We start from the raw sequence: 56,372 nt of genomic DNA on the forward strand, positions 1-56,372 counted from the left end.
CTGACCCGCCTGTACGCCGCCCGTGGCGTGCAGTCCGAGGCTGAACTGGACAAGAGCCTGGCGCGGTTGATCCCGTTCCAGCAGCTCAAGGGCATCGAGGCCGCGGTGGACCTGCTGGTGACCGCGCTGGAGCAGCGCGAACGCATCCTGATCGTCGGCGACTTCGACGCCGACGGCGCCACCGCCAGTACCGTGGGCATGCTTGGCCTGCGCCTGCTGGGCGCGGCCCATGTCGATTACCTGGTGCCGAACCGTTTCGAATACGGCTACGGCCTGACCCCGGAAATCGTCGCGGTGGCCCTGGAGCGCCAGCCCCAGCTGCTGATCACCGTGGACAACGGCATCTCCAGTGTCGAGGGCGTGGCGGCGGCCAAGGCGGCCGGGCTGAAAGTGCTGGTCACCGACCACCACTTGCCGGGCCACGAGTTACCGGCGGCCGATGCCATCGTCAACCCGAACCAGCCCGGCTGCGAGTTTCCGAGCAAGGCCCTGGCCGGGGTCGGGGTGATCTTTTATGTGCTGATGGCGCTGCGGGCCCGCCTGCGCAGCCTTGGCTGGTACGAAACCAAGCCGCAGCCGAACATCGGCGAACTGCTGGATCTGGTGGCGCTGGGCAGCGTCGCCGACGTGGTGCCGCTGGACGCCAACAACCGCATCCTGGTGCACCAGGGGCTGGAGCGGATTCGTGCCGGGCGCGCGCGGCCGGGGATCAAGGCGATCCTCGAAGTGGCCAAGCGCGAGGCGTCGCGCATCACCTCCACCGACCTGGGGTTCATCCTTGGCCCACGGCTGAATGCCGCCGGTCGCCTGGACGATATGAGCCTGGGCATCGAATGCCTGCTCAGCCATGACATGGCCCTGGCGCGGGAAATGGCCAGCCAGCTGGACGAGTTGAACCAGGATCGCAAATCCATCGAGCAGGGCATGCAGCGCGAAGCCCTGGCCCAGCTCAAGGACTTGCCGGTGGAATCGATGCCGTTCGGCCTGTGCCTGTTCGAGCCCGACTGGCACCAGGGGGTGATCGGGATTCTCGCTTCGCGGCTGAAAGAGCGTTACCACCGGCCGACCATCGCCTTTGCCGACGCCGGCGAAGGCATGCTCAAGGGTTCGGCGCGTTCGGTGCCGGGCTTTCATATCCGCGACGCCCTGGACGCGGTGGCGGCCAAGCATCCGGACCTGATCAGCAAGTTCGGCGGTCACGCCATGGCCGCCGGCCTGTCGCTGCCGGAGCAGAATTTCCCGGCCTTCGCCGAAGCCTTCGATGCCGAGGTGCGCCGCCAGCTGCGCGAGGAAGACCTGACCGGACGCCTGCTGTCGGACGGCACCCTGGCGGTGGAAGAGTTCCACCTCGAACTGGCCCGCGCCCTGCGCCATGCCGGGCCCTGGGGCCAGCACTTTCCCGAGCCGCTGTTCCATGGCGTATTCCAATTGGTGGAACAGCGCGTGGTCGGCGAGCGTCACCTCAAGGTGGTGCTGCGCAGTGAATGCGGCTCGGTGAAACTCGACGGCATCGCCTTCGGCATCGACCGCGATATCTGGCCGAACCCGACCATCCGCTGGGTGGAACTGGCCTACAAGCTGGACCTCAACGAGTTCCGCGGCCAGGAAACCGTGCAACTGATGATCGCCCATATCGAACCGCGTTAAGGCTGCTGACGCTATCGCGAGCAAGCTCGCTCCTACAGGGAGTGTGTTGCTTCTGTAGGAGCGAGCTTGCTCGCGAAAAAAACGCCAGGCCACCGTTACCTTCCTCGGCAAAATGTGTCGGAACCCTGCTGGTCGCGCCGTTGTCGACTAGTCTCTAAACACTGCTTGATTGGCCTTGTGACGTCTTGTCCTTTTTCTCCCGCGGGGGCGGGCGCTGTTCCTTTCCAGTCACTCGTCGACTTTTCAAACAGAACCCTGGAGCCTGACCACTGATCGAGAGGTGCCCCATGAGTCTGCTGCTTGAACCCTATACCCTTCGTCAATTGACCTTACTCAACCGCATCGCGGTATCGCCCATGTGCCAGTACTCCAGCGTAGATGGACTGGCCAATGACTGGCACCTGGTGCACCTCGGCAGTCGTGCCGTGGGCGGCGCCGGACTGATTTTCACCGAGGCCACGGCGGTCACCGCCGACGGGCGCATCACCGCCCAGGACCTTGGCCTGTGGAACGATGAACAGATCGCACCCTTGCAACGCATCACCCGGTTCATCGCCGCCCAGGGCGCGGTCGCCGGCATCCAGCTGGCCCACGCCGGACGCAAGGCCAGCACCCATCGGCCGTGGCTGGGCAAGCATGGCAGCGTCAAGCCCGAGGAGGGCGGCTGGGTCCCGGTAGGCCCTTCGCCGATTGCCTTCGACCCGCAACATACACCGCCGACCCAACTTGACGAGGGGCAGATCGCCGCGATCGTCCAGGCCTTCGTCGACTCGGCCAAACGCGCCCTGGTCGCCGGCTTCAAGGTGGTCGAAGTGCATGCCGCCCACGGCTACCTGCTGCATCAATTCCTCTCGCCCCTGAGCAATCAGCGCCGCGACCAGTACGGTGGCTCCTTCGATAACCGCATTCGCCTGGTCCTGCAGGTGTGTGAGGCGGTGCGGGCGGTCTGGCCGCAAGAGTTGCCGCTGTTCGTCCGGGTGTCGGCCACCGACTGGGTGGAGGACGGCTGGAACCCGGACGAAACCGTCGAGCTGGCCTGCCGCCTGAAGGCCCTGGGTGTGGACCTGATCGATGTTTCCTCGGGCGGCACCGCGGTCAATGCCGAGATCCCCACCGGCCCGGGCTACCAGACCCGCTTCGCCGAACGGGTGCGCAAGGAGTCGGGGATCGCCACCGGCACCGTGGGCATGATCACCGAGCCGGCCCAGGCCGAGCACATTTTGCGTACCTGTCAGGCCGACATCATCTTCCTTGCCCGCGAGTTGCTGCGCGACCCGTACTGGCCGCTGCATGCCGACGACGACCTGAGCGGGCACAAGGCGATCTGGCCGGCGCAGTACCAGCGCGCGACCCATCGCGACCAGCCGATTCACGAGTCGGACCTGCGTGAGTGAGCTGAGCGGGGCATAAAAAAACCGGCCTGTGAGGGCCGGTTTTTTATGCCGTGTCATACACCGCGACCTGTAGCCGCTGCCGCAGGCTGCGATGGGCCGCGTAGCGGACCGCCTCTGGACACAACGGTCGATCGCTCCATCCGTGGCGCCCGTTGACGACCGGTTCCCGGCCCATCGCAGCCTTCGGCAGCGGCTACAGGCGATAGTGCTTCCTCAGCTGTACTTGCGCTTGTCCGGTGCCGGCGGGAAGTACTGGTACAGCCAGGTCTCGCTCAGGGTGCGATCGTTGGTGCGGATGAACAGCCGCAGCTCCACCGGATCGACGCTGTCGTTGGTCGGGTACCAGTCGAAGAGCACGCGATACCCCTGGATCTCGTCCAGCTTCAGCACATGGAAATCCTTGACCTGGCCGTTCGACGCGGTGACCACCGGTTCGATGCCGGTGCCCTCCGGCAGTCGCTCCAGGCCGCCGCCATTGAAGTCCACGGCGAAGCGCCGGGCCCAGACCGGCGGGTAATGCTCGCCCGGGGCCCAGCCTTCGACGAAGCCGCCCATGCCCGAACGGGTGGCGTTGACCCGCGCCAGCGGCGTGCCCACCGGTGGCAGGGCGCTCCAGTACAACTTGTAGCCGTAGTTCAGCGAGTCCCCGGCGGCCAGCGGTTTTTTCGGGGTCCAGAAGGCCACGATGTTGTCCAGGGTCTCGCCGGTGGTGGGGATCTCCAGCAGGTCGACCGAGCCTTCGCCCCAGGCGGTGGTCGGCTCGACCCACAGGCTCGGGCGCCGGCTGTACCAGTCCACGGTGTCCTGGTAGTTGGCGAACTCGTGGTCGGTCTGCACCAGGCCGAAGCCCTTCGGGTCCTTGTCGGCGAAGGCGTTGAACTGCAGGGTCGCCGGGTTGTTCAGCGGGCGGCAGATCCACTCGCCGTTGCCGCGCCACATGGCCAGGCGGTCCGAGTCGTGGATCTGCGGATGGATGGTGTCGCACATGCGCCGTTCATGGGTGCCGCAGCTGAACATGCTGGTCATCGGCGCGATGCCCAGCTGTTCGATGGCGGTGCGGGCGTTGACGTGCGCGTCGACGTCCATCACCACGCGTTCGGCCTGGCAGTCGATGTCGAAGCGGTAGGCGCCGGTGGCGCTGGGCGAGTCGAGCAGGGCATAGACCACGAAACGGGTGCTGTCCTTGTCCGGGGTCTCGAACCAGAACTTGGTGAAGTCGGGAAACTCTTCACGTTTCTTGGCGTAGGTGTCGATCGCCAGGCCGCGGGCCGACAGGCCGTACTGGCCGGTCTTGTCCACCGCGCGGAAATAGCTGGCGCCGAGGAAGGACACCACGTCGTGCCTATCCAGTTCCGGGGCCTTGAACAGCTTGAAGCCGGCAAAGCCCAGGTCGCCCTTGAGCTGCGCGGTGTCGACGCTGGTGTTCTGGTAGTTGAACAGCGACGGGCGGAAATGCACTTCCCGCGCCTGACGGCTCTTGGCGTCGACGCTGTACATGCGCACCGGCTGCTTGAAGCCCATGCCGACGTGGAAGAACTGCACGTCCAGCTGGCCGTTCAGCTCCTTCCACAGCGAGTGGTTGCCGTCGTACTGGATCGCGTTGAAGTTCTGCGGGGTCATGGTCGCCAGGGTCGGCGGCAGCACTTGCTTGGTATCCACGTAGGGCTTGCCGGCCAATTGCTTGGCCTGGGTCTTGAGAATCTCGAAATCGAAGGCCTGCGCTTCGCCGTCGGCGGCGCCCGCCCAGGCCCGGGTGGCCAACAGACCCGTGGCCGACAGGCCGGTGTAGGCTGCCAGCGCCATGGATGCTTTCAGAAGATGCCTGCGATGCATAAGTGAACCTTGTCAGGAGATCCCGAGCCCTTCCTGGCTGCGCTGGATCGGAAATGGAGGTTCGGTCATGCCTTCGGCCAAACACAACGGACTTTTAACAGCTGGCGGATAGAATAATCGGTTCGCCCGGGGCAAAAAATGCCCCGCGTGTATCGATACGTAAAACCACGGACGGCTTCAGGAAACCCAAGATGCTCAATGAACGCCCTTTGACCCCGCAAGACATCCCGCTGTTCAAACTGATTGACCGCGCGGAACTGATCGAAGCGTTCTACCGCCTGCAGGACGGGCAACTGCTGTGTTATCCCCAGCGCGAAGTGGTGACCGGCTGGCCGCCTGGCGAAGCCGAGCATGACGCGCAGGTCTTGCAGGCGTGTGAACAGCGCGGCGGCTGGCTGTACGGGGTGTTCGACGAGCACCGCTTGGTGGCCGCGGCGGTGGTCGATTGCCTGGTTATCCACAGCGCCGGCTTGCAACTGCGGCAGCTGAAGTTCCTGCATGTCAGCCAGGCTTATCGCGGGCGCGGCCTGGGCCAGCGGCTGTTCGGCCTGGCCGCCGAGCAGGCGCGGCGCATGGGCGGCGAGGGGCTCTATGTCTCGGCCACGCCATCGCGCAACACCGTGGATTTCTACCGCCGCCTGGGCTGCGAGCTGTTGTCGGCCCCCGATCCAGAGCTGCATCGCCTGGAGCCCGAGGACATCCATCTTTACCTCAGGCTGGCCTGATCTTCAGCGGGTTTTGCACCAGGTGAAGATCACCAACAGGCTGAACAGCCTCTGTGATTCATGGGCTGCTACTGATCAACGGCATGAGCCTCGGCACGGCATACAGCACCAGTACGCAACCCAGCCACAGGCCCAGCCAGCGATAGTGGGTAGGCATGCCGCAGGCGTGCCAGCCTTTGGCGGCGGCATACACCAGGGTGATCTGGATCAGCACCAGGGACAGGACCCCGGTGGGAGCCGCCACCGCCGAGACAAAGGGCGCGGCGACGGCGTGGGTCAGTACCAGGCCCAGTTGCAGGGCGGCGAACGGCAGCACCAGCCAGACGGCCACTTGCAGCATCAGGCTGACGATTCGGGAATGACGAGGCATGGGCGCATCCTTGCTGCCGGAGAAGTTTCCGCGCCGCGGGCGGGGAAACCAGGCGTTTTGTGGCGGCGGATGGTGCCGCAACTTGATCGGCTTGGCCAGGCCTCGTTCAATAGCCGCCTTTCAAGGAGATCGGGCAAATGAATTGCGGTTTTTCGGCGTGCGCGCGATGAAGTACAAGAAGACCCTGGCGGTCGTGGGGGGCCTGCTGGGAGCCTGTGTACTGGTGTTCGCCAGCGCGCTCTACACAGTGCTTGAACGCGAGCCTTATTCGGCGACCAGTCCCTCCGGTCGTTACCTGTTGCAGCATGCCTCGGCCGGCGGGCTGCTGGTGCCTTTCGGCGGCAAGGGCTATCTGCAGGTCATCGACCTTGAGGACCCGGAGCGGGTCTACCGCACGCCCTTGATCCGGGACTGGTCGCTGGACCTGCGGATGTACGAGGACGACAACAGCATCAGCATCTTTGGCCTGGAGTTCATCAAGGCCACCAAGACCTACATCATTCAGTGGCCGGATTGGCAACACCACTGGCTCGATTGGTTCATCAGCAACACGCCCTATGAGTTCTGCGCTGAAACCGACGGTAATTGCTATTAGCAGGGCAGGCGGCCTTGCCACATCGTTCTCTGATTCGTGTCGCGACCATCGCGGGCAAGCCTCGCTCCTACGGATTTATACAGTCCGTAGGAGCGAGGCTTGCCCGCGATGCGGATCAGTGCTTGAACATCACATGGCGCACGACGGTGTAGTCCTCCAGGCCGTACATGGACATGTCCTTGCCGTAGCCGGAGAGTTTCTGCCCGCCGTGGGGCATTTCGCTGACCAGCATGAAGTGGGTGTTGACCCAGGTGCAGCCATATTGCAGGCGCGCCGAGAGGCGGTGGGCGCGGCCGACATCGGCGGTCCACACCGAGGACGCCAGGCCGTAGTCCGAGTCGTTGGCCCAGCCCAGGACCTGGGCTTCGTCGGCGAAGCGGGTGACCGAGACCACCGGTCCGAACACTTCGCGGCGGACGATTTCGTCGTCCTGCTGGGCGTCGGCCAGCACCGTTGGTTCGAAGAAGAAACCGTCGCCGTCCACCGTCTTGCCGCCGGTGACCAGACGGATATGCGGCTGGGCGATGGCGCGCTCGACGAAGCCGGCCACGCGGTCGCGGTGCTGGGCGCTGATCAGCGGGCCCAGCTCGGTGTCCGGGTCGCCCTGCAGGCCGTACTTGATGCTGGCGACCGCTGCGCCGAGCTTCTCGACGAAGCGTTCGTAGATGCCCTCCTGCGCATAGATGCGGCAGGCGGCGGTGCAGTCCTGGCCGGCGTTGTAGAAGCCGAAGGTGCGGATGCCGTCCACGGCGGCGTCGATGTCGGCATCGTCGAAGATGATCACCGGCGCCTTGCCGCCCAGTTCCATGTGCATGCGTTTGACGCTGTCGGCGGTGCTGGAAATGATGTTCGAGCCGGTGGCGATGGAGCCAGTGAGCGATACCATGCGCACCTTCGGATGGGTCACCAGCGGCTGGCCCACCGTGGCGCCGCGGCCGAAGACCAGGTTGAGCACGCCGGCGGGAAAGATCCCGGCTGCCAGTTCGGCCAGGCGCAGGGCGGTCAGCGGGGTCTGCTCCGAGGGCTTGAGCACCACGGTGTTGCCAGCGGCCAGGGCCGGGGCGATTTTCCAGGCGACCATCATCAGCGGGTAGTTCCACGGCGCGATGGAGGCGATTACCCCCACCGGGTCGCGACGGATCATCGACGTGTGGCCCGGCAGGTATTCGCCGCCGGCCGAACTGCTGAGGCAACGGCTGGCGCCAGCGAAGAAACGGAACACGTCGGCAATCGCCGGGATCTCGTCGTTCAAGGCCGCGCTCAGCGGCTTGCCGCAGTTGTCCGACTCCAGCCGGGCCAGCTCTTCGCCGTGGGCTTCGATGCTGTCGGCCAGCTTGAGCAACAGCAGCGAGCGTTCTTTCGGCACGGTTTGCGACCAGCTCTGGAACGCCGCGTCGGCGGCGCGCACCGCGGCATCGACCTGGGCTTCGCTGGCCTCGTTGATGTCCACCAGCACCTTGCCCATTGCCGGGTTGAATACCGGCTGGGCAGGGCCTTCACCAGTGACCAGTTGGCCGTTGATCAAGAGTTTGGTTTGCATGTTCGTGTCCTCTTCGAAGCTATTGTTTTTCTATGGAAACGAGCCTCTGTAGGAGCGAGGCTTGCCCGCGAAAACGCGTTAGCAGTCAACATCGATGTTGAATGTGCAGGCCTCTTCGCGGGCAAGCCTCGCTCCTACAGGCCCGGGTTCCAAGCCGGTTTTATTTGCCGCCGCTGCCCGCGACGCTCTCGCCGCCGCGGGTCAGGTAATAGGCGCCGAGGATCGGCAGCATGGTCACCAGCATCACCAGCATGGCGACGACGTTGGTTACCGGTACGTCCCGCGGCCGGCTGAGCTGGTTGAGCAGCCACAGCGGCAGGGTGCGTTCATGGCCGGCGGTGAAAGTGGTGACGATGATTTCGTCGAACGACAGGGCGAACGCCAGCATGCCGCCGGCCAGCAGCGCCGAGCCGAGGTTGGGCAGGATGATGTAGCGGAAGGTCTGCCAGCCGTCGGCGCCCAGGTCCATCGAGGCTTCGATCAGGCTGTGGGAAGTGCGACGCAGGCGGGCGATCACGTTGTTGTAGACGATTACCACGCAGAAGGTCGCGTGGCCGACGATGATGGTGAACATCCCCGGCTCGATCCCCAATGTCTTGAAGGTCGCCAGCAGGGCGATACCGGTGATGATCCCCGGCAGGGCGATGGGCAGGATCAGCATCAGCGAAATGCCCTGCTTGCCGAAGAAGTCCCGCCGGTACAGCGCCGCCGAGGCCAGGGTGCCGAGGACCAGGGCGATCAGGGTGGCGATGGCGGCGATCTGCAGCGACAGCTTGATGGCCTCGAGCACGTCGGGGCGGGCGAAGGCCACGCTGAGCCACTTCAGGGTGAAGCCCTGGGGCGGAAAGCTGAAGGCCGCGTCTTCGGTGTTGAAGGCGTAGAGGAAGATGATCAGGATCGGAAAATGCAGGAACAGCAGCCCGCCCCACGCGGCAAGGCGCAGGCCCAGTGAAGCTTGTTCTCCGTGCGTGGCTGAATCAGAGCGCATCGAAGGCCCCCAGGCGTTTGACGATGGACAGGTAAATGGCGATCAGCACGATCGGCACCAGGGTGAAGGCCGCGGCCATCGGCATGTTGCCGATCGCTCCTTGCTGGGCGTAGACCATGCTGCCGACGAAGTAGCCGGGCGGGCCCACCAGCTGCGGCACGATGAAATCGCCCAGGGTCAGGGAGAAGGTGAAGATCGAGCCGGCCGCGATGCCCGGCACCGACAGCGGCAGGATCACCTGCATGAAGGTCTGGCTTGGCCTGGCGCCGAGGTCGGCGGAGGCTTGCAGCAAGGACGGCGGCAGGCGTTCCAGGGAGGCCTGGATCGGCAGGATCATGAACGGCAGCCAGATATAGACGAACACCATGAAGCGCCCCAGGTGCGAGGTCGACAGGGTGCTGCCGCCGACCCCGGGAATCCCCAGGATGAACTGCAACAGCGGCTCCAGCCCCAGGTGCTGGACGAACCACTGGGCTACGCCACCCTTGGCCAGCAGCAGGGTCCAGGCGTAGGCCTTGACGATGTAGCTGGCCCACATCGGCAGCATCACCGCGATATAGAAGAACGCCTTGGTCTTGCCGCTGGTGTAGCGCGCCATGTAGTAGGCGATGGGGAAGGCGACCACGGCGCTGGCGAGCGAGACGGCGATGGCCATGCTCAGGGTGCGCAGGATGATGTCGAAGTTCGACGGCTGGAACAGCGCGGCGAAGTTGGCCAGGGTCAGGTCCGGGGTGACCGCCATGGTGAAGTCGTCGAAGGTGTAGAAGCCTTGCCAGAGCAGGACCAGCAAGGAGCCCAGGTAGATCGCGCCGAACCAGAGCAGCGGTGGTACCAGCAGCAGCGCCAGGTACAGGTTCGGCCGCCGGTACAGCAGGTTGGAAAAGCGCCGCAGCGGCGAGCCGCCGGCGCTTTGGGGAGTGATTGCCAGGGTGTTCATGTCACACCCCGCTCGCCAGGGTATCGGCCAGCGGGATCATCGCCTCGCGGGCCCAGCGCGCGCTGATGCGTTGCCCGGTCTGGTGCTGGGCGCTGCTGTCCAGCCATTGGTCGTTGGCCTGGCTGATGCTGAGGGTCTGGCCGTTGTCCAGCTGCAGCTCGTAGCGGGTGGCGCTGCCCTGGTACTGGATATCGTGCAGCAGGCCGCTGACTTCGATCTCGTGGCTGGACAGCGGGCCTTCGGCGAAGCGCACGTGTTCCGGGCGGATCGAAAAGGGCCGCTGGCTGCCGCTCAGGCGCTCGGCCAGCTCGCCGCGAATCACGTTGGAGGTACCGACGAACTCGGCGACGAAGGTGGTGGCCGGTTTCATGTACAGGTTACGCGGGCTGTCGACCTGCTCGATGCGGCCCTTGTTGAACACTGCCACGCGGTCGGACATCGACAGGGCTTCGGTCTGGTCGTGGGTGACGAAGATGAAGGTGATGCCGAGCTGGCGCTGCAGCTTCTTCAGTTCGCCCTGCATCTGTTCGCGCAGCTTCAGGTCCAGCGCTCCCAGGGGTTCGTCCAGCAGCAGGACCCGCGGCCGATTGACCAGCGCCCGGGCCAGGGCCACGCGCTGGCGCTGGCCGCCGGACAGCTGCACCGGCTTGCGCTCGCCGTAGCCTTCCAGGGCGACCATGGCCAGGGCTTCCTCGGCGCGTTTGAGGCGCTCGGCCTTGGCGACGCCTTTGACTTTCAGGCCGTAGGCCACGTTGTCGCGCACGTTCATATGGGGGAACAGTGCGTAATCCTGAAACACGGTGTTGACGTCGCGCTGGTAGGGCGGCAACCCAGTGGCTTCGGCCCCGTGGATGTGGATCGAACCGGCGCTCGGCTGTTCGAAGCCGGCGATCAGGCGCAGGCAGGTGGTCTTGCCCGAGCCGGAAGGGCCGAGCATGGAAAAGAACTCGCCGTCCTGGATATCGATGGAAACCCGGTCAACGGCCTTCACCTCGCCAAACTGCCGGGAAACGTTGGTGAACTGGACTGCAAGCGTCATGGTGCGGTGCTCCGGAAAAGCGCGCTGTCGAAATAAGCGGGATCAGGTCTGGCGGCGAAGGCCGCTCCTGCCGGAGCGAACCTGGCGCAGGAACCTGTAGCCGCTGCCGCAGGCTGCGATCGCCCCGCAAGGGCGCGGCGATCCTCAGGGCGCAGAAGGTCCAGCGGACCTTGCGCAGCCTGCGGCAGCGGCTACAGAGGGCTTACCGCCCGCCCATGATCGCGATGTAGTCCTGGGTCCAGCGGCTGTACGGCACGAACTTGCCGCCCTCGGCCTGCGGGGTTTTCCAGAAGGCGATCTTGTCGAACTGGTCGAAGCCGTTGGTCTTGCAGCCCTCGGCGCCCAGCAGTTCGCTTTCCTTGCAGGCCGCCGGCACGGCCGGCAGCGAACCGAACCAGGCGGCGACGTCACCCTGGACCTTCGGCGTGAGCGACCAGTCCATCCACTTGTAGGCACAGTTGGGGTGCTTGGCCTCGCTGTGCAGCATGGTGGTGTCGGCCCAGCCGGTGGCCCCTTCCTTGGGAATGGTCGAGGCGATCGGCTGTTTCTCGTTGATCAGGCCGTTGACCTGATACGGCCAGGAGCTGGCGGCGACCACGCCTTCGTTCTTGAAGTCGCTCATCTGCACCGTGGTGTCGTGCCAGTAGCGGTGGATCAGCGGCTGCTGGGCGCGCAGCAGGTCGAGCACCGCCTTGTACTGGGCCTCGGTCAGTTCGTAAGGGTTCTGGATCCCCAGTTCCGGTTTCGCGCTCTTGAGGTACAGCGCGGCGTCGGCGATGTAGATCGGCCCGTCATAGGCTTGCACGCGGCCCTTGTTGGGCTTGCCGTCCGGCAGGTTCTGCGCATCGAACAGTACGCTCCAGCTGGTCGGCGCCTGCTTGAAGACGGTGGTGTTGTACATCAGCACGTTCGGGCCCCACTGGTAGGGCGTGCCGTAGGTCTGCTTGTCGACCACGTACCAGGGCGCGTCCTTGAGGCGTGGATCGAGGTTTTTCCAGTTGGGAATCAGCGCGGTGTTGATCGGCTGCACGCGCTTGCCGACGATCAGCCGCAGGGAGGCGTCGCCGGATGCGGTGACCAGGTCGTAGCCGCCCTTGGCCATCAGGCTGACCATCTCGTCGGAGGTGCCCGCGGTCTTGACGTTGACCTTGCAACCAGTCTCTTTCTCGAAGCCGGTGACCCAGTCGTAACTCTTGTCGCTTTCGCCACGTTCGATGTAGCCGGGCCAGGCCACGATATCCAGCTGACCTTCGCCGGCGCCGACGGCCTTGAGCGGTTCGGCGGCCTGGAGGCTGGCGCTGGCCAGCAGGGCGGTGGTGATTGCACTGAGCAGTGCGGTCTTGTGCACGAACATGGGGAAACCCTCTTCTTCAAATTATGGTCGGGGCAGTTGTGAACGTGGTGGAGCGCGCCCTAAGGGCTTGTTATTAGCTTAGTGCCGTTATTCCAGGTCATTGCCGTGGCGGGCCATGATGTGCCGCACCACGCTGTAGTCCTGCAGCGAATCGCTGGACAGGTCCTTGCCGTAGCCGGAGCGTTTCAAGCCGCCGTGGGGCATTTCGCTGGCCAGCATGAAGTGGCTGTTGATCCAGGTGCAGCCGTATTGCAGGCGGGCCGCCACCTGCATGGCCTTGTCCAGGTTCTGGGTCCAGACCGACGAGGCCAGGCCGTATTCCGAGTCGTTGGCCCATTCCACGGCCTGCGCCAGCTCGTCGAAACGGGTGACGGTGACCACCGGGCCGAACACTTCGCGCTGGACGATTTCATCCTGCTGCCGGCAGCCGGCCAGCAGGGTCGGCTGGTAATAGAAGCCGGCGCCCGAATGCACCGCCGCGCCGGTCACCCGCTCGATATGCGGTTGGCCCAGGGCGCGCTCGACGAAGCTGGCCACGCGATCGCGCTGGCGGGTACTGATCAGCGGGCCGATCTCGTTGTCGGCATCGCGCTTGCCGGCGAACCGCAGGCTACTCACGGCGGCGCCCAGCTCGGCCACCAGGCGGTCATGGATCCCGCCCTGGGCGTAGATCCGACAGGCCGCGGTGCAGTCCTGGCCAGCGTTGTAGTAGCCGTAGTTGCGCACGCCTTCGACCACGGCCTGCAGGTCGGCATCGTTGCAGACGATTACCGGAGCCTTGCCGCCCAGCTCCAGGTGCGTGCGTTTCAGGGTTTTCGAGGCGGCCTGGAGGATCTTCTGCCCGGTGACGATATCGCCGGTCAGCGACACCATGCGCACCTTGGGATGGCTGACCAGGTGGCTGCCGACGCCTTCGCCACCGCCGCAGACAATGTTCAGCACGCCGCGTGGCAGCAGTTCGGCCAGGGTTGGCGCCAGGGCCAGGATCGACAGCGGGGTGTGCTCCGACGGCTTGAACACCAGGGTGTTGCCGGCGGCCAGGGCCGGAGCGATCTTCCAGGCGGCCATCATGATCGGGTAGTTCCACGGCGCGATGGACGCTACCACGCCGATGGGGTCGCGCCGCACCATGCTGGTGTAGCCCGGCAGGTACTCGCCGGCCAGCTGGCCGGTCTGGCAGCGCACGGCGCCGGCAAAAAAACGGAACACGTCGACGGTAGCGCCCAGATCATCCTGGCGCGCCAGGTGCAGCGGTTTGCCGCAATTCAGCGATTCCAGGCGGGCCAGGTGGTCAGCCTGTTTTTCCACGGCATCGGCAATCGCCAGGAGGATGTTCGAGCGTTGCTGGGGCGTGGTGCGCGACCAGTCGGTAAAGGCGCGGTGGGCGGCGAGGATCGCGCCTTCCACCTGTTCGCTGCTGGCCTCGGCGATCTGGGTCAGCACTTCGCCGGTGGCCGGGTTGAGGATCGGCTCGACAAGCCCCTGGCCGGCGACCAATTCGCCATCGATCAACAAAGCGGTGGACAACGGAGTCTGCGCGCCAGCCATTTTCCGGGTTCTCTTTTCTTGTATGGCCATGGTGCTCTCCAGTGACGGAGGCCCGGCCCTCTCTGGACGGATGATCAGAGACTAGTGGCGGGGCCGGTGCTCGACAAATACTAAATACTGAATGCAGCGTTCGATTAAATAGATGGCTTGCGCCCGCCGTGGGGCTGTTCGCGGGCCACGGTCAGGAACGGGTCCACCAGCGTCGGGCGCGCCGCGCCACGGCGCCAGGCCAGGCCGACGTCGAGGGTCTGGCTGAGGTCGGCGATGGGCCGGGCTTCGATGATGTCGCCCTCCAGCGACCAGGGGCGATAGGTCATGTCCGGCTGGATCGACACCCCAAGCCCGGCCGCCACCAGGCTGCGCACCGCTTCGGTGGAGGCGGTGCGCAAGGTGACGCGCGGTTGCAGGCCGGCGCCGGACCACAGGCGCTGGGCGTTGCGGTCCATTTCATCGACGTTGAGCTGGATCAGCGGCTCGCGCGCGACATCCGCCAGGTTGATGCTGTCGTGTTCCAGCAACGGATGCTGGGCAGGCAGCCACAGGCGGTGAGGGGAGTGGGTCAGCACTTCAGTCTGCAGGGCGTGACGGTCCTCGAGGTTGGAAAGGATCAACACCCCGACGTCGATTTCGCCGCTGACCAGCAAGTGCTCGATGTACGGGCGCTCATCCTCCATCACGCGGATTTCCACATTGGGGTAGGCGCGCTGGAAACGCGTAAGCAAGTCCGCCAGGTAGTAACCGGCGACCAGGCTGGTCACGCCGACGATCAACTGGCCGGCCACCTGGTCGGTGCTCTGTTGCAGGCTGCGCTTGGCGTTGTCGACCGTGGCCAGGATCAGGTGCGCCTGGCGCAGGAACTGGTGGCCCTGGTGGGTCAGGGTCATGCCCTTGGCATGGCGGTTGAACAGGCTGACGCCGATTTCCTGTTCGAGCTGCTGGATCGCCAGGGTCAGGGTCGACTGGGAAATGAACACTGCCTGGGCGGCGGACGAGATCGATCCGGTCTCGGCCACGGCGATGAAGTGACGGATCTGGCGCAGGGTCATCATGGGCAATCACCGGTCAGGCGTTTTTATCGATTTTTTCGAGTGTATATCTTTTTAATCGAACGACTGCCCAGGCGCATGGCCGAGTCCGGCGAAGCAACATCTGGAAGCACACTCGAGCCCAAGCGCTGGGCACTTCGATCTAGGCTGGTGGCCTTATTGATTCGATCAACTCAAATTGCTGGAGGTTTGGATGAACACCCGTGGATTGCTCGATCAATTGCTCAAGTCCGGCCAGGAGCTGTTGCAGAACAAGGCCGGGGCGCAGCAGAACAAGGCATCCGCTGCCGACAAGGGCGCGCTGGGCGGGTTGCTCGGTGGCGGGGCCGGTGGGCTCGGCAGCCTGTTATCCGGTGCTGGTGGCGGGGCGTTGGCGGCCGGCGCCATGGGCTTGCTGCTGGGCAATAAAAAAGCCCGCAAGTTCGGGGGCAAGGCGTTGACCTACGGCGGCCTGGCGGCATTGGGCGTGATCGCCTACAAGGCCTACGGCAACTGGCAGGCGCAGCAGGCCGGTGCGCCGAAAAGCGAGCCGCAGACCCTCAACCGCCTGCCCGCGCAGCAGGTCGAGCAGCACAGCCAGGCGATTCTCAAGGCGCTGGTGGCCGCAGCCAAGGCCGATGGCCATATCGACGAGCGCGAGCGCGCCCTGATCGAAGGTGAGTTCACCAAGCTGGACAACGACCAGGAGCTGCAGCACTGGTTGCACGCCGAACTCAACAAACCCTTGGACCCGGCGGATGTCGCGCGGGCCGCCGGCACGCCGGAAATGGCCGCCGAAATGTACGTCGCCAGCGTGATGCTGGTGGACGAGGAAAACTTCATGGAGAAGGCCTACCTGGATGAGCTGTCGCGTCAGCTCAAGCTGGAGCCGGGGTTGAAGCTCGAACTGGAAAAACAGGTGCGCCAGGCCAGTCTTTGACGCCAATCGGGCGTGCGCTGGAGAAAGCTTCGCACGCCCTCTTTGATGGCTGAAATACCCTCTGCTTGTGCCGGATCATCACTGGCGGCGCTCGAGCCATCTGGCGGAAAGTAGCCCTCCAGAGCGGACCCTGCCTTTCGCTCTGAGTGAGACGTGGTGCGCAACACGCTGATAAATGATGGTACGCCCTCGGCTATACTCCCCACCATTTGAATGGCCCCGAGGACTGACTGTGAAGAACTGGACGTTGCGCCAACGCATTTTGGCGAGCTTTGCGGTGATTATCACCATCATGCTGCTGATGGTCATAGCCTCGTACTCCCGCTTGTTGAAGATCGAGGCCGGTGAAGACCGCATGCGTTCCGATGCCATTCCCGGGGTCTATTTCAGTTCGATGATTCGCGGTTCATGGGTCGACAGTTTCCTGCATACCCAGGAAATCATCGGCCTGAACGAAGGCAAGGGCGTCAGTGCCAAGGATGAGGCGGACTTCAAAAGCTTCGAGCAACGCCTGCAGAAATACATGGCCAGCTACAAGGGAACGCTTCGCGGCGAGACAGACCGGCAGGAGTTCGACGAGTTTGAAAAGCGCCATCAGGAATTTCTCAGGATTCAGGCCTCGGTCCTGGATCTGCATCGGCGTAATCAGGAAGCCGAGGCTGTCCGCGTGTTCCATGAGCAGTTGACGCCCACCTGGATCGCCGGTCGGATGAAACTCAACGACATCATCGACGAGAACAAGGGGGTCGCCGATTCGGCCGCCTCGCAGATCGACGATGCGGTGGCCGAGGCCAAGGTCACCATGGGCGTTTCCCTGCTGGTGGCGGTGCTGGCGGCGGGCCTGTGCGGCCTGTTGCTGATGCGCGCGATCATGGCGCCGATGAACCGTATCGTGAAGATCCTCGACGTCATGCGCACGGGCGATCTGACCAGCCGCCTGAACCTGGAGCGCAAGGACGAATTCGGCGCCGTGGAAACCGGCTTCAACGACATGATGACCGAACTCAACTCCCTGGTGTCCCAGGCGCAGCGCTCCTCGGTCCAGGTCACCACCTCGGTCACCGAGATTGCCGCCACCTCCAAGCAGCAACAGGCCACCGCCACCGAGACCGCGGCAACCACCACCGAAATTGGCGCGACCTCCCGGGAAATCGCGGCCACCTCGCGCGATCTGGTGCGCACCATGACCGAAGTCTCCACCGCCGCCGACCAGGCTTCGGTGCTGGCCGGCTCCGGCCAGCAAGGCCTGGCGCGGATGGAAGAAACCATGCATTCGGTGATGGGCGCGGCCGACCTGGTCAACGCCAAGCTGGCGATCCTCAATGAGAAGGCCGGCAACATCAACCAGGTGGTGGTGACCATCGTCAAGGTCGCCGACCAGACCAACCTGCTGTCGCTCAACGCCGCGATCGAAGCCGAGAAGGCCGGCGAATACGGGCGCGGTTTTGCCGTGGTGGCCACCGAAGTACGGCGTCTGGCGGACCAGACCGCGGTCGCCACCTACGACATCGAGCAAATGGTCCGGGAGATCCAGTCGGCGGTCTCGGCCGGGGTCATGGGCATGGACAAGTTCTCCGAAGAAGTGCGCCGCGGCATGGCCGAGGTGCAGCAGGTCGGCGAGCAGCTGTCGCAGATCATCCATCAGGTCCAGGCCCTGGCGCCGCGGGTGTTGATGGTCAACGAGGGCATGCAGGCCCAGGCCACCGGTGCCGAGCAGATCAACCACGCCCTGGTGCAACTGGGCGATGCCAGCAGCCAGACTGTCGAGTCGCTGCGCCAGGCCAGTTTCGCCATCGATGAACTGAGCCAGGTGGCGGTGGGGCTGCGCAGCGGCGTCTCGCGTTTCAAAGTCTGATGAACGAGCTCGCAGCGAAAGGCGGCGCAGGGACGGCGACCAAAGACGCGCTGTTCCTGGTGTTCCGCATCGGCACCGAACGTTACGCCTTGCAGGCCGTCGAGGTGGTCGAGGTATTGCCGCGCCTGCAACTCAAGCCGATTCCCCGGGCGCCGTCCTGGGTGGCCGGGGTCTTTGCCCATCGCGGCGCGGTGGTGCCGGTGCTCGACCTGAGCGCCCTGACCTTTGGCCAGCCGGCGCAGGAACGCACCAGCACCCGCCTGGTGCTGGTGCATTACCGCCCGCAGGCGGCACAGCCCGCGCGGTTGCTGGGGCTGATCCTCGAGCAGGCCACCGACACCCTGCGGTGCAACCCGCAGGACTTCAAGGCCTACGGCCTGGATAACCGCAATGCGCCGTACCTGGGGCCGGTCCATGAAGACGCCCAGGGCCTGCTGCAATGGGTGCGGGTCGACGATCTGCTGGATGCCGAGGTGCGCGCGCTGCTGTTTCCCTCGCCGCCACTGGATCCGGCGTTGCTCGGGGAGTCGTCATGAGCAGCGACCAGCGATTTTTCGATTTTCTCAAGGAGCGCATCGGCCTCGACGTGGCCTCGGTGGGGCCGGCGATCATCGAGCGCGCGGTGCGCCAGCGCAGCATCGCCCAGCAGGCGCCCAGCACCGACCATTACTGGCAGACCCTGCAAGGCTCGCGCGATGAACAGCAAGCGTTGATCGAGGCGGTGATCGTCCCGGAAACCTGGTTTTTCCGGTACCCGGAGTCCTTCGCGACCCTGGCCAAACTCGCCCTCTCGCGCCTTTCCCAACTCAAGGGCATGCGCGCATTGCGCATCCTCAGCCTGCCGTGCTCCACCGGCGAAGAGCCGTACTCGATTGCCATGGCCCTGTTCGACGCCGGGCTCGCCCCCCATCAATTCAAGGTCGATGGCTTCGATGTCAGCCCGCTGTCGGTCGAGCGGGCCAGGCAGGCGGTGTACGGCAAGAACTCCTTTCGCGGCCAGCACAGCGATTTTCGCGAGCGGCACTTCACCGCCGAAGATGAGCGCTACAGCCTCAGCGAGCGGGTGCGCGAGCAAGTGCGCCTGCAGGTCGGCAACCTGCTGGACCCGACCTTGCTGGCCCATGAACCGCCCTACGATTTTGTCTTCTGTCGCAACCTGCTGATCTATTTCGATCAGCCGACCCAGCGCCAGGTGTTCGAAGTGCTCAAGCGCCTGACTCACGTTGAAGGCGTGCTGTTCATCGGCCCGGCCGAAGGCAGCCTGCTGGGCCGTTTGGGCATGCGTTCGATCGGTATTGCCCAGTCCTTTGCCTTCAGCCGGCATAACGAACCCGAGCCCGAACCCGCGCCGGCCTTCGTACCGAGCGCATTGCCGGCACGCCAGCCGGTGCGCAGCATCGCGCCGCCCGTGCGCAGCCGGCCGTTTTCCAGTGCCGCCGTGGCGAGCCAGCGCCCGGCGCCGACCAGGCCGGTCAGCGACGCCACGACCCTGCTGGCGAGCATCGCGGCCCTGGCCAACGAAGGTAAAAGCGCCGAGGCCCGGGCGGCCTGCGAGCACTACCTGGATACCCACGAGCCGGTGGCGCAGGTGTTCTATTGGCTAGGGCTGCTCAGCGACGTGGCGGGCAGCGCCCTGGAAGCCCAGGGTTTCTATCGCAAGGCCCTGTACCTGGACCCGCAGCACGCCGAAGCGCTGGCGCACCTGGCCGCCTTGCTGGCTTCCCAGGGCGACGTCGCCGGTGCCCGTCGATTGCAGGAGCGTGCGGCCCGTAGCGGCCGTGCAGCAGACAGTGAGCGTAAATCATGAGCGGCTCTGTTTCGTTGAACGTGACCCACGAAGATGCGCAGGCCATCGACGATTGCTGGAACCGCATCGGTATCCATGGCGACAAGAGTTGCCCGTTGCTGGCCGGGCATGTGCATTGCCGCAACTGCTCGGTGTATTCCGCCGCGGCCACCCGTCTGCTCGACCGCTATGCGTTGCAGCAGGAGCGTCCTGAGCACACGGCCGAGGCCGATACGGATGTCGTCACCCGTTCGCTGTTGATGTTCCGCCTGGGCGAAGAGTGGCTGGGCATTGCCACCCGTTGCCTGGTGGAAGTGGCGCCGCTGCAACCGATCCATTCCTTGCCGCACCAGCGCTCGCGGGCCTTGCTGGGCGTGGCGAATGTGCGTGGTGCGCTGGTGGCCTGCCTGTCGTTGGTGGAACTGCTGGGGCTGGACACCAGCGGCACGGTCGTGTCGGGCGCGCGGGTCATTCCGCGCATGCTGATCATCGCCGCCCAGGGCGGCCCGGTGGTGGTGCCGGTGGACGAGGTGGAGGGTATCCATGCCATCGACGAGCGCACCCTGGACGCCGCCGCGGTTTCCGGCCAGCAGGCCAGTGCCAAGTACACCCGTGGCGTCCTGCAATGGAAGGGCCGCAGCCTGCGTTGGCTGGATGAAGAGCAGTTGCTGTCTGCCGTGACCCGGAGCCTGACATGACCCCCGATCAAATGCGCGACGCCTCGCTGCTCGAACTCTTCAGCCTGGAAGCCGAAACCCAGACCCAGGTGCTCAGTGCCGGCCTGCTGGCGCTGGAACGCAATCCGATCCAGGCCGACCAGTTGGAAGCCTGCATGCGCGCCGCTCACTCGCTCAAGGGCGCGGCGCGGATTGTCGGGGTCGACGCTGGCGTCAGCGTGGCCCATGTGATGGAAGATTGCCTGGTCAGTGCCCAGGAAGGGCGGCTGTACCTGCATCCCGAGCATATCGATGCGCTGCTGCAGGGCACCGATTTCCTGATGCGCATTGCCACGCCGGGCAGCCAGGTCGGTGATCAGGACATTGCCGCCTATGTGGCGCTCATGGAGCAGTTGATCGGCTCGTCGGGTGCGCCGGCTGCAGGCGCTGTCCCGCCCAGGGTCGAGCCAGGCCTGTTGCCCATGGCCGAGCTGCAGCTGGAGGCCCCGCGGGTCGAACCCGAACCGCAGGTCCCGCCGTTCGAGATGCCGCAGGAGGTACTGCAGGAAACCCTGCAAGAGACGGCCGCGGCGCTTGCGCAGAAGGGCAAGAAGCTCGCCGAGGGTGGCGAGCGGGTGCTGCGGGTCACGGCCGAACGTTTGAACAGCCTGCTCGATCTGTCGAGCAAGTCGCTGGTGGAAACCCAGCGCCTGAAGCCGTACCTGGCGGCCCTGCAGCGCCTCAAGCGCATGCAGAGCAACGGGCTGCGCGCCCTGGAAAACCTCAATGGGCATCTCAAGGAGCAGGTGTTGGGCCTGGAGGCCCTCGAAGCCCTGGAGGATGCGCGGCGCCTGCTGGCGGAGTCCCAGCAACTGCTGACCGAGAAAACCGCCGAGCTGGATGAGTTCGGCTGGCAGGCCAGCCAGCGTGCCCAGGTGCTCTACGACACCGCGCTGGCCTGCCGCATGCGGCCGTTCGCCGATGTGCTGATGGGCCAGGTACGGATGGTCCGCGACCTGGGGCGCAGCCTGGGCAAGCAGGTCCGCCTGGAAGTCGAAGGTGAGAAGACCCAGGTCGATCGCGACGTGCTGGAAAAACTTGAAGCGCCATTGACCCACCTGCTGCGCAACGCGGTCGATCACGGCATCGAAATGCCCGAGCAGCGACTGCTGGCGGGCAAGCCGGCCGAGGGCCTGATTCGCCTGCGCGCTTCCCACCAGGCCGGATTGCTGGTGCTGGAACTCAGCGACGACGGCAATGGCGTCGACCTGGAACGGGTGCGCCAGAGCATCGTCGAGCGCCAGCTGTCCCCGGCCGAGACCGCTGCCCAACTGAGCGAGGAAGAACTGCTGACCTTCCTGTTCCTGCCGGGCTTCAGCCTGCGGGACAAGGTCACCGAGGTCTCCGGGCGCGGTGTCGGCCTGGATGCGGTGCAGCACATGGTGCGCCAGCTGCGCGGCGCGGTGCAGATGGAGCAGGTGGCGGGGCAGGGCAGTCGTTTCCACCTCGAAGTGCCGCTGACCCTGTCGGTGGTGCGCAGCCTGGTGGTGGAGGTCGGCGAAGAGGCCTACGCCTTCCCGCTGGCGCATATCGAACGCATGTGCGACCTGGAGCCCGATGACATTGTCCAGCTGGAAGGGCGCCAGCATTTCTGGCACGAAGGCCGCCATGTCGGCCTGGTCGCGGCCAGCCAGCTGTTGCAACGCCCGGCGGGGCAGAGCAACGACTCCACACTCAAGGTGGTGGTGATTCGCGAGCGCGACGCGGTCTATGGCGTGGCGGTCGAGCGTTTCATCGGCGAACGGACCCTGGTGGTGCTGCCGCTGGACGACCGCCTGGGCAAGGTCCAGGACATTTCCGCCGGGGCCTTGCTCGATGACGGCTCCGTGGTGCTGATCGTCGACGTCGAGGACATGCTGCGCTCGGTGGACAAGCTGCTCAATACCGGCCGGCTGGAGCGCATCGCCCGTCACAACCGCCATCAGGCCGAGACGGCGCGCAAGCGCATCCTGGTGGTCGACGACTCGCTCACTGTGCGTGAGCTGCAACGCAAGCTTTTGCTCAACCGTGGTTATGACGTAGCGGTCGCCGTCGACGGCATGGATGGCTGGAACGCCCTGCGTTCGGAAGACTTCGACCTGCTGATCACTGACATCGATATGCCCCGAATGGATGGGATTGAATTGGTCACACTCCTGCGCCGTGACAATCGCCTGCAGTCGTTGCCGGTGATGGTGGTTTCCTACAAGGATCGCGAAGAGGACCGGCGCCGTGGACTGGATGCCGGAGCCGACTATTATCTAGCCAAAGCCAGTTTCCATGACGACGCCCTGCTGGATGCGGTGGTGGAGCTGATTGGAGGAGCGCGGGCATGAAAATCGCGATCGTCAATGACATGCCCATGGCCGTGGAGGCCCTGCGCCGGGCCCTGGCCTTCGAACCCGCGCATGAAGTGGTGTGGGTCGCGACCAATGGCGCCGAAGCGGTCGAGTACTGCGCGCAGCTGACGCCCGACCTGATCCTGATGGACCTGATCATGCCGGTGATGGACGGCGTGGAGGCGACCCGCCGGATCATGGCCGAAACCCCTTGCGCCATCGTGATCGTCACGGTGGATCGCCAGCAGAACGTGCATCGGGTGTTCGAGGCCATGGGCCATGGCGCGCTGGACGTGGTCGATACACCGGCCCTGGGGGCTGGCAATGCGCAGGAAGCGGCGGCGCCTTTACTGCGCAAGATCCTCAATATCGGCTGGCTGATCGGCCAGCAGCGCGGCAACCACGTGCGTTCGGCACCGGCGCCGATGCGCACCATGGCGCAACGCCAGGGCCTGGTGGCGATCGGCTCGTCCGCCGGTGGCCCGGCGGCGCTGGAAGTGCTGCTCAAGGGGCTGCCCGCCCATTTTCCGGCCGCCATCGTGCTGGTACAGCACGTCGACCAGGTATTCGCCGCGGGCATGGCCGAATGGCTCAGCAGCGCTTCCGGGCTGAAGGTGCGCCTGGCCCGCGAAGGCGAGCCACCGCAGAGCGGCACGGTGCTGCTGGCCGGGACCAACCACCATATCCGGCTGTTGAAGAACGGCACCCTGGCCTACACCGCCGAGCCGGTAAACGAGATCTATCGGCCATCGATCGATGTGTTTTTTGAAAGTGTCGCCAGTTACTGGAATGGCGATGCGGTCGGCGTACTGCTGACCGGCATGGGCCGCGACGGCGCCCAGGGCCTGAAGCTGATGCGCGATCAGGGTTACCTGACCATCGCCCAGGACCAGAATAGTAGCGCGGTGTATGGCATGCCCAAGGCGGCGGCTGCCATCGACGCTGCCACAGAGATTCGCCCACTGGACAAGATCGCTCCACGATTGCTGGAGATATTTGCCAAATGACCGACAAACGCAGCTGTCCTGGCCAGGTAGCAACTCAGGTGACAACCCATGAATGATTTACAGCTCGACGATTTTAAAACCGATGAAAATGCTGCGATGGTGCTGCTGGTCGACGACCAGGCAATGATCGGTGAGGCTGTGCGGCGTGGGTTGGCGAATGAAGAAAACATCGACTTCCATTTTTGTGCCGACCCGCACCAGGCCATTGCCCAGGCGATCCGCATCAAGCCGACGGTGATCCTGCAGGACCTGGTGATGCCGGGCCTGGACGGGTTGACGCTGGTGCGCGAGTACCGCAACCACCCGGCGACCCAGAATATTCCGATCATCGTGCTTTCGACCAAGGAAGACCCGCTGATCAAGAGTGCGGCCTTCGCGGCCGGGGCCAACGATTACCTGGTCAAGCTGCCGGATAATATCGAGCTGGTGGCGCGCATCCGTTACCACTCGCGCTCCTACATGACCCTGTTGCAGCGGGACGCGGCCTATCGCGCGCTGCGGGTCAGCCAGCAGCAGTTGCTCGATACCAACCTGGTGCTGCAGCGCCTGATGAACTCCGATGGCCTGACCGGCCTGTCCAACCGCCGGCATTTCGACGAGTACCTGGAGCTGGAATGGCGCCGGGCAATGCGCGACCAGACCCAGTTGTCGCTGCTGATGATCGATGTCGACTACTTCAAGTCCTACAACGACAACTTCGGCCACCTGGAGGGCGATGAAGCCCTGCGCAAGGTGGCGACGGCGATCCGCGAGGCCAGCAGCCGACCGTCGGATTTACCGGCGCGTTATGGCGGGGAGGAGTTTGCCCTGGTGCTGCCGAACACCTCGCCCGGCGGGGCGCGGCTGGTGGCCGAGAAGCTGCGCCAGACCGTGGCCGCGTTGAAGATTCCGCATATCGCGCCAACCGAAGGGGCCAGCCTGACCATCAGCATCGGTCTGTCGACCATGACGCCGCAGCCGAGCACCAGTTGCCGGCAATTGATCTCGGCCGCCGACAAAGGCCTGTATCTGGCCAAGCACAATGGTCGCAACCAGGTAGGGATCGAGTGAAAAAAACCGCCACCGCGGGGGCCTAAAGCCGCCAGGCGGGCTGCCGCGCCAGCTTGATTACGTTATACTCGCCGGCTTTCAAAAGTTCGCCAACGAGTGCTGCCTGCCATGGAAATCAACCCGATCCTTAACACTATCAAGGACCTGTCCGAGCGCTCCGAAACTATTCGGGGGTATCTTTGACTACGATCAAAAGCATGAGCGTCTGACCGAAGTCAATCGCGAGCTTGAAGATCCGAACGTCTGGAACAAGCCTGAATATGCCCAGGAACTGGGCCGCGAACGCGCTGCGCTGGCGCAGATCGTCGAGACCCTGGACGAGTTGTCCGGTGGCCTGGCCGATTGCCGCGATCTGCTGGACATGGCCGTCGAAGAGAACGATGAAGGCACAGTGGGCGACGTGGTCGCCGAACTGACCCGTCTCGACGAAGCCCTGGCCAAGCTGGAATTCCGTCGCATGTTCAGCGGCGAGATGGACATGAACAACGCCTACCTGGACATCCAGGCCGGCTCCGGCGGCACCGAAGCCCAGGACTGGGCCAACATCCTGCTGCGCATGTACCTGCGCTGGGCCTCCAAGCGTGGCTTCGACGCCACCATCATGGAACTGTCCGAAGGCGAAGTCGCCGGCATCAAGGGCGCCACCGTGCACATCAAGGGCGAGTACGCCTTTGGCTGGCTGCGCACCGAGATCGGCGTGCACCGCCTGGTGCGCAAGAGCCCGTTCGACTCCGGCGCCCGCCGCCACACCTCGTTCTCGGCCGTGTTCGTGTCGCCCGAGATCGACGACAAGGTGGAAATCGAGATCAACCCGGCGGACCTGCGGATCGACACCTACCGTTCCTCCGGTGCCGGTGGTCAGCACGTAAACACCACCGACTCGGCCGTACGTATCACCCACGTACCGACCAACACCGTGGTCAGCTGCCAGAACGAACGGTCCCAGCACGCCAACAAGGACACCGCCATGAAGATGCTGCGGGCCCGGTTGTACGAGCAGGAGATCCAGAAGCGCAACGCCGCTTCCCAGGCGCTGGAAGACAGCAAGTCCGACATCGGCTGGGGCCACCAGATCCGTTCCTACGTGCTCGATGCTTCGCGGATCAAGGATCTGCGTACCAACATCGAACGCAGTGACTGCGACAAGGTGCTCGACGGCGACATCGACGAATACCTGGTGGCCAGCCTGAAGTCGGGGCTGTAAGCCGCGACACCCATGCCGCGGGCACGGCGCGCTTCTGTAGGAGCGCGGCCGGCCCGCGATCCCTTGCCACAGGCAAGGGGCAACGAACCTGTGATGGAAATTTTAAAGACATGAGCGACCTACAACTCGACCAGGCCCTGCAACAGGAAGAAAACACCCTGATCGCCCTGCGCAAGGAAAAGCTTGCTGCCGAGCGCGCCAAGGGTCAGGCCTTCCCCAACGACTTCCGCCGCGACAACTACTGCAACGACCTGCAGAAACAGTACGCGGACAAGACCAAGGAAGAGCTGGCCGAGGCGGCGATTCCGGTCAAGGTTGCCGGTCGCATCATGCTCAACCGTGGCTCGTTCATGGTGATCCAGGACATGACCGGGCGTATCCAGGTCTACGTCAACCGCAAGACCTTGCCGGAAGACACCCTTAATGCGGTCAAGACCTGGGACCTGGGCGACATCATCGCCGCCGAAGGCACCCTGGCCCGTTCCGGCAAGGGCGATCTGTACGTCGAGATGACCAACGTGCGCCTGCTGACCAAGTCGCTGCGCCCGCTGCCGGACAAGCATCACGGCCTGACCGACACCGAGCAGCGTTATCGCCAGCGCTACGTCGACCTGATCGTCAACGAAGACGTGCGCGAAACCTTCCGCGTGCGTTCCCAGGTCATCGCCCACATCCGCAGCTTCCTGATGAAGCGTGACTTCCTGGAAGTGGAAACGCCGATGCTGCAGACCATTCCTGGCGGCGCGGCGGCCAAGCCGTTCGAGACCCACCACAACGCCCTGGACATGGAAATGTTCCTGCGTATCGCGCCGGAGCTGTATCTGAAGCGTCTGGTGGTCGGTGGCTTCGAGAAAGTCTTCGAGATCAACCGCAACTTCCGTAACGAAGGCGTTTCGACTCGGCACAACCCTGAATTCACCATGTTGGAGTTCTACCAGGCCTACGCCGACTACGAAGACAACATGGACCTGACCGAAGAACTGTTCCGCGAGCTGGCGCAGCTGGTCCTGGGCAGCACCGACGTGCCGTACGGCGACAAGGTGTTCCACTTCGGCGAGCCGTTCGTCCGTCTGTCGGTGTTCGACTCGATCCTCAAGTACAACCCTGAGCTGACCTTTGAGGACCTGAACGACATCGACAAGGCCCGTGCCATCGCCAAGAAGGCCGGTGCCAAGGTGCTCGGCTTCGAAGGCCTGGGCAAGCTGCAGGTGATGATTTTCGAAGAGCTGGTCGAGCACAAGCTGGAACAGCCGCACTTCATTACCCAGTACCCGTTCGAAGTCTCGCCGCTGGCCCGTCGCAACGACGAGAACCCGAACGTGACCGATCGTTTCGAGCTGTTCATCGGTGGTCGCGAAATCGCCAACGCCTACTCCGAGTTGAACGACGCGGAAGACCAGGCCGAGCGTTTCATGGCCCAGGTGGCCGACAAGGACGCCGGTGACGACGAAGCCATGCACTACGATGCCGACTTCGTTCGTGCCCTGGAGTACGGCATGCCGCCGACCGCCGGTGAAGGTATCGGCATCGACCGCCTGGTGATGCTGCTGACCAACTCCCCGTCGATCCGCGACGTGATCCTGTTCCCGCACATGCGGCCGCAAGCGTAAATATGTTGAATAAAAAGCCGCCGCTAACAGGCGGCTTTTTATTGTCTGTGTGGCACTGACGTACTGCTTTTTTCATTTTTTATGTGAGAGGAATACCTGTCGTGAACCGTGCAATTGCTCAAGAAGGTGCAGCTGGCATCGCCACTGCGGTCGCTGAAAGTGTTCAGTACCAGGGCCGCAAGGCCAGCCGACAGGGCAGTGAGCAACGTCGCCAGGATATTCTCGACGCGGCCATGCGCATCGTCGTGCGCGATGGCGTGCGCGCCGTGCGTCATCGCGCGGTCGCCGCCGAAGCCGGTGTGCCGCTGTCGGCCACCACCTATTACTTCAAGGATATCGATGACCTGCTCACCGATACCTTCGCCCAATACGTCGAGCGCAGCGCCGCCTTCATGGCCAAGCTCTGGGCCAACAACGAAGGCTTGCTGCGGGAGATGGTCGCCTATGGCGACGGCAGCCCGGAGTCCCGCGCGCAACTGGCCGATGACATTGCCCGCCTGACCGCCGACTACGTGCAGCGGCAACTGCATAACCGCCGCGAGCATCTGATGGCCGAGCAGGCGTTTCGCCAGGAGGCGCTGCTCAACCCGCGCCTGGCGGTGCTGGTGCGCTCCCACCAGCAGATCCTGCTGCACGGCACCTGCCAGTTTTTCCAGGTATTGGGTTCCCGCGAGCCGCAACAGGATGCCAAAGTGTTGACGTCTATAATCGGACGGATGGAATATCAGGGCCTGCTCAACGGGGCAGAGCCATTGGCCGACGAAGACATGCTGGGCATTCTTACCCGGTACATGCACCTGGTTCTGGCCTCGGTGTGATGCGTTCCCTGTAGCTGCTGCCGCAGGCTGCGATAAGGTCCGAAGGGCCTTCCTGCGGATTCCATGGGCGCTGGAGCGAACGCGGGCTTCATCAGCTGCCACGCGTGTTTGAGTCGACTGCTGATAGGGAGTGTTGAATGAAAGCCTGGCGTGTTGTGATCGCCTTGTCGTTCCTGCTGCTCAGCGGCTGCCTGGTGTCCTTCAAGGAACCCTTGCCGGCCGACCAGGCAGCGCCTGCGGCGTTGCTGGGCAAATGGACCAGCAAGAATGCCTGGGGCGAACCGCTCACCCTGCAGTTGAGCCGCATCGGCAACAACCGCTACAAGGCCGTCACTTCCGTCAAGGCCAGGCCGCAACAGCACGACACCTACGAATTTACCGTTTCCCGCCATGGCAGCCGCTGGTATCTCTCGGCGGCGGTGCCCCAGGCGCTGGGTGGGCACTTCACCATCGCCGGTTTCGAGTTGACCGACGACCACGAACTGGTGCTCTACCAGCTCGATCTCGAGCAGATCAATCAGGCCCGCGGGCAGAATGCCCTGCGAGGCGAACCGTTCGACACCAAGGACGGCGAGGGCGTGCTGATCGACAGCGCGCTACCACAGGTTTTCGCCTATCTGGACGACCCCGCCAACTCCGACGTGTTCGTCGAGGCGGCGCGCTTCCAGCGGGCGGGCAAGTAAACGCAGTACAGACGTTTTAACGGGAGTTTTGGGGTGGACGATTACCAGCAGACGATACGCACCTTGTCCGATCGCATTGTGCTGGCACAGACGCCGATCCGCGTACTGGATGCGGTGAAGTGGGACGACAACATCCGCAAAGGTTTCCTCAAGGCCAACGGTAAGGAAATGCCGGCGGTGGACCGCGCCTATTACGAAGGCCGGCCGCTGTCTTTCGACTCCAGCGCGGTGAAGCTGGAGTTCCAGAACATCGAGCGTGACATCACCCGGCAACTGGGCCAGTTCAACCCGGTGGGGCAGATCATGCGGCGCATGTGCAAGGAGTACCGCATGGTGGTGCGGATGCTCGAGGCCCGTGGCACCGAGGATTTTGGGCTGATATCCCAGGAGCTCTACGGCGCGGCCTCCGACGCTTTTCATGCCGGCGACCCGACCCTGGCCGACCTGGGCCTGATGCTCTCGGATTACCTGAACAACATCGACGGCCGTGGCGACCTCAAGGACGAACCCAAGACCCTGAGCGCCAAGGAAGCCGTGAGCCTGCTGCAAAGCCGGCTGAACAAGGTGTTCGGCGAGGCAGAGGAAACCATCCGGGTCTTCGAGTCCGACGGCATCGTCGCCGACGCGGCGGCCGGCGCCGACTACATCAAGATCCGCGCCGACGCCATGTTCAACGAGCGCGATGTACGGGCCCTGGAAGTCCACGAAGGCCTGGTGCACGTGGGCACCACCCTCAATGGCCTGAACCAGCCGATCTGCACCTTCCTGTCCAAGGGCCCGCCCTCGTCGACCGTGACCCAGGAAGGCCTGGCGATCCTGATGGAAATCATCACCTTTGCCTCCTACCCGAGCCGTCTGCGCAAGCTGACCAACCGCACCCGCGCCATTCACATGGTGGAGGAGGGCGCGGACTTCATGCAGGTGTTCGCGTTCTTCCGCGAGCAGGGTTTCGAAATGGCCGAAAGTTATGGCAACGCCAGCCGGGTGTTCCGTGGTTCGGTGCCGACGGGCCTGCCATTCACCAAAGACTTGTCCTATCTCAAGGGCTTCATCATGGTTTACAACTACATTCAGTTGGCCGTGCGCAAGGGCAAGCTCGAGCAGATCCCGCTGATGTTCTGCGGCAAGACCACCCTGGAGGACATGCGTACCCTGCGCCAGTTGGTCGACGAAGGCCTGGTGGTGCCGCCCAAGTACCTGCCGGACCAGTTCCGCGACATGAACGCGCTGTCGGCCTGGATGTGTTTCTCCAACTTCCTCAACCACCTGAGCCTGGACCGGATCGAGGCGGACTACTCCAACATCCTTTGACGCATACCCATGTAGGAGCGGCCGGTCGACGTTCGATTGCCCGCGATAAAGGCGCCGCGGTTTTTCTGAGTCACCGCGCCATCGGTTATCGCGGGCAAGCCTCGCTCCTCCAGAAGTATCCCTTTCCACCCCCTGTCGTGAGGCTTCAAACGGATGCGAGTCCTCAGCATTGTCTGCCTGCTACTGGCCTTGAGCGGTTGCAGCTCGCTGCTGTTCTATCCCGAGCGCGGTTTGCCGTTCACCCCGGACAAGGCCCGGCTCGACTACCGCGACGTCACCCTGACCGCCGCCGACGGCACGCGCCTGCACGGCTGGTGGCTGCCGGCCAAGGCCGGGGTGCCGGTCAAGGGCACGGTGCTGCACCTGCACGGCAATGGCGGCAACCTGTCCGGGCACCTCGGCGGCAGTTGGTGGTTGCCGGAGCAGGGTTACCAGGTACTGCTGGTGGACTACCGTGGCTACGGGGTGTCGCAAGGCAAACCGAGCCTGCCGGCGATCTACCAGGACGTCGACGCGGCCTTCCAGTGGCTGGACCGGGCGCCCGAGGTCCAGGGCAAGCCGCTGGTTGTCCTGGGCCAGAGCCTGGGCGGCGCCCTGGCCATCCACTATCTGGTGGAACAGCACCCGGAACGCCAGCGCCAGCTCAAGGCCATTGTCTTCGACGGGGTGCCGGCCAGTTACCGCGAGGTGGGTCGTTTTGCCCTGAGCACGTCCTGGATGACCTGGCCGTTCCAGGTGCCGCTGTCCTGGCTGGTGCCGGATGGCGACAGTGCGATCAAGGCCATGGCGCGCCTGGATGGCGTGCCCAAGCTGATCTACCACAGCATCGACGATTCCCTCGTACCGCTTTCCAACGGCATCCGTCTGTATCAAGCTGCGCCCCCGCCCAGGGTGCTGCAGCTGACCCGTGGCGGGCATGTGCAGACCTTCGCCGACCCGGTCTGGCGCCAGGTGATGTTGCGTTACCTTGAGGACCCGCAGCACTTCAACGGCCTGCGCCGCCTGGGCGAAATCCCGAATTACCCTGCACCTTTGAATCCAGTCGTAGAACCTCCAGAGAGTCCGCAATGAGCGAAGAACGTAACGCCATCCCCCTGATCATCACCGGTATCTGCAGCATACTCGGCACCGTGGCGTGCCTGTGGTACTACGGCTACCTGCATTTCGCCAAGCCGGAGGATGCGTTGCTGCTCAACGATTTCACCATGCTCAAGACCGTGCCCGGCGAGGACTACAAGGTGTCCCTGGAGCCGGCGGCCGAGGTGGCGCAGTGCATCGATGGCGTGTTGGTGCTGTTCGACACCGAGCAGAAAGGCCTGACCGGCGTGCTGGTCAACAACAAGAAGCGCGCCGTGCGCTGCATGGGCCAGGAAACCCCGAAGCTGGAGCAGTGACCGAACGGCTTGCCAGCGCAAGCCGCGATCCGTTTGCCGCAATAAAAAAGCCCCGCCGATCAAGGCGGGGCTTTTTATTGGCTGCGCGGTTGAGTGCGCGGCCCGGGCTTAGTTGACGCTGACGGCCGAACGTGGCGCGACCGGCTGGTTGTCGTTGGAAATGGTGACTTCCACGCGACGGTTCATGGCGCGCCCGGAAACGCTGCCGTTGTCGGCAACCGGGTATTGCTTGCCATAACCCTGGGCGACGATGCGTGCCGGATCGACACCCATCTTGATCAGGGCGACCTGTACCGAAGTGGCGCGACGCTCGGACAGCGACTGGTTGTAAGCCGCGCTGCCGGTGCTATCGGTGTAGCCTTCGACAATCACTTTGCGGTCAGGGTTGTCGCGCAGGAACTGCGCCAGCTTGTTGATGTTGACCAGGCCGCTGGACTTCAGGTCGGCCTTGTTGGTGGCGAACAGCACGTCACCGAAGGTCACCAGGGTACCGCGGTCGGTCTGCTTGGCGTTGAGGCTCGATTGCAGTTGCTTGATCTGCGCGTCGCGGGCATCGAGAAGCGCCTTGGCGCGCTGGTCGCCGGCGTCCTTGAGCTGGGTTTCCGCGGTGCGCAGGGCGATGGTCTGCTTGGCCACTTCAATCCGCTGGTTGGTCAGGTAGGCCAGTTGGTCGACCTTCTTTTCGTCCTCCTTGTTCAGGTAGGCCTTGTCGGCCTTGTCCAGCCATTCGCTGGCGTCCTTGGTTTCCAGGGCCGCCACCTTGGTGGCCTGCGGATTGGCCTGCAGGGCGGAGTAGTTGGTCCGGGCGTTTTCCAGGTTGGCGTTAGGTGGGGTAGAGCATGCCGCCAGCGCCACGCTCAGGGCCAACAGGGCAGGGATCATCAGTTGTTTACGCATAATGGTTTCGTCCTTTTATCGATTGCGAATACGTGGGAATCGGCGCCCGCGGCTCATTGCACGCTGCGCATGCCTTCCTGACGTAGTTCCTGAACACCTTTCTGAGAGTCCTTCAATGCCTGTTCGGCCTTGGCTGCCTGAGCCTTGCGCTCGGCGACGCGGGCGTCCCATTCGGCCTGCTCGGCCAGGCGCCGGGCTTCGTCGTAGTTCTTGTCGTGCATGGCGAGCTCGGCTTGCTTGAGCTTGTCCTGAGCCGATTTCATTTCCACGGCGGCAAATTCGGTACCGCCTGCGCTGACTGCGCTGTTGACCGCAGATTGCGTCACCGCGTATTGCTCGCTTGGCGGATTACCGGCGCAACCGGCCAGGACCAGGCTGCTACCGAGAGCCAGCGCGGCCAGTTTCAGCCCGCGCAGAGGGGTGGACGAGGATTTGGCAGTGCTGATCTTCATGGTCTTCAACTCCATTGGATAACTCCTGAAAAACATCAAAATCCATCCCGGTTCCGACGCCGTAACGCTGAGTGACGACATGCTGAGGGCGTTGAAAATGAAACGGCCGTTCCAGTGATGGTTATTGGCTGTGACCCGAGGCTTTTTTGAATAGTTCAGAGAAGATGGCCAATCGCCCGGAAATTTTCTGACTGCGCGGACAAGGCTCTAAATAAGGAACTTTTGCCGTGCGCAGGGGTACTCCTGACCCGATCCGGGGTCAGGAATAACGCTTTTATCGGGGAAAAAATGCGGGGATGGATCAGTGTTTCTGCTCGTCTGCCTGGGCCGACATATCGTGCAGATAACGCCGCGACAGGGCGAGAAAACGCGGGGTAGGGCCGATGTCTTCGTAGAGCGGATCGCCTTCCTCGTCGGTGGCGACCACATGCTGGCCCTGGACATAAGGGAAGCTGGTTTCGAGTTCCTCCAGGGCAGCCCCGATCAGTTCGCCGAGCAGTTCCTCGGTCCGGCGCTTGGGGTACATCTCGGAAATCGCCGCCAGGCGTGCGGCGGCTTCGACATCCAGGTAGATCGTGTAGCCGGTCTTGGTCAGGCGACCCTTGGCGTTTTCTTCCCAGTGTTGCGCGAGCTCACGGATTTTCATGGCAACCTCAATGAACACCTGCTTGTGGCAGGGCCTGGTGAGTGACCGGCCTGTGCCGGCGCTAAGCCGTTGTGCGGCTTACTCTTGAGACTAGCTCCATCGCGCAAGGTTTAAAGGCGCTTCGTCGTGCGCCGGCCTTGCCCGGAGCCGTTCGCGCCAAGACCGCCCTTGCTAATAGCCATGTGCTGGCGGCACTCTTGGGGCTTAGCAGGAGCCCCGAGTCCGCTGGAGAACAGGTAGATGACCGATATTGATGCGCGCTTGCGCGAAGATGTTCACCTGCTGGGTGAGCTGTTGGGCAACACCATTCGTGAACAGTATGGCGAGGGTTTCCTCGACAAGATCGAACAGATTCGCAAGGGCGCCAAGGCCGACCGGCGCGGTTCGCTGGATGCCGAACTCAGCGCCAGCCTCAACCAGCTCAGCGAGGACGAATTGCTGCCGGTGGCGCGGGCGTTCAACCAGTTTCTTAACCTGGCCAACATCGCCGAGCAGTACCAGTTGATTCACCGTCGCGAGGAGTCGCAGCCGGCGCCGTTCGAGTCGCGGGTGCTGCCGGAACTGCTGGCGCGCCTGCGGGCCGAAGGCCATGGCGCCGAGGCGCTGGCCCGGCAATTGGGGCGTCTGGAAATCGAACTGGTGCTGACCGCCCACCCCACCGAAGTCGCGCGCCGCACGCTGATCCAGAAATACGATGCCATCGCCGCGCAACTGGCCGCCCAGGACCATCGCGACCTGACCTCGGCCGAACGCGCGCAGATCCAGACCCGCCTGCAGAGGCTGATCGCCGAGGCCTGGCACACCGAAGAAATCCGCCGTACCCGGCCGACCCCGGTGGACGAAGCCAAGTGGGGCTTCGCGGTGATCGAACATTCGCTGTGGCAGGCCATCCCCAATTATTTGCGCAAGGCCGACCAGGCCCTGCATGCGGCCACCGGCATGCACTTGCCGCTGGAGGCGGCGCCGATCCGCTTCGCTTCGTGGATGGGCGGCGACCGTGACGGCAACCCCAATGTCACCGCGGCGGTGACCCGCGAGGTGCTGTTGCTGGCGCGCTGGATGGCCGCCGACCTGTACCTGCGCGATGTCGATCAACTGGCTGCCGACCTGTCCATGCAGCAGGCCAACGCGGCGCTGCGGACCCTGGCCGGCGACAGCGCCGAACCCTATCGCGCGGTGCTCAAGCAACTGCGCGAGCGCCTGCGGGCCACCCGCAACTGGGCCCAGGCCTCGTTGAGCGGTAGCGTGCCGGCGACAGCCCAGGTCTTGCAGAACAACCGCGAGCTGCTGGACCCGCTGGAGCTCTGCTACGCGTCCCTGCACGAATGCGGCATGGGCGTGATCGCTGATGGACCGTTGCTCGACTGCCTGCGCCGCGCGGTGACCTTCGGCCTGTTCCTGGTGCGCCTGGACGTGCGTCAGGACTCCTCGCGGCACACCGCGGCCATGACCGAAATCACCGATTACCTGGGGCTGGGCCGCTACGGCGACTGGAGCGAGAAAGAGCGCATCGATTTCCTGATGCGCGAACTGGGCAGCCGCCGTCCGCTGCTGCCCGGTTACTTCAAGCCATCGGCCGATACCGCCGAAGTGCTGGCGACCTGCCGGGAAGTCGCCGCGGCCCCGGCGGCTTCGCTGGGTTCCTATGTCATCTCCATGGCCGGCGCGGCTTCCGATGTGCTCGCCGTGCAACTGCTGCTCAAGGAAGCGGGCGTGCTGCGGCCGATGCGCGTGGTGCCGCTGTTCGAAACCCTGGCTGACCTGGATAACGCCGGCCCGGTGATCGAGCAACTGCTGCTTCTGCCGGGTTATCGCTCGCGCCTGCAGGGGCCGCAGGAAGTGATGATCGGTTATTCCGACTCGGCCAAGGATGCCGGCACCACCGCTGCCGCCTGGGCGCAGTACCGGGCTCAGGAAAAACTGGTGGATATCTGCCGCGAGCAGCAGGTCGAGCTGCTGCTGTTCCACGGTCGCGGTGGCACCGTGGGGCGTGGCGGCGGCCCGGCCCACGCGGCGATCCTGTCGCAGCCGCCGGGATCGGTGGCGGGGCGCTTCCGCACCACCGAGCAAGGGGAAATGATTCGTTTCAAATTCGGCCTGCCGGACATCGCCGAGCAGAACCTCAATCTCTACCTGGCGGCGGTGCTGGAAGCGACCTTGTTGCCACCGCCGCTGCCGCAGCCGGCCTGGCGCGACCTGATGGACGAGTTGGCCGACGACGGGGTGAAGGCCTATCGCGCGGTGGTGCGGGAGAACCCGCAGTTCGTCGAGTATTTCCGCCAGTCCACACCGGAGCAGGAACTGGGGCGCCTGCCGCTGGGTAGCCGGCCGGCCAAGCGCCGCGCCGGCGGCATCGAAAGTCTGCGGGCCATCCCGTGGATTTTCGGCTGGACCCAGACGCGCCTGATGCTGCCGGCCTGGCTGGGCTGGGAAACCGCCTTGAGCAAGGCCCTGGAACGCGGGGAAGGCGAGTTGCTGGGGCAGATGCGCGAACAGTGGCCGTTTTTCCGCACGCGCATCGACATGCTGGAGATGGTGCTGGCCAAGGCCGACGCGGATATCGCCCGTTCCTACGACGAGCGATTGGTCGAACCGGCGCTGCTGCCATTGGGTGCGCATTTACGCGACTTATTGTCGCAGGCGTGTTCGGTGGTCTTGGGGCTGACCGGTCAGTCGCAGTTACTGGCACATAGCCCTGACACCCTGGAGTTCATTCGCCTGCGCAATACCTACCTGGACCCGCTGCATCTATTGCAGGCCGAACTGCTGGCCCGTTCGCGGCGCCAGGACGGCGCGCAGGACAGCCCGGTGGAACAGGCGCTGCTGGTGTCTGTGGCGGGGATTGCCGCCGGTTTGCGTAATACCGGCTAAGGTAATTGCCGGGGTTTTCAGTGGCTTGGCGCGGTACTTCGAGCGCTGGCCCGAAAGGGCTGGCGACCGTCGCCAGGCGACACTTTGTTATGGGGTTGCGACCAGCAACACCCTGTCGCCAGGGCATAAAGTCGGCGGGTTGCTCCGACTTTCGGCTGCTTGTGTGCGCTGTGTCGGCTGTGTATCTTGATCAGCCTTTGGCCGTTTGGGCGGCCACTATCCCATTTCCGAGATTGGCCCCACGAGGCGAATCCGAGCGTTTCTAAATAAAAAATTGAGGAGCACATCGATGCGCGTAATTCTGCTGGGAGCTCCCGGGGCCGGTAAAGGTACTCAGGCAAAGTTCATCACCGAAAAATTCGGCATTCCGCAAATCTCCACCGGCGACATGCTGCGCGCAGCGGTCAAGGCCGGCACCGAGCTGGGCCTGAAAGCCAAGAGCGTGATGGACGCCGGTGGCCTGGTCTCCGATGACCTGATCATCAATCTGGTCAAGGAACGCATCAGCCAGGCCGATTGCGCCAAGGGTTTCCTGTTCGACGGCTTCCCGCGCACCATTCCTCAGGCCGAAGCGCTGGTCAAGGCCGGCGTCGAACTGGACAACGTGGTCGAAATCGCTGTCGACGACGAAGAGATCGTCCAGCGTATCGCCGGTCGCCGTGTACACGAAGCCTCGGGCCGTGTTTACCACACCGTCTACAATCCGCCGAAAATCGCCGGTAAAGACGACATCACCGGTGAAGACCTGGTCCAGCGTAAAGACGACACCGAAGAAACCGTGCGTCATCGTCTGTCGGTCTACCACTCCCAGACCAAGCCGCTGGTGGAGTTCTACCAAGGCCTGGCCGCCAATCAGGGCAAGCCGAAGTACAGCCACATCGCGGGCGTCGGTTCGGTCGAGTCGATCACCAGCAAGGTGCTCGAAGCGCTGAGCTGACCAGTCGTACCGGCTTCATCTTCAACGGCCCGCTTGCGGGCCGTTGCTGTTTATAATGCGTCACTTTTTTCAACTCCCTCTGCCTTATGGAAACATCGATGAGCACCTTGCTGGCCCTGGACACCGCGACTGAAGCCTGCTCGGTTGCCTTGCTGCACGACGGCAAGGTGACGAGCCATTACGAGGTGATCCCGCGCCTGCATGCGCAGAAGCTGCTGCCGATGATCCAGACGCTGCTGGCCGATGCCGGCATCAGCCTGCAGGCCGTCGATGCCATTGCCTTCGGTCGTGGGCCGGGGGCCTTTACCGGGGTGCGGATCGCCATTGGCGTGGTGCAGGGCCTGGCCTTCGCCCTCGAGCGCCCGGTGCTGCCGGTGTCGAACCTGGCGGTGCTGGCGCAGCGGGCCTTGCGCGAACACGGTGCGACCCAGGTGGCCGCTGCCATCGATGCGCGGATGGATGAGGTCTACTGGGGCTGCTACCGCGAAGTGGCTGGCGAGATGCGCCTGGCCGGGGCCGAAGCGGTGTTGCCGCCGGAAGCCGCCGCATTGCCGGCGGACGCCAGCGGCGCCTGGTTCGGTGCGGGCACCGGCTGGGGCTATGCCGAGCGTATCGGCGTCGAACTCAGCGGCCAGGATGCGGGTATGCTGCCCCATGCCGAAGATTTGCTGACCCTGGCGCGCTTTGCCTGGGAACGCGGCGAGGCGATCCCGGCGGACGAGGCGCAACCGGTGTACCTGCGGGACAAGGTGGCGACGCCCAAGGCGCGTTGACCGCGCTCCAGGGCCGTCTGCCAGCATGAGTCCGGGCGATGAGCGTGCCAATCGTCAGGTTTTCGCGGCAGTTTCCGGCGGCTTTTAAACCTTTTGCATTTTCTGTGTTCTAGTTATCACTCGGGCATTTGCGTAGTCGGCTAGGTGCCGCTAAATTGCCATCATTGATATCGGGCATGTATTTATGCGCATAGACGGCATTTCCTCTCAGTCCTACCCCATCAAGCGCAAGCCTCGCAAAGGCAGCGTGCTGCTGGACGACTCTCTCGAGGACGCAGATGCCGTCGAAGTCCAACCCGAGACTTCTGCCCAGGCGCGCTCCCAGGCTTCTGCCGGGCGCACCAGCAATCTTCCCGCCCGTCCACAGGACATGATCTTCCAGCGCGCCATGAAAAAAAGCGTCGCCAACGCCCTGGCCAGCTACCTGACCACCGCCGGTTTCGTCGATTGGGATATGGAAGTGGTGGGTCTCGACCTGCACATCTGATGTTGCTGCCTTATTACCTCGGTTGTCCTTCCTGGAGCGAAAACGCTTGGCGTGAGTACCTGTACCCGGAAAGCGCGCGGCCGACGGATTTTCTCGGCCTGTATTGCCAGGTCTTCAATGCCGTGGAAGGCAACACCACCTTCTACGCGCGCCCCGCCGAGGCCACGGTGCAGCGCTGGGCGCAGACCATGCCGGAACATTTCCGTTTCACCGCCAAGTTTCCCGGCGATATCAGCCATGGCGGCGACCTGCGCGAGCAACTGGGCGCGGCCGAGAGCTTCCTGCAGTTGCTCAGCCCGCTGGGCGAGCGTGTTTCGCCGCTGTGGCTGCAACTGCCCGCGAGCTTCACGCCACAACGCCTGGCCGAGCTGGCGGGCTTTATCGACGGCCTGGAGCGGCCGTTGGCGGTGGAAGTCCGGCATCGGGACTTCTTCGCCAAGGGCGATGCCGAGCGCATGCTCAATCGCCTGCTGCTGGATCGTGGCGTGGAGCGCATCTGCCTCGACCCGCGTGCCTTGTTCAGTTGCACTTCCAGCGAGCCGTCGGTGCTCCATGCGCAATCGAAGAAACCCAAGGTGCCGCCGCGCCCGGCCGCCTTCACCCAGTTTCCCCAGGTGCGCTTTATCGGCCATCCGCAGCTCGAGGCCAACGACCCGTTCCTGGTGCCCTGGATCGACAAGGTCGCCGGCTGGATCGAGGAAGGGCGAACCCCCTACATCTTCCTGCACACCGCCGATAACCGCCTGGCCGCCGAGCTGGCGCGGCGTTTCCACGCGCGCCTGATGCAGCGCCTGCCTGGATTGCCGGCCTTGCCTGAGCTATACAGAGAGCCCGCCGCGGAGCAACTCGGCTTGCTCTGAGGCGGGATCATTTCCCTGCCCAGGAGGCCGCCAATGGATGCGCAAACCCTTCGAGCCCAAACCTTCAAGGCCCTGCATGAGCGTGATCGGGCCTTCGTGATTCCCAACCCCTGGGATGCAGGCTCCGCCAAGATGCTGGCCAGCCTCGGCTTCGAGGCCCTGGCGACCACCAGCGCCGGTTTCGCGTTCTCCCTGGGCCGCCCCGACGCTGAAGGCGCCTTGTCCCTGGAGGACACCCTGGGCAACGTTCGCGCCATAGTCGGGGCCAGCGATCTGCCGGTGGCGGTGGACCTGGAAAACGGTTTTTCCGACAGTCCCGAAGGCTGTGCCCGGACCCTGCGCCAAGCGGCCGCCTGCGGGGCGGTGGGCGGCTCCATCGAAGACGCCACGGGCCGGGCCGATGCTCCGATCTACGACTTCAAGCTGGCGGTCGAACGTATCGAGGCGTCGGTCGCCGCGGTGCGGCAATTGCCTTTTCCCTTTGTGCTCACGGCGCGGGCGGAGAACCTGCTGCATGGCCGCCAGGATCTGCCGGACACCATTCGCCGCCTGCAAGCCTATGCCGAGGCCGGCGCCGATGTGTTGTATGCGCCCGGGCTGCGCTCGGCCGAGGAAATCATCGCGGTGGTCCGGGCGGTGGCGCCGAAGCCGGTCAACGTGCTGATGTCGGGCGGCCTGAAATTGACCGTGGCGCAACTGAGCGAGCTGGGGGTGAAGCGGATCAGCGTCGGTTCGGCCCTGGCGCGGGCCGCCTATGGCGCCTTCTATCAGGCGGCGCAGGAAATTCTCGACCACGGCAGCTTCCACTTTGCCGACCAGGCCTTGCCGTTCGCGCAGATCAACGGCTTGTTCAAGGGCTGAGCGGCTGGGAGCCAGTGTGCGAGCGGGCAGGCTGTTGTTGCTGTTTTTGTTGCTGGTCGCGGCCGGGCTGGTGAGTGTCTGGCGTGGCTGGCTGCCACTGCCCGCGGCCTGGAATCCCTGGGCGCCCTTGCAGGTCAGGGAGCCGCCCAATCTGTTGACCCGCTTCAAACTGATGCGCCTGCGCGCTGACCCGCAGTTGTGCGATCAGGTATTGCGCGACTCCGGCTTGCGGGTGGCCCGGCAGCAGGACAGCCGCCCGGACGCCGACTGCCCACTGCGCAATGTCCTGCGCGTGCAGGGCGGGGATATCGCCCTGAGCAGCAGCTTCCTCGCCAGTTGCCCGCTGGCCGTGGCCTTTGCCCTGTACCAGTACCATGCTTTGCAACCCGCGGCCCAGGCCGTTTACGGGCAGAGAATAAGCCGCATCGAGCATCTGGGCAGCTTTGCCTGCCGCAACATGTACAGCCGCGAAAACGGTTTCCGCAGCCAGCATGCGACGGCGGATGCCCTGGATATCTCGGGTTTTCGCCTGGCCGACGGTCGCCATATCAGCGTGCTCAAGGACTGGCCGGGGGAGGGGGCGGACGCGCGTTTTCTGCGCCTGGCCCGCGACGGGGCCTGCGATGCGTTCCAAGTGGTGCTGAGTCCGGATTACAACGCCGCCCATCGCAACCACTTCCATCTGGATGTGGGGCCCTGGTGGATCTGTCGATGAAACCGGCTTGAGGTTTAGGCGGCGATCCGCAGGTTCTGCAGGATCAGCGGACGCGCCCAGCCGGTATCGAAATCGAACTGTTTCTGCTGCTCGATAAGCTCTTCCGGCGGGAAGGGCGGAAAGGGTTTGTCCAGCAGGTCCATTTCGAATTCGGCGATCGGCAGGTGCAACGGCCGTGGTTGCGGCGCCGGGCTCGGCTCGGGCAGGGGCTGGCCGGCATTGAGGACAATGGGGCGTACCCAGCCGCTTTCGAAGTCTTGCTGGCGTTGCTGGGCGACGACTTCTTCAGGCGGGAAGGGCGGAAAGGGTTTGTCCAGCAGGTCCATTTCGAACTCGGCGATCGGCAGGAACAGCGGCTCCGGCGGGCGGATCTCGGTGTCCTGGACGTCGCAATGGCGCTGGGTAACGATTTGCGTCAGCAGGTCGCTGCCGCCATGGGGTTCGGTCGGGCCGTCCACTGCCACCAGAGAATTGTCGTCAGTGACCTTCGTGCCATCGCCGCGTTGCTCGGCCAGCGCCTGGGCAAAAAAATCCTGCCACAGATGGCTGACGCCGCTCAGTGCCTGGGAATTTTTGAGGCCGTAATCGCCGTGGGGCGATATGACGCCAATGGATAGGCTTCGAATGTCTGACATTTCTCTCGGGTCGACGCTCAGCTCTGGCAAAATGCCGGATAGTTCTTTTATCGGCAGTTTTTGCCGATCATTAATTTTTTGAGCGTGTTTTCAGATGAGTGAGCAACCAGCGGCCTGCCGCATCAAAGTCGAGGCCTTGGCCGATGCATTCCAGCCGCAGGCGGCGCACTGGGCCGAGCGACTGGGGCTGCCATTGCAGATCGACGAGGCGGAGTTCGCCCTGCAGGTCGGCGAGCAGGGCTTGCAACTGCAGCAGCTCGGCGCCGACGCGCCAGGGCCGGTGCGCGTGGACTTTGTCGAAGGCGGCGCGGCGCATCGGCGGCTATACGGTGGCGGTAGCGGGCAGATGATCGCCAAGGCGGTGGGGATCGCCCAGGGCGTGCGTCCGCGGATCCTGGATGCCACGGCGGGGCTGGGCAAGGATGCGTTCGTCCTGGCCAGCCTGGGCTGCGAGATGAGCCTGATCGAGCGCCAGCCATTGATCGGCGCCTTATTGGAAGACGGCCTGGCCCGGGCGGGAGAAGATTTCGAGGTGGCGCCGATCGTGGCGCGCATACACTTGCTCAAAGGCAACTCGATCGAGGTGATGCGCAACTGGGAGGGCGAGCCGCCCCAGGTGATCTACCTGGACCCGATGTTCCCGCATCGGGAAAAGACCGCGCTGGTGAAAAAGGAAATGCGCCTGTTCCGCCCACTGGTCGGAGACGATCCGGATGCCCCGGCGCTGCTGGAGGCCGCCCTGGCCCTGGCCAGCCACCGGGTGGTGGTCAAGCGCCCGCGCAAGGCGCCGTGCATCGCCGGCCCCAAGCCGAGCCATGCGCTGGACGGCAAATCCAGCCGCTACGATATCTATCCGAAGAAGGCGCTCAAGGCCTGATAACGGGAAGGTCCTCTGGGCCTTCAATCGCGAGCAAGCTCGCTCCTACAGAGGCTTGTACCATCCCTGTAGGAGCGAGCTTGCTCGCGATGGCTGTCAGGCCGGCTCCGGCCGATACGCGCGCATGAACAATCCCACCACTTCCCGCACATGCTCCTCGGCGTCTTCATCGCTCAGCGGCTCGCCGCAGCCGTAGAGCAGGCGAAAGTTCGCCGTGCCCTTGAGCAGGCAGAAGAAATGCTCGGCGGCATTACGCGGTTTGTCGATGCTCAGGGCACCGCTCTGGTCGATCCGGGCCAACAGCCGCTCCATGCCTTGCAGCATGCGCAGGGGGCCGGCCTCGAAGAAGATCTGCGAGAGCTTCGGGTCCTGGCTGCCCAGGGCCAGCATCAGGCGATGCAGGTTCAAGGATTCTTCGCTGTTGATCAGCAGGTGAAAGCCCCGGGCGATGTTCAGCAACACGCTTTCGATCGGCATGCCGGCAGGCAGCTCGAAGATCAGCGTCGGCAGCTGCTCCTCGCACTTGGCCATTACCGCGGAGGAGAACAGTGTCTCCTTGTCGTTGAAATGGCTGTACACCGTCAGCTTGGAAACACCGGCTTCGGCAGCCACCGCGTCCATGCTGGTGCTGGCGTAGCCATTGCTCAGGAACAGCGTTTTCGCGGCTTCGAGGATGGCCTGGCGTTTTGCCAGATCCTTGGGGCGGCCGGGGCCGTTTGAGGTGGAAATATTGTCGGACATTCTTCGCTTTAATACTGGACTGGTGAGTTTGCTATTAATAACATACCCGCCAGTATAATTATTCGAAGCACCCTTAGCGAAAGGTCCCTCACCATGTTCCGCTATGCCTTACCCCTCGCGTTGCCTGTCAGCCTGGCCGTTCTGCTGTCCGCGTGCGGACATGAAGAAACGGCGCAAACCACCATTCGCCCAGCCATGGTGGTGCAGCCAGAGCCCGCGGCACAGGCCATGGACAGCTACCCTGGCGAGGTCCGCGCGCGTTACGAACCGGACCTGGCGTTCCGGATTGGGGGCAAGGTCAGCCGACGACTGGTCGATGAGGGGCAGCGGGTGAAAGCCGACCAGCCATTGGCCGAGCTCGATCCGCAGGACGTGCGGCTGCAACTGGAAGCCACCCGGGCCCAGGTGGCAGCAGCCGAAGCCAACCTGAACCTGGTGCGTTCCGAGCGCGACCGTTACAAGACCCTGATGGATCGGCAACTGGTCAGCCGTTCCCAGTACGACAATGCCGAGAACCTGTATCGCTCGGGCCTGGCCCGGCTCAAGCAGATCAAGGCCGAGTTCGACGTGGCCAGCAACCAGGCCGGCTACGCCGTGCTGCGCGCGCCCCAGGATGGCGTCGTGGCCCGGCGTACGGTGGAGGTCGGCCAGGTGGTTGCCGCCGGCCAGACCGTCTTTACCCTGGCCACCGACGGCGAGCGGGAAGTGCTGATCAGCCTGCCGGAGCAGGGTTTTGGCCGCTTTCACATCGGCCAGCCGGTGTCGGTGGAACTGTGGAGCCAGCCCGAGCAACGTTTCGCCGGGCAGATCCGCGAGCTGTCGCCGGCCGCAGACCCACGCTCCCGCACCTTCGCCGCCCGCATCGCCTTTACCGCCGGCAAGGTTCCGGCCGAACTGGGGCAGAGCGCCCGGGTGTTCATCCAGGCCGCGGCCAGTGTGCCGTTGTCGGTGCCGCTGTCGGCGGTGACCGCGGAAAACGGCGCCGCCTATGTCTGGCGGGTCGACGCCAACAACACCCTGAAAAAGACTCCGGTGCGTCTCGGTGCCTTCGGCGAGAAGAGCGTACCGGTGCTCGAGGGCCTTGGGGTCAGTGACTGGGTAGTGGCGGCTGGCGTGCATGTGCTCCATGAGGGGCAGCAGGTACGCCCGGTGGATCGCTCCAACCGCGTGGTCAATCTGGCGGCCAAGGAGTAATCCCCGATGGGTTTCAATCTTTCCGAATGGGCGTTGCGCAACCGCCAGATCGTGCTGTTCCTGATGCTGTTGCTGGCCATTGTCGGGGCGTTGTCCTACACCAAGCTGGGCCAGAGCGAAGACCCGCCCTTCACCTTCAAGGCCATGGTGATCCGCACCAACTGGCCGGGCGCCACGGCCCAGGAGGTTTCCCGGCAGGTCACTGAACGTATCGAAAAGAAGCTGATGGAAACCGGCGAGTACGAGCGCATCGTCTCGTTTTCCCGCCCGGGCGAGTCCCAGGTGACCTTCATGGCGCGCGACTCGATGCACTCGAACCAGATCCCCGAGCTCTGGTATCAGGTGCGCAAGAAAATCAGCGATATCCGCCATACCTTGCCGCCGGGTATCCAGGGCCCGTTCTTCAACGACGAGTTCGGCACCACCTTCGGCAATATCTACGCGCTGACCGGCGACGGTTTCGACTACGCGGTGCTCAAGGATTACGCCGACCGCATCCAGATCCAGCTGCAGCGGGTCAAGGACGTGGGCAAGGTCGAGCTGCTGGGCCTGCAGGACGAGAAAGTCTGGATCGAACTGTCGAACGTCAAGCTGGCGACCCTCGGTCTACCGCTGGCAGCGGTGCAGCAGGCCCTGGAGGAGCAGAACGCGGTGTCCACCGCCGGTTTCTTCGAGACCAGCAGCGAGCGCCTGCAACTGCGGGTGTCCGGTAATTTCCAGAGCGTCGAGCAGATCAGCAATTTCCCGATCCGGGTGGCCGACCGCACCTTCCGGATCGGCGATGTGGCGGACGTGCGCCGCGGCTTCAACGATCCACCGGCACCGCGCATGCGCTTCATGGGCCAGGATGCGATCGGCCTGGCCGTGGCGATGAAGGACGGCGGCGACATCCTGGTGCTGGGCAAGGCGCTGGAGCTGGAGTTCGCCCGGATCCAGAAAACCCTTCCCGCCGGCATGGAGCTGCGCAAGGTCTCCGACCAGCCGGCCGCGGTGAAGACCGGCGTCGGCGAGTTCGTCCAGGTGCTGGTGGAAGCCCTGGCGATCGTGCTGCTGGTGAGTTTCTTTTCCCTCGGTGTGCGCACCGGCATGGTGGTGGCCCTGGCGATTCCGCTGGTGCTGGCGATGACCTTCGCCACCATGTATTACCTGGGGATCGGCCTGCACAAGATCTCCCTCGGCGCACTGGTGCTGGCCCTGGGCTTGCTGGTGGACGACGCGATCATCGCGGTGGAGATGATGGCGATCAAGATGGAGCAGGGCTACGACCGGCTCAAGGCCGCCAGCTACGCCTGGACCAGCACCGCGTTCCCGATGCTCACCGGTACCCTGATCACCGCCGCGGGTTTCCTGCCGATCGCCACGGCGCAGTCCGGCACCGGCGAATACACCCGTTCGATCTTCCAGGTGGTGACCATCGCCCTGCTGGCTTCGTGGATCGCCGCGGTGGTGTTCGTGCCCTATCTGGGCGAGAAGTTGCTGCCGGACCTGGCCAAGCTGCATGCGGCCAAGCACGGCAACGGTGACGGCCAGCCCGATCCGTACGGCACGCCGTTCTATCAGCGGGTGCGGCGGATGGTGGAATGGTGCGTGCGCCGGCGCAAGACCGTGATCGCCCTGACCGTGCTGCTGTTCATTGCCTCGGTGATGCTGTTCCGCTTCGTGCCGCAGCAGTTCTTCCCGGCTTCCGGGCGGCTGGAGCTGATGGTCGACCTGAAGCTGGCCGAGGGCGCGTCCCTGAGCAACACCGCCGATCAGGTCAAGCGCCTGGAGGCGATGCTCAAGGAGCACGCCGGCATCGATAACTACGTGGCTTACGTCGGCACCGGTTCGCCGCGTTTCTACCTGCCCCTGGACCAGCAACTGCCGGCGGCGAGTTTTGCCCAGTTCGTGGTGCTGGCCAAGACCATCGAGGAGCGGGAAAGCCTGCGCAGCTGGCTGATCGAAACCCTCGACGAACAGTTCCCGACCCTGCGTTCGCGGGTCACCCGCCTGGAGAACGGCCCGCCCGTGGGCTACCCGGTGCAGTTCCGCGTCACCGGCGAGCACATCGAGGAAGTGCGGGCCCTGGCGCGCAAGGTGGCGGCCAAGGTGCGCGAGAACCCCCATGTGACCAACGTGCACCTGGACTGGGAAGAGCCGAGTAAGGTGGTCTACCTCAATATCGATCAGGACCGTGCGCGGGCCCTGGGCGTGAGTACGGCCAACCTGGCGAAATTCCTGCAAAGCTCGCTCACCGGCTCCAGCGTCAGCCAGTACCGCGAAGACAACGAGTTGATCGAGATCCTGCTGCGCGGGACCTTGCATGAACGTACCGAGCTGTCGCTGCTGTCGAGCCTGGCGGTGCCCACCGACAACGGCAAGAGCGTGGCGCTGTCGCAGGTCGCGACCCTGGAGTACGGCTTCGAGGAAGGCATCATCTGGCACCGCAACCGCCTGCCGAACGTCACCGTGCGTGCCGACATCTATGGCAAGGAACAACCGGCGACCCTGGTGCAGCAGATCCTGCCGACCCTCGAGCCGATCCGCGCCGAACTGCCGGACGGTTACCTGCTGGACGTCGGCGGCACCGTGGAAGACTCGGCCCGCGGGCAGAACTCGGTGAAGGCCGGCGTGCCGCTGTTCATCGTGGTGGTGCTGACCCTGCTGATGCTGCAACTGCGCAGCTTCTCGCGCACGGCGATGGTGTTCCTCACCGCGCCGCTGGGGCTGATCGGCGTGACCCTGTTCCTGATGGTGTTCCGCCAGCCGTTCGGCTTCGTGGCCATGCTCGGGACCATCGCGCTGTCGGGGATGATCATGCGCAACTCGGTGATCCTGGTGGATCAGATCGAGCAGGACATCGCCGCCGGGCTCAAGCCGTGGCAGGCAATCATCGAAGCGACGGTAAGGCGCTTCCGGCCGATCGTGCTGACCGCGCTGGCGGCGGTGCTGGCGATGATCCCGCTGTCACGCAGCGTGTTCTTCGGGCCGATGGCGGTGGCGATCATGGGTGGGCTGATTGTGGCGACGGCGCTGACCCTGCTGTTCTTGCCGGCGCTGTATGCGGCGTGGTTCAGGGTCAAGAAAACCTGATTTATTTCTGTAGGAGCGAGCTTGCTCGCGATGGACTCAATAGCACCGCAGTGCATCAGGTGCCCCGCGTCATCCTTGATATCCATCGCGAGCAAGCTCGCTCCTACAGGGGGTCGGGTAGGGGTTACAGGGTACCGAACACCTTCTTCGCCAGGCTGGTGGCCGCTGCCGCCGGGTTCTCGCGAATGGTCGCTTCCTGCTTGCCGATCATCTCGAACAGGCCGTTGAGCGCCTGTTCGGTCACGTAGCCTTCGATATTCGCGTTCTTCGCATCCAGCACGCCGAGGGTGGCGGCCTGGCCGGCGAAGGCGTTGTACTGCTTGGCCAGGCCCACCTGGTCGGTGGCCTGCTTGACGATCGGCAGGAACTTCACGCGGATCTGCTCGCGGCTGGTCTTGCTCAGGTACTGGGTGGCGGAATCCTTGCCGCCGCTGAGAATGCCCTTGGCGTCCTCCACGCTCATCTTCTTCACCGCATCCACCAGCAGCGCCTGGGCCTGCGGCACAGCGGCCTCGGCGGCCTTGTTCATGCTGCTCTCGAGTTCTTCGACCTGGGCGCCCATGCCGAACTGCTTCATTTTCTTCGCCACTTTGCCGAGGTTGCCCGGCAACTCGATGCGCACGTCCGGGTTATTGCTGAAACCGCCGGCGGTGCCCAGCTGTTTGACCGCGACCTGGGCTCCCTGGGTCAGGGCGTCCTTGAGGCCGCCGGTGGCGTCTTGCTGCGACAGGTCGCCGAGGGACAGCGCCAGGGCACTGGCGGAGATCAGCAGGCCGGCGCACAGGCTGGTGAAGCGAAGGGAAGAACGGAGCATGGCAGCTTCCTTGTTCAAGAAAAGGGATTAACGAGCCGCGTCGACGCGGATTTTCAGCGGTTGCGGGTCGCTGCCGTCGAGTTTCACCCCGTTGTGCTCGGTGGTGACGAACAGCAGTTTGCCGGCCAGCTCGATCCGCGCGCTGACCGAATAACGGTGCCCGGGTTTGACCTGGGCCGGGTCGTAGCTGAGGTGGAAGGGCAGCGGCACCTGGCCTTTGACCGGGCCTTTCTGTTCGGCCAGCACCACCGCGGGGGCGTCGGCCAGCGACACGTCCTGCAGGCTGACGCTGAGGGTGGCGGCTGGCGGCAGGGCGATGCGTTGCAGGTAGAAGACTTCACCGTCGAGGCTGGCGTTGCTGGCAGGTTGCATGCTGTTACAAGCCCCGAGCAGGGTGGTAAGGGCGAGCAGGGTGAGCTTTTTCATGATGGATCTCCGTATCGGGAGGCGCCAGAAACCGCCTGGCGCCGATAAGAATCTAGTCGCTTTGTTGCGGGGCGGCGACCTGCTCGGCGGCATCTTCGCTGCGGTGCAGGGCCACCTGGCGGATCGACAGGCGAATCTCCGCCGGCAGCACGCGCTTGGCCGCGCCTTCGGCCAGTTCGCCGAGCAGTTCGTGGTAGCTCAGCTTGCCGGCTTCGTCGCGGCGTAGCACGTCCTGCTCCAGCAAGGTCTGGATGAAGTGGCGGAACAGGCTCTTGTCGAAGAACTCCGGGGCATTCAGGCCATGCAGGATCGACAGGCGCTGGGCCATGACCGTGCACAGGTCTTCCAGTTCTTCGGCGCTGATGCTGCGCTGGCCGCTGTTGAGCAGCAGCGAGATGGCCATGTAGAAGCGCTGCAGGGTCTGGGCGATGCTCTTGGACAGCAGGGTCAGCAGCACGAAGTGCCGTGAACTCGGCGCCGGACGCAGGTACAGGTCCTTCTCGAAGCGCAGCAGGCCTTGCTCGACGAAGGCTTCCAGCCACTGGTCGATCACCCCGTCCAGCTCGTCCAGGGACCAGCGGATGAACAGCTCCGACTGCAGGTAGGGATACAGCGCGCGGGTGTAGCGCAGGATCTGTTCGCGGCTCATGCGCGACGAACTCTGGAAGAAGCTCGCCAGCAACGCCGGCAGGGCGAAGATGTGCAGCACGTTGTTGCGGTAGTAGGTCATCAGGACGGCGTTCTGCTCGTCCAGGTAGAGGATCTTGCCCAGGGCATCGCTCTGCTCGGACAGCAGGTCCATGTCCTTCACATGTTCGATCAAGGCCCGGCCGTCGCCTTCCGGCAGGGTGGTGTGGGGCGAGTAGGGGACTTTGCGCAGCAGCGCCAGGTACAGGTCCAGGACCCGGGCCATGGCACGGTCGTCGAGGGCCAGGCGGCTGGTGGAGAGCAACGCCAGGGCCACCAGGTTGACCGGGTTGATCGCCGCCGCTTCGTTCAGGTGCTGGGCGACTTTTTCACCCAGGCGGTTGGTGGTTTCATTGAGCCAGGCCGGCTTGAACTGCGGGCCCAGCTCCTGGGCGCGCCAGCCCGGCTGTTCCTGATCGAGAAACTCGGCCAGCTTGATCGGCTCGCCGAAGTTCACCGCCACCTGGCCGAAGCGCTGCTTGAGGGCGCCGATGACCTTGAAGATGTCGAAGATCGACTCTTTCTTCTTGCTCGCGCCGCGCAGTTCGCCCAGGTAGGTGCGGCCTTCCAGCACGCGCTCGTAGCCGATGTACACCGGCACGAAGACGATCGGCATGCGTGAGGAGCGCAGGAAGCTGCGCAGGGTGATGGCCAGCATCCCGGTTTTCGGTTGCAGCATGCGCCCGGTGCGCGAGCGCCCGCCTTCGACGAAGTACTCCACCGGGAAACCCTTGGTGAACAGGGTGTGCAGGTATTCGTTGAACACCGAGGTGTAGAGCGGGTTGCCCTTGAAGGTACGGCGCATGAAGAACGCGCCACCCCTGCGCAGCAGGCTGCCGATCACCGGCATGTTCAGGTTGATCCCGGCGGCGATGTGCGGCGGGGTCAGGCCGTTGCGGAACAGCAGGTAGGACAGCAGCAGGTAGTCGATATGGCTGCGGTGGCAGGGCACATAGATCACTTCGTGACCGGGGGCGACTTTCTGCACGCTTTCGATGTGGTTGACCTTGATCCCGTCGTAGATCTTGTTCCAGAACCAGCTCAGCACCACTTCGAGGAAGCGGATCGCGGTGAAGGTGTAGTCCGAGGCGATCTCGTTGCCATAGCGCAGGGCCACGGCCTTGGCTTTTTCCGGGGAGATCTTTTCCCGTTCGGCTTCGTCGAGGATCGCCTGCCTGACCAGCGGCTGGTTCAGCAGGCCCTTGACCAGGTTGCGGCGGTGGGAAATGTCCGGGCCGATCACCGCGGCCTTCAGGTTGCGGAAATGCACCCGCAGGATGCGCTGGGCCATGCGCACGGTGCGCTCGTGGCCCTTGTTGTGCTCGATCAGCTCGCGCAGGTGGATCGGCGCGGAGAATTGCACCCGGGTCTTGCGGCCCAAAATCATGATGCTCAGCAGCCGGCGCAGGCGCCCGGTGACCGCCCAGCTGTCGGCGAACAACAGTTTCCACGGGCTCGATTCGCTGTCTGGCGACTGGCCCCAGAACACGCTGACCGGAATGATCTGCGCGTCTTCGGCGGCATTCTGGCTCAGGGCGCTGACCAGGCGGGTCAGGGTCGGTGGCGCGCCGCGCTTGTCCTGGCGGCCGAGCCAGTCCGGGGCCGGGGTCAGGTAGAAGAACGCGGCGGGTTCCAGCAGGTTGCCCACCGAGACCGGCAGCACCGGGCGCGGCAGCCCGGCCTTGGTGCACTCGGTATCGACCACGGCGAGGTCGGTGAGCGAAGGGTTTTGCAGGACGTAGAACACCGGGCGACTGCGGTCGAGGTTGAGGGTGAAGGACGACTGGTTGATCGTCTCCGAGCGAACCCAGAGGTACAACAGTCGGCGCAAGGTGCCAAACACAAGACGGCGGAACGGGGAGCGGGTCATACGGCTTCTGCTTTAGTGGAAAAAACCGAGCAGTTGCTCGGGGCGGCTAGTGTGCCGGATTCACCGAAAATCGGCAAAAAAGCGGCAAACAAGATTGAGTTGAGAGTTTTTGTGCCTGTCATATACTCGCCCGACTGACGCCTGGGCATGTGGGGCCCATCAATAGAAACCCAGGTCCAGGCGAAAGTTCTCACGGCTTCGTTTCAGTAAGCCGACTGATAATAAAAAGACGGAGGATGGATTGATGGCAACTCGCGAGACCGGCAGCGTGAAGTGGTTCAACGACGCCAAGGGCTACGGCTTCATTCAGCGTGAAGGTGGTGCCGATGTATTTGTCCACTACCGTGCTATTCGTGGTGAAGGCCACCGCTCGCTGACCGAAGGGCAGCAGGTTGAATACGCCGTGGTAGAGGGGCAGAAGGGGTTGCAGGCTGAGGATGTAGTGGGCTTGTAAGCGTTGTGCCTTGTAGGAGCGAAGCTTGCTCGCGATAGCGTTGTGTCAGGTAAAACGCTATCGCGGGCAAGCCTCGCTCCTACAGTAATCGGAATCAGGCGGTACGCCAGGTAATCTCTTCTTCCCCGTCGGCGCTGATGCGAATCCAGCGGTCGGCCGATTCTTCACCTTCTTCCTCGACCCAGCTGCCCGGTGCGCAGCGCACTTCGACGTTCAGCGCGGCGAAGGCGGCGCGGGCGCAGGCGATGTCGTCGTCCCACGGCGTCTGGTCGCTTTCCAGGTACAGGCTGTTCCACTTGCCCACGGCTTTCGGCAGCCAGGTCACCGGCACGCTGCCGGCCTTGCATTTGTAGGTCTGGCCTTTCTGCACCCAGTCGCTGCACGGGCCCAGGGCTGCGCCGAGCCAGGCGGCGATAGCCTTGTGGTCGACGTCGGCGTCTTTCAGGTAAATCTCGATATCCGGTTGGCGCATGGATGTCCTCACTGCGGGTCTGAAAAATCCATTCGCGGATTTATTCGGCCTCGAGTCGCTGCTCGAGGCCGTGGATTGATGGGTTATTGCAGAACGAAGTAATCGTAGCGCATCGACACGCTGACCTCGAAGGGCTCGGCCTGCTCGATCACGCTGGCTCGGCGTTCGGCACTGGCGCGCCAGCCGTGGGGCGTCATGGCCAGCAGGTTGGCGCGATCCTGCGGATTGCTCAACGTCAGCTTGAAGTCCAGGGTTTCACTGTGTTGCAGCGCCATGCCCGCGGGCACCAGCGCCAGGTGTTTGTCGTCGGTGTATTCGCGGACCTCGTCGTACAGGCGCTCGCGCAATTCCATCAGGTGACCGCTGGTCGGCCCGACCTTCATCAGGCCGCCGCCAGGGCTGAGCAGGCGCTTGGCTTCCTGCCAGTCCAGCGGGCTGAAGATACTGGCGAGGAACTGGCAGCTGGCATCGGCCAGGGGCACCCGGGCCATGCTGGCGATCAACCAGGTCAGCTGCGGGGCACGGCGACAGGCGCGCTTGACCGCTTCCCGGGAGATGTCCAGGGCATAACCGTCCGCCTGGGGCAGCGCTTGGGCGATCTGTGCGGTGTAGTAACCCTCGCCGCAACCGATATCGACCCAGTGCTGCGGGGCGCGCTCGGCGGCCAGTTCGGCCAGGCGCCTGGCCACCGGGGCGTAATGACCGGCATTGAGAAAGTCGCGGCGGGCTTCGACCATGGCCTGGTTGTCGCCCGGGTCGCGACTGTTCTTGTGCTGCACCGGCAGCAGGTTCAGGTAACCCTGGCGGGCGCGGTCGAAGCGGTGCCCGGCCGGGCACACGACACCGTTGTCGACGGCGCTCAGGGGCGCCGCGCAGATAGGGCAGGCAAGCATCAGGCGAGCAACTTGATCAGGGTCTGGTAGTAGATTTCGGTCAGCACGTCGAGATCGCTGGCCAGCACCCGCTCGTTGACCTGGTGGATGGTGGCGTTGACCGGGCCCAGCTCGACCACCTGGGTGCCGAGGGTGGCGATGAAGCGCCCGTCGGAGGTGCCGCCGCTGGTGGAGGCTTTGGTCTCGCGGCCGGTGACGTCCTTGATGCTGGCCGACACCGCGTCGAGCAGGGCGCCCGGCTCGGTGAGGAACGGCAGGCCCGACAACGCCCACTCCACATGCCAGTCCAGGCCGTGCTTGTCGAGGATGGTGGCCACGCGCTGTTGCAGGCCTTCAACCGTGGATTCGGTGGAGAAGCGGAAGTTGAACACTGCCACCAGCTCGCCGGGGATCACGTTGGTCGCGCCGGTGCCGGAATTCAGGTTGGAAATCTGGAAGCTGGTCGGCGGGAAGAAGGCATTGCCGTCGTCCCAATGCTCCGCAGCCAGTTCGGCCAGGGCCGGGGCGGCCAGGTGGATCGGGTTCTTGGCCAGGTGCGGGTAGGCCACGTGGCCCTGCACGCCGCGCACCGTGAGCTTGGCGCCGAGGGAGCCGCGACGGCCGTTCTTGACCACGTCACCGACCAGGCTGGTGCTCGACGGCTCGCCGACGATGCACCAGTCCAGGCGCTCCTTGCGCGCCGCCAGGCGCTCGACCACGGCCTTGGTGCCGTGGTGCGCCGGGCCTTCTTCGTCGCTGGTGATCAGGAACGCCACCGAGCCTTTGTGGTCCGGGTAGTCGGCGACGAAACGCTCGGTCGCCACCAGCATCGCCGCCAGGCTGCCTTTCATGTCCGCCGCGCCGCGCCCGCAGAGCATGCCGTGCTCGTCGATCAACGCGTCGAACGGGTCGTTCTGCCAGGCCTGGACCGGGCCGGTGGGCACCACGTCGGTGTGGCCGGCGAAACACAGCACCGGGCCTTCGTGCTTGCCGTGGGTGGCCCAGAAGTTATCCACATCCTCGATGCGCATCGGCTCCAGCTTGAAGCCGGCATCGCCCAGGCGCTGCATCATCAGCTTCTGGCAGTCGGCGTCGACCGGCGTCACCGACGGGCGGCGGATCAGGTCACAGGCGAGTTGCAGGGTCGGCGAAAGGTCGGCGTGGGCCGTCATGGGGAAACTCCGAAGCAGGGGCAAGGTCAGGCGCTGCTCTTTCTCCGTAGGAGCGAGCTTGCTCGCGATGGACGCAAGAGCGGCGCAGTGCATCAGGGGCTGCGCGTTATTCTTGATATCCATCGCGAGCAAGCTCGCTCCTACAGAGGCGGCGGCGGGCAAGGCGCGCAAAATGGCGGATATCTTAAAGCAAAACGGCGGCCAGAGGCCGCCGTTTAGTGCTTTGCCGCGATTTATGCCGCCGCCACCGGCGCGCTTTCGGCAACGGGTTTTGGCAGCGACGACAGGAAGGCCATGACCAGCGCCGCCACATACGGCAGCGACTGCACCAGCAGCATGGTCACCCAGAAGCGCATGTCGTTGCTCGGCAGGCCACCCTGCACCAGGTAGATACCCAGCGCCGCGCCCCACAACAGCAGCATGATGAACAGCTCCTCACGGGCTTCCGAGATCGCCACCCAGAAACCGTGGTTGTCGGCATTCTTCGGCGTGCGGAAGAACGGAATGCTGCTGGTGAAGAAACCGTACAGCACCGCCTTGGCGATGGTGTGGGACAACGCCAGGCCGGCAATGGCCGCGCAGAACGCGTCCTTGAGGTTGACCCCGACCGCCCGGCGGTAGAGGAAGATGATCTTGCCGACCTTGAACACGAACAGCGCCAGGGGCGGGATCGCGAAGATCAGCAACGGCGGATCGACGCGCTGCGGCACGATGATCATCGCCGCCGACCACAACAGGGCGCCGAGGGTGAAGAAGATGTTCATGCCGTCCGCCACCCACGGCAGCCAGCCCGCGAGGAAGTGATAGCGCTGGCCACGGGTCAGCTCGGTGTCCTTGCCGCGCAGCAGGCTGGCAGTGTGGCGCTTGATGATCTGGATCGCCCCATAGGCCCAGCGGAAACGCTGTTTCTTGAAGTCGATGAAGGTATCCGGCATCAGGCCCTTGCCGTAGCTTTCGTGGTAGTACGCCGCCGACAGGCCTTTCTCGAACACCCGCAGGCCCAGCTCGGCGTCTTCGCAGATGCACCAGTCGGCCCAGCCCAGTTCTTCCAGGACCGAACGGCGGGTCATGGTCATGGTGCCGTGCTGGATGATCGCGTCACGGTCGTTGCGGGTGACCATGCCGATATGGAAGAAGCCTTTGTATTCCGCGTAGCAGAGCTTCTTGAAGGTGCTTTCGTTCTGGTCGCGGTAATCCTGCGGCGATTGCACCACGGCGATTTTCGGGTCGGCGAAGTGCGGCACCATGTGCTTGAGCCAGTTGCGGTCGACGCAGTAGTCCGAGTCGATCACCGCGATCACTTCGGCGTCCTTGGCGGTGTGCGGGATCAGGTAGTTCAGCGCGCCGCCCTTGAAACCGGCCAGGGGCGCGACGTGGAAGAACTTGAAGCGCGGGCCGAGGGTCTCGCAATAGGCCTGCACCGGCTCCCAGACCGCCGGGTCCTTGGTGTTGTTGTCGATGATCAGGACTTCGAAGTCCGGATAGTCGAGGTTGGCCAGGGCATTGAGGGTCTGTTTGACCATCTCCGGCGGCTCGTTGTAGCACGGCACATGGATCGAGACTTTCGGCCGGTAACTGGAGTCGCCTTCGACCGGCAGGAACTCGCGCCGGCGCTTGTGCACCCAGACCGCCTCGGCCAGTTCATGGGCCTCGGTGAGCAACACGATGAACACCCCGAGCGCACCCAGGGCGAGCAGGAAGCCCACCGTCAGGCTGAACCAGGTGCTGTATTGCTGGCTGTAGTCGTAGCCGATCCACACCAGCACCGAACCGCAGAGGAAGGCGATGAAGGTCAGGAAGGTCCGGCCGCGCTGGCGCAGGGCCGAGCCGTCGATCATCAGCAGGGTCAGGGACAGCAGCGCCAGGACCACCGAGCCGATGGCCAGCACGCGCCACTGCG

At 64.3% G+C, this 56,372-nt stretch carries 51 protein-coding genes (2 of these 51 only partly in view); 30 read left to right on the top strand and 21 right to left on the bottom strand.

Annotated features, from left to right (window positions below):
- Positions 1–1,647: the 3' portion of a single-stranded-DNA-specific exonuclease RecJ gene (gene recJ, locus DK261_RS00815; protein ID WP_009047155.1), read on the top strand. The gene continues 63 nt to the left of window position 1, outside the view; 1,647 of the gene's 1,710 nt are visible here — the last part of the coding sequence; its start codon lies beyond the left edge, outside the window; its stop codon occupies positions 1,645–1,647.
- Positions 1,648–1,934: 287 nt separating this feature from the next.
- A complete protein-coding gene (locus DK261_RS00820; protein ID WP_009047156.1) occupies positions 1,935–3,041 on the top strand; it encodes an NADH:flavin oxidoreductase/NADH oxidase in 1,107 nt (368 codons plus the stop codon).
- A 213-nt stretch (positions 3,042–3,254) separates the two neighbouring features.
- On the opposite strand, the gene DK261_RS00825 is transcribed toward DK261_RS00820, so the two are convergent.
- The gene (locus DK261_RS00825; RefSeq protein WP_009047157.1) at positions 3,255–4,874 is read right to left on the bottom strand and encodes a glucan biosynthesis protein D; all 1,620 of its coding nucleotides are present in this window, start codon (positions 4,872–4,874) and stop codon (positions 3,255–3,257) included.
- Positions 4,875–5,065: 191 nt separating this feature from the next.
- Here DK261_RS00825 and DK261_RS00830 point away from each other — a divergent pair, with 191 nt between their 5' ends.
- On the top strand, positions 5,066–5,599 hold the full coding sequence (locus DK261_RS00830) for a GNAT family N-acetyltransferase (RefSeq protein WP_110175160.1): 534 nt from the start codon (positions 5,066–5,068) through the stop codon (positions 5,597–5,599).
- A gap of 58 nt (positions 5,600–5,657) precedes the next feature.
- On the opposite strand, the gene DK261_RS00835 is transcribed toward DK261_RS00830, so the two are convergent.
- On the bottom strand, positions 5,658–5,969 hold the full coding sequence (locus DK261_RS00835) for a hypothetical protein (protein ID WP_009047159.1): 312 nt from the start codon (positions 5,967–5,969) through the stop codon (positions 5,658–5,660).
- A 166-nt stretch (positions 5,970–6,135) separates the two neighbouring features.
- Between DK261_RS00835 and DK261_RS00840 the strand changes: the two genes are divergently transcribed.
- Positions 6,136–6,564, top strand: a complete 429-nt coding sequence (locus DK261_RS00840) for a hypothetical protein (RefSeq protein WP_223815552.1) — start codon at positions 6,136–6,138, stop codon at positions 6,562–6,564.
- 115 nt (positions 6,565–6,679) lie between these two features.
- Here the strand turns inward: DK261_RS00840 and DK261_RS00845 are convergent, their stop codons facing one another.
- The 7 genes from DK261_RS00845 to DK261_RS00875 all read right to left on the bottom strand — a co-directional run bounded on the left by DK261_RS00845 (position 6,680) and on the right by DK261_RS00875 (position 15,019).
- On the bottom strand, positions 6,680–8,104 hold the full coding sequence (locus DK261_RS00845) for a gamma-aminobutyraldehyde dehydrogenase (protein WP_110175161.1): 1,425 nt from the start codon (positions 8,102–8,104) through the stop codon (positions 6,680–6,682).
- 160 nt (positions 8,105–8,264) lie between these two features.
- The gene (locus tag DK261_RS00850) at positions 8,265–9,092 is read right to left on the bottom strand and encodes an ABC transporter permease (RefSeq protein ID WP_081362587.1); all 828 of its coding nucleotides are present in this window, start codon (positions 9,090–9,092) and stop codon (positions 8,265–8,267) included.
- Positions 9,082–10,029, bottom strand: a complete 948-nt coding sequence (locus DK261_RS00855) for an ABC transporter permease (protein ID WP_009047163.1) — start codon at positions 10,027–10,029, stop codon at positions 9,082–9,084. Before DK261_RS00855 ends, DK261_RS00850 begins: the two co-directional genes overlap by 11 nt.
- 1 nt (position 10,030) lies before the next feature.
- Positions 10,031–11,068, bottom strand: a complete 1,038-nt coding sequence (locus DK261_RS00860; RefSeq protein ID WP_009047164.1) for an ABC transporter ATP-binding protein — start codon at positions 11,066–11,068, stop codon at positions 10,031–10,033.
- A gap of 202 nt (positions 11,069–11,270) precedes the next feature.
- Positions 11,271–12,422 carry a putative ABC transporter substrate-binding protein YdcS gene (gene ydcS, locus DK261_RS00865; protein ID WP_009047165.1) on the bottom strand — a complete coding sequence of 384 codons (1,152 nt, stop codon included), beginning with the start codon at positions 12,420–12,422 and terminating at the stop codon, positions 11,271–11,273.
- An 87-nt stretch (positions 12,423–12,509) separates the two neighbouring features.
- Positions 12,510–14,000: a gamma-aminobutyraldehyde dehydrogenase gene (locus DK261_RS00870; protein ID WP_028681738.1), complete on the bottom strand. Its 1,491-nt coding sequence runs from the start codon at positions 13,998–14,000 to the stop codon at positions 12,510–12,512.
- 104 nt (positions 14,001–14,104) lie between these two features.
- Entirely contained in the window at positions 14,105–15,019 is a 915-nt protein-coding gene (locus DK261_RS00875; protein WP_009047167.1) for a LysR family transcriptional regulator, read from the bottom strand.
- 190 nt (positions 15,020–15,209) lie between these two features.
- Here DK261_RS00875 and DK261_RS00880 point away from each other — a divergent pair, with 190 nt between their 5' ends.
- The 15 genes from DK261_RS00880 to DK261_RS00950 all read left to right on the top strand — a co-directional run bounded on the left by DK261_RS00880 (position 15,210) and on the right by DK261_RS00950 (position 31,687).
- Positions 15,210–15,935 carry a tellurite resistance TerB family protein gene (locus DK261_RS00880; RefSeq protein ID WP_009047168.1) on the top strand — a complete coding sequence of 242 codons (726 nt, stop codon included), beginning with the start codon at positions 15,210–15,212 and terminating at the stop codon, positions 15,933–15,935.
- A 232-nt stretch (positions 15,936–16,167) separates the two neighbouring features.
- Positions 16,168–17,790 (top strand): methyl-accepting chemotaxis protein, encoded by a 1,623-nt coding sequence (locus DK261_RS00885; protein ID WP_009047169.1) that lies wholly within the window; start codon positions 16,168–16,170, stop codon positions 17,788–17,790.
- The gene (locus DK261_RS00890; RefSeq protein WP_009047170.1) at positions 17,790–18,326 is read left to right on the top strand and encodes a chemotaxis protein CheW; all 537 of its coding nucleotides are present in this window, start codon (positions 17,790–17,792) and stop codon (positions 18,324–18,326) included. The genes DK261_RS00885 and DK261_RS00890 overlap by 1 nt, the downstream gene beginning before the upstream one ends.
- Positions 18,323–19,597 (top strand): protein-glutamate O-methyltransferase CheR, encoded by a 1,275-nt coding sequence (locus DK261_RS00895; protein WP_009047171.1) that lies wholly within the window; start codon positions 18,323–18,325, stop codon positions 19,595–19,597. Before DK261_RS00890 ends, DK261_RS00895 begins: the two co-directional genes overlap by 4 nt.
- Positions 19,594–20,274 carry a chemotaxis protein CheW gene (locus DK261_RS00900; RefSeq protein WP_009047172.1) on the top strand — a complete coding sequence of 227 codons (681 nt, stop codon included), beginning with the start codon at positions 19,594–19,596 and terminating at the stop codon, positions 20,272–20,274. The genes DK261_RS00895 and DK261_RS00900 overlap by 4 nt, the downstream gene beginning before the upstream one ends.
- Entirely contained in the window at positions 20,271–22,607 is a 2,337-nt protein-coding gene (locus DK261_RS00905; protein WP_053268323.1) for a hybrid sensor histidine kinase/response regulator, read from the top strand. Before DK261_RS00900 ends, DK261_RS00905 begins: the two co-directional genes overlap by 4 nt.
- Positions 22,604–23,617 carry a chemotaxis response regulator protein-glutamate methylesterase gene (locus tag DK261_RS00910; protein WP_009047174.1) on the top strand — a complete coding sequence of 338 codons (1,014 nt, stop codon included), beginning with the start codon at positions 22,604–22,606 and terminating at the stop codon, positions 23,615–23,617. Before DK261_RS00905 ends, DK261_RS00910 begins: the two co-directional genes overlap by 4 nt.
- Before the next feature lie 48 nt (positions 23,618–23,665).
- Positions 23,666–24,667: a PleD family two-component system response regulator gene (locus DK261_RS00915; protein WP_007927977.1), complete on the top strand. Its 1,002-nt coding sequence runs from the start codon at positions 23,666–23,668 to the stop codon at positions 24,665–24,667.
- A gap of 108 nt (positions 24,668–24,775) precedes the next feature.
- A protein-coding gene (gene prfB, locus DK261_RS00920; protein ID WP_097305473.1) for a peptide chain release factor 2 occupies positions 24,776–25,871 on the top strand; the annotation gives its coding sequence in 2 pieces (ribosomal slippage) (positions 24,776–24,847 and positions 24,849–25,871; 1,095 coding nt in all).
- 110 nt (positions 25,872–25,981) lie between these two features.
- Positions 25,982–27,481 (top strand): lysine--tRNA ligase, encoded by a 1,500-nt coding sequence (gene lysS / locus DK261_RS00925; RefSeq protein WP_103330496.1) that lies wholly within the window; start codon positions 25,982–25,984, stop codon positions 27,479–27,481.
- A gap of 101 nt (positions 27,482–27,582) precedes the next feature.
- Positions 27,583–28,299, top strand: a complete 717-nt coding sequence (locus DK261_RS00930) for a TetR/AcrR family transcriptional regulator (protein ID WP_009047176.1) — start codon at positions 27,583–27,585, stop codon at positions 28,297–28,299.
- 137 nt (positions 28,300–28,436) lie between these two features.
- Positions 28,437–28,982, top strand: coding sequence for a hypothetical protein (locus DK261_RS00935; protein WP_009047177.1), 546 nt, complete (start codon positions 28,437–28,439; stop codon positions 28,980–28,982).
- Positions 28,983–29,015: 33 nt separating this feature from the next.
- Positions 29,016–30,293 (top strand): flavohemoglobin expression-modulating QEGLA motif protein, encoded by a 1,278-nt coding sequence (locus tag DK261_RS00940; protein WP_009047178.1) that lies wholly within the window; start codon positions 29,016–29,018, stop codon positions 30,291–30,293.
- Positions 30,294–30,446: 153 nt separating this feature from the next.
- Entirely contained in the window at positions 30,447–31,364 is a 918-nt protein-coding gene (locus DK261_RS00945) for an alpha/beta hydrolase (protein ID WP_110175162.1), read from the top strand.
- Positions 31,361–31,687, top strand: a complete 327-nt coding sequence (locus DK261_RS00950) for a hypothetical protein (RefSeq protein WP_023969761.1) — start codon at positions 31,361–31,363, stop codon at positions 31,685–31,687. The genes DK261_RS00945 and DK261_RS00950 overlap by 4 nt, the downstream gene beginning before the upstream one ends.
- 108 nt (positions 31,688–31,795) lie before the next feature.
- Here the strand turns inward: DK261_RS00950 and DK261_RS00955 are convergent, their stop codons facing one another.
- The 3 genes from DK261_RS00955 to DK261_RS00965 form a co-directional block, all read right to left on the bottom strand.
- The gene (locus tag DK261_RS00955) at positions 31,796–32,584 is read right to left on the bottom strand and encodes an OmpA family protein (protein WP_009047181.1); all 789 of its coding nucleotides are present in this window, start codon (positions 32,582–32,584) and stop codon (positions 31,796–31,798) included.
- Between the two features lie 53 nt (positions 32,585–32,637).
- Positions 32,638–33,051 (bottom strand): DUF4398 domain-containing protein, encoded by a 414-nt coding sequence (locus DK261_RS00960; protein ID WP_009047182.1) that lies wholly within the window; start codon positions 33,049–33,051, stop codon positions 32,638–32,640.
- A 286-nt stretch (positions 33,052–33,337) separates the two neighbouring features.
- Positions 33,338–33,682 carry a hypothetical protein gene (locus DK261_RS00965; protein WP_009047183.1) on the bottom strand — a complete coding sequence of 115 codons (345 nt, stop codon included), beginning with the start codon at positions 33,680–33,682 and terminating at the stop codon, positions 33,338–33,340.
- A 240-nt stretch (positions 33,683–33,922) separates the two neighbouring features.
- Here DK261_RS00965 and ppc point away from each other — a divergent pair, with 240 nt between their 5' ends.
- The 7 genes from ppc to DK261_RS01000 all read left to right on the top strand — a co-directional run bounded on the left by ppc (position 33,923) and on the right by DK261_RS01000 (position 41,186).
- Positions 33,923–36,553: a phosphoenolpyruvate carboxylase gene (ppc, locus tag DK261_RS00970; protein WP_028681746.1), complete on the top strand. Its 2,631-nt coding sequence runs from the start codon at positions 33,923–33,925 to the stop codon at positions 36,551–36,553.
- A gap of 289 nt (positions 36,554–36,842) precedes the next feature.
- Positions 36,843–37,490: an adenylate kinase gene (gene adk, locus DK261_RS00975; RefSeq protein ID WP_009047185.1), complete on the top strand. Its 648-nt coding sequence runs from the start codon at positions 36,843–36,845 to the stop codon at positions 37,488–37,490.
- A 98-nt stretch (positions 37,491–37,588) separates the two neighbouring features.
- Positions 37,589–38,263, top strand: coding sequence for a tRNA (adenosine(37)-N6)-threonylcarbamoyltransferase complex dimerization subunit type 1 TsaB (gene tsaB / locus DK261_RS00980; protein WP_016705289.1), 675 nt, complete (start codon positions 37,589–37,591; stop codon positions 38,261–38,263).
- A gap of 184 nt (positions 38,264–38,447) precedes the next feature.
- The gene (locus tag DK261_RS33450) at positions 38,448–38,750 is read left to right on the top strand and encodes a hypothetical protein (protein WP_038630692.1); all 303 of its coding nucleotides are present in this window, start codon (positions 38,448–38,450) and stop codon (positions 38,748–38,750) included.
- Positions 38,750–39,610: a DUF72 domain-containing protein gene (locus tag DK261_RS00990; RefSeq protein WP_038630694.1), complete on the top strand. Its 861-nt coding sequence runs from the start codon at positions 38,750–38,752 to the stop codon at positions 39,608–39,610. The genes DK261_RS33450 and DK261_RS00990 overlap by 1 nt, the downstream gene beginning before the upstream one ends.
- A 33-nt stretch (positions 39,611–39,643) precedes the next feature.
- A complete protein-coding gene (locus DK261_RS00995; protein ID WP_038630696.1) occupies positions 39,644–40,471 on the top strand; it encodes an oxaloacetate decarboxylase in 828 nt (275 codons plus the stop codon).
- A 34-nt stretch (positions 40,472–40,505) separates the two neighbouring features.
- Positions 40,506–41,186: an extensin family protein gene (locus DK261_RS01000; protein WP_371923051.1), complete on the top strand. Its 681-nt coding sequence runs from the start codon at positions 40,506–40,508 to the stop codon at positions 41,184–41,186.
- A gap of 14 nt (positions 41,187–41,200) precedes the next feature.
- On the opposite strand, the gene DK261_RS01005 is transcribed toward DK261_RS01000, so the two are convergent.
- Complete coding sequence (locus DK261_RS01005) at positions 41,201–41,821, bottom strand: hypothetical protein (protein ID WP_028681751.1); 621 nt, start codon at positions 41,819–41,821, stop codon at positions 41,201–41,203.
- A 94-nt stretch (positions 41,822–41,915) separates the two neighbouring features.
- Between DK261_RS01005 and DK261_RS01010 the strand changes: the two genes are divergently transcribed.
- A complete protein-coding gene (locus DK261_RS01010) occupies positions 41,916–42,698 on the top strand; it encodes a class I SAM-dependent methyltransferase (protein WP_110175164.1) in 783 nt (260 codons plus the stop codon).
- 96 nt (positions 42,699–42,794) lie between these two features.
- Here DK261_RS01010 and DK261_RS01015 read toward each other — a convergent pair whose 3' ends face one another.
- Complete coding sequence (locus tag DK261_RS01015; RefSeq protein WP_101281879.1) at positions 42,795–43,439, bottom strand: TetR/AcrR family transcriptional regulator; 645 nt, start codon at positions 43,437–43,439, stop codon at positions 42,795–42,797.
- 93 nt (positions 43,440–43,532) lie between these two features.
- Here DK261_RS01015 and DK261_RS01020 point away from each other — a divergent pair, with 93 nt between their 5' ends.
- Positions 43,533–44,633, top strand: a complete 1,101-nt coding sequence (locus DK261_RS01020) for an efflux RND transporter periplasmic adaptor subunit (RefSeq protein WP_110175165.1) — start codon at positions 43,533–43,535, stop codon at positions 44,631–44,633.
- Between the two features lie 6 nt (positions 44,634–44,639).
- Positions 44,640–47,705, top strand: a complete 3,066-nt coding sequence (locus DK261_RS01025) for an efflux RND transporter permease subunit (protein WP_041985754.1) — start codon at positions 44,640–44,642, stop codon at positions 47,703–47,705.
- 124 nt (positions 47,706–47,829) lie between these two features.
- Here the strand turns inward: DK261_RS01025 and DK261_RS01030 are convergent, their stop codons facing one another.
- From DK261_RS01030 to plsB, 3 genes are read right to left on the bottom strand one after another with little or no spacing between them, the layout of a single operon-like run.
- Positions 47,830–48,519 (bottom strand): DUF4197 domain-containing protein, encoded by a 690-nt coding sequence (locus DK261_RS01030; protein WP_009047196.1) that lies wholly within the window; start codon positions 48,517–48,519, stop codon positions 47,830–47,832.
- Between the two features lie 27 nt (positions 48,520–48,546).
- Positions 48,547–48,945, bottom strand: a complete 399-nt coding sequence (locus DK261_RS01035; protein WP_041985752.1) for a YbaY family lipoprotein — start codon at positions 48,943–48,945, stop codon at positions 48,547–48,549.
- 52 nt (positions 48,946–48,997) lie between these two features.
- A complete protein-coding gene (gene plsB, locus DK261_RS01040; protein ID WP_009047198.1) occupies positions 48,998–51,502 on the bottom strand; it encodes a glycerol-3-phosphate 1-O-acyltransferase PlsB in 2,505 nt (834 codons plus the stop codon).
- Positions 51,503–51,746: 244 nt separating this feature from the next.
- On the opposite strand from plsB, the gene DK261_RS01045 reads away from it, so the two are divergent.
- The gene (locus tag DK261_RS01045) at positions 51,747–51,956 is read left to right on the top strand and encodes a cold-shock protein (RefSeq protein ID WP_007927922.1); all 210 of its coding nucleotides are present in this window, start codon (positions 51,747–51,749) and stop codon (positions 51,954–51,956) included.
- Between the two features lie 94 nt (positions 51,957–52,050).
- Here DK261_RS01045 and DK261_RS01050 read toward each other — a convergent pair whose 3' ends face one another.
- From DK261_RS01050 to DK261_RS01065, 4 genes are all read right to left on the bottom strand, one after another.
- The gene (locus tag DK261_RS01050) at positions 52,051–52,428 is read right to left on the bottom strand and encodes a hypothetical protein (RefSeq protein WP_007927921.1); all 378 of its coding nucleotides are present in this window, start codon (positions 52,426–52,428) and stop codon (positions 52,051–52,053) included.
- 83 nt (positions 52,429–52,511) lie between these two features.
- Positions 52,512–53,321 (bottom strand): putative RNA methyltransferase, encoded by an 810-nt coding sequence (locus tag DK261_RS01055; protein ID WP_110175166.1) that lies wholly within the window; start codon positions 53,319–53,321, stop codon positions 52,512–52,514.
- On the bottom strand, positions 53,321–54,472 hold the full coding sequence (gene dapE, locus DK261_RS01060; RefSeq protein WP_053268449.1) for a succinyl-diaminopimelate desuccinylase: 1,152 nt from the start codon (positions 54,470–54,472) through the stop codon (positions 53,321–53,323). The genes DK261_RS01055 and dapE overlap by 1 nt, the downstream gene beginning before the upstream one ends.
- A 233-nt stretch (positions 54,473–54,705) precedes the next feature.
- Positions 54,706–56,372 carry the 3' portion of a glycosyltransferase gene (locus DK261_RS01065; RefSeq protein ID WP_038630710.1) on the bottom strand. 928 nt of this gene lie beyond the right edge of the window, so the window shows 1,667 of its 2,595 coding nt (coding positions 929–2,595); the start codon falls outside the window, past its right edge — the gene reads right to left on this strand; the stop codon is at positions 54,706–54,708.

Source organism: Pseudomonas sp. RW409 (genome assembly GCF_003184125.1).
Classification (GTDB): Bacteria; Pseudomonadota; Gammaproteobacteria; order Pseudomonadales; family Pseudomonadaceae; genus Aquipseudomonas; species Aquipseudomonas chlororaphis_I.

What these genes read in the sequence shown, in the direction of transcription:
- DK261_RS00845 (WP_110175161.1), bottom strand. Translation starts at nt 8,104, where the DNA reads ATGCAAACCAAACTCTTGATCAACGGCCAACTGGTCACTGGTGAAGGC.
- DK261_RS00935 (WP_009047177.1), top strand. Translation starts at nt 28,437, where the DNA reads ATGAAAGCCTGGCGTGTTGTGATCGCCTTGTCGTTCCTGCTGCTCAGC.
- dapE (WP_053268449.1), bottom strand. Translation starts at nt 54,472, where the DNA reads ATGACGGCCCACGCCGACCTTTCGCCGACCCTGCAACTCGCCTGTGAC.
- DK261_RS01005 (WP_028681751.1), bottom strand. Translation starts at nt 41,821, where the DNA reads ATGTCAGACATTCGAAGCCTATCCATTGGCGTCATATCGCCCCACGGC.
- DK261_RS01020 (WP_110175165.1), top strand. Translation starts at nt 43,533, where the DNA reads ATGTTCCGCTATGCCTTACCCCTCGCGTTGCCTGTCAGCCTGGCCGTT.
- DK261_RS01025 (WP_041985754.1), top strand. Translation starts at nt 44,640, where the DNA reads ATGGGTTTCAATCTTTCCGAATGGGCGTTGCGCAACCGCCAGATCGTG.
- DK261_RS00965 (WP_009047183.1), bottom strand. Translation starts at nt 33,682, where the DNA reads ATGAAAATCCGTGAGCTCGCGCAACACTGGGAAGAAAACGCCAAGGGT.
- DK261_RS01015 (WP_101281879.1), bottom strand. Translation starts at nt 43,439, where the DNA reads ATGTCCGACAATATTTCCACCTCAAACGGCCCCGGCCGCCCCAAGGAT.
- DK261_RS00870 (WP_028681738.1), bottom strand. Translation starts at nt 14,000, where the DNA reads ATGGCCATACAAGAAAAGAGAACCCGGAAAATGGCTGGCGCGCAGACT.
- DK261_RS00880 (WP_009047168.1), top strand. Translation starts at nt 15,210, where the DNA reads ATGAACACCCGTGGATTGCTCGATCAATTGCTCAAGTCCGGCCAGGAG.
- DK261_RS00990 (WP_038630694.1), top strand. Translation starts at nt 38,750, where the DNA reads ATGTTGCTGCCTTATTACCTCGGTTGTCCTTCCTGGAGCGAAAACGCT.
- lysS (WP_103330496.1), top strand. Translation starts at nt 25,982, where the DNA reads ATGAGCGACCTACAACTCGACCAGGCCCTGCAACAGGAAGAAAACACC.
- DK261_RS01035 (WP_041985752.1), bottom strand. Translation starts at nt 48,945, where the DNA reads ATGAAAAAGCTCACCCTGCTCGCCCTTACCACCCTGCTCGGGGCTTGT.
- tsaB (WP_016705289.1), top strand. Translation starts at nt 37,589, where the DNA reads ATGAGCACCTTGCTGGCCCTGGACACCGCGACTGAAGCCTGCTCGGTT.
- DK261_RS00850 (WP_081362587.1), bottom strand. Translation starts at nt 9,092, where the DNA reads ATGCGCTCTGATTCAGCCACGCACGGAGAACAAGCTTCACTGGGCCTG.
- adk (WP_009047185.1), top strand. Translation starts at nt 36,843, where the DNA reads ATGCGCGTAATTCTGCTGGGAGCTCCCGGGGCCGGTAAAGGTACTCAG.
- DK261_RS01030 (WP_009047196.1), bottom strand. Translation starts at nt 48,519, where the DNA reads ATGCTCCGTTCTTCCCTTCGCTTCACCAGCCTGTGCGCCGGCCTGCTG.
- DK261_RS00900 (WP_009047172.1), top strand. Translation starts at nt 19,594, where the DNA reads ATGAGCGGCTCTGTTTCGTTGAACGTGACCCACGAAGATGCGCAGGCC.
- DK261_RS00830 (WP_110175160.1), top strand. Translation starts at nt 5,066, where the DNA reads ATGCTCAATGAACGCCCTTTGACCCCGCAAGACATCCCGCTGTTCAAA.
- DK261_RS00895 (WP_009047171.1), top strand. Translation starts at nt 18,323, where the DNA reads ATGAGCAGCGACCAGCGATTTTTCGATTTTCTCAAGGAGCGCATCGGC.
- DK261_RS00955 (WP_009047181.1), bottom strand. Translation starts at nt 32,584, where the DNA reads ATGCGTAAACAACTGATGATCCCTGCCCTGTTGGCCCTGAGCGTGGCG.
- ppc (WP_028681746.1), top strand. Translation starts at nt 33,923, where the DNA reads ATGACCGATATTGATGCGCGCTTGCGCGAAGATGTTCACCTGCTGGGT.
- DK261_RS00945 (WP_110175162.1), top strand. Translation starts at nt 30,447, where the DNA reads ATGCGAGTCCTCAGCATTGTCTGCCTGCTACTGGCCTTGAGCGGTTGC.
- DK261_RS00910 (WP_009047174.1), top strand. Translation starts at nt 22,604, where the DNA reads ATGAAAATCGCGATCGTCAATGACATGCCCATGGCCGTGGAGGCCCTG.
- DK261_RS01055 (WP_110175166.1), bottom strand. Translation starts at nt 53,321, where the DNA reads ATGCTTGCCTGCCCTATCTGCGCGGCGCCCCTGAGCGCCGTCGACAAC.
- DK261_RS33450 (WP_038630692.1), top strand. Translation starts at nt 38,448, where the DNA reads ATGCGCATAGACGGCATTTCCTCTCAGTCCTACCCCATCAAGCGCAAG.
- DK261_RS00855 (WP_009047163.1), bottom strand. Translation starts at nt 10,029, where the DNA reads ATGAACACCCTGGCAATCACTCCCCAAAGCGCCGGCGGCTCGCCGCTG.
- DK261_RS00890 (WP_009047170.1), top strand. Translation starts at nt 17,790, where the DNA reads ATGAACGAGCTCGCAGCGAAAGGCGGCGCAGGGACGGCGACCAAAGAC.
- DK261_RS01050 (WP_007927921.1), bottom strand. Translation starts at nt 52,428, where the DNA reads ATGCGCCAACCGGATATCGAGATTTACCTGAAAGACGCCGACGTCGAC.
- DK261_RS00905 (WP_053268323.1), top strand. Translation starts at nt 20,271, where the DNA reads ATGACCCCCGATCAAATGCGCGACGCCTCGCTGCTCGAACTCTTCAGC.
- ydcS (WP_009047165.1), bottom strand. Translation starts at nt 12,422, where the DNA reads ATGTTCGTGCACAAGACCGCACTGCTCAGTGCAATCACCACCGCCCTG.
- DK261_RS00820 (WP_009047156.1), top strand. Translation starts at nt 1,935, where the DNA reads ATGAGTCTGCTGCTTGAACCCTATACCCTTCGTCAATTGACCTTACTC.
- DK261_RS00860 (WP_009047164.1), bottom strand. Translation starts at nt 11,068, where the DNA reads ATGACGCTTGCAGTCCAGTTCACCAACGTTTCCCGGCAGTTTGGCGAG.
- plsB (WP_009047198.1), bottom strand. Translation starts at nt 51,502, where the DNA reads ATGACCCGCTCCCCGTTCCGCCGTCTTGTGTTTGGCACCTTGCGCCGA.
- DK261_RS00960 (WP_009047182.1), bottom strand. Translation starts at nt 33,051, where the DNA reads ATGGAGTTGAAGACCATGAAGATCAGCACTGCCAAATCCTCGTCCACC.
- DK261_RS00995 (WP_038630696.1), top strand. Translation starts at nt 39,644, where the DNA reads ATGGATGCGCAAACCCTTCGAGCCCAAACCTTCAAGGCCCTGCATGAG.
- DK261_RS00840 (WP_223815552.1), top strand. Translation starts at nt 6,136, where the DNA reads ATGAAGTACAAGAAGACCCTGGCGGTCGTGGGGGGCCTGCTGGGAGCC.
- DK261_RS00915 (WP_007927977.1), top strand. Translation starts at nt 23,666, where the DNA reads ATGAATGATTTACAGCTCGACGATTTTAAAACCGATGAAAATGCTGCG.
- DK261_RS01010 (WP_110175164.1), top strand. Translation starts at nt 41,916, where the DNA reads ATGAGTGAGCAACCAGCGGCCTGCCGCATCAAAGTCGAGGCCTTGGCC.
- DK261_RS00825 (WP_009047157.1), bottom strand. Translation starts at nt 4,874, where the DNA reads ATGCATCGCAGGCATCTTCTGAAAGCATCCATGGCGCTGGCAGCCTAC.
- DK261_RS01045 (WP_007927922.1), top strand. Translation starts at nt 51,747, where the DNA reads ATGGCAACTCGCGAGACCGGCAGCGTGAAGTGGTTCAACGACGCCAAG.
- DK261_RS00875 (WP_009047167.1), bottom strand. Translation starts at nt 15,019, where the DNA reads ATGATGACCCTGCGCCAGATCCGTCACTTCATCGCCGTGGCCGAGACC.
- DK261_RS00835 (WP_009047159.1), bottom strand. Translation starts at nt 5,969, where the DNA reads ATGCCTCGTCATTCCCGAATCGTCAGCCTGATGCTGCAAGTGGCCGTC.
- DK261_RS00950 (WP_023969761.1), top strand. Translation starts at nt 31,361, where the DNA reads ATGAGCGAAGAACGTAACGCCATCCCCCTGATCATCACCGGTATCTGC.